We start from the raw sequence: 54854 nt of genomic DNA, 5'->3' as shown, positions 1-54854 counted from the left end.
CTAACTCTCCTTACTTTTAGCAATTTTGTTAATTACAATATATATCACTATTATATAATTATAAACATATTTTGCATAATGTAAAGAGTTTTTATTTAAAGTTGATGATTTTTTTTCAAATATGTTATATAATAGTGTATATAAAGCATAAAAAAGGAGTATTTATGAAAATTAAAAAGGTTATTTTTATATTTTTGCTTTTAGCGGGAGTTTTATTTAATTTAAATGCAGGCGAAAGAACAATGCCTGTTGACATGATTATTATGATTGACAAGTCATTATCCATGGAGGATCCGGGAAAATTTGAGAGCTTAAAACGATGGGTTCTTGATGAATTGATAGACCAAATTATCATCACCGGCGATTGGATAAGCATTTATCAGTTTTATGAAAGTCCCGAACATTTGATTTCAATTGAAATAAAAAGCAAAGAAGACACCAACAAGATAATCAAAACGGTAAATAAAATAAGCCCGAACGGAAGGTTTACCGATGTAGGAAGAGCTCTGGATAAAATACAGGAAGCCGTAAACCAAAGAGGCGAAAACGGAAGGTATAAGGTTCTTTTTATGTTGACGGATCTGGAACAAGATGCTCCTATAACCTCAAAATACAGCGGTAAACAAAAAAAGTTTTCAAGTCCTTATTTAGTTGAGTCAAGAATTATAAAACACGATAATTGGTATGAAATTACTGTTGATATGGGACTTGATGAGAGGGTTGTAAAAACAAGCAAGGCCCTTTTTTCAGATATAATAAAAAATAACGATAAAGAGAGGGTTCAATCCGACGAAAATACAGCCTTAATCAAAAAAGATAATCCGTAACCATACGTAACCATAATTGCAAATAAGGATTTAAACAAAGTATGTTCAAACAGATAATGTATGCTATCTCGGCTCTTATTATTTTGATTGTGTTAAGCTTTTTAATTTATTTAAAGTTTATACGGTCAAATACAAAAGGTGAAGAAAAAATTGTTACACAAACAATAATTCCCATAGTTTCTTCACAAATCGATAATGAAAATAAAAAAACCGAAAATTATTCCGCGAATACTGAAACAAGAATATTCTTGGAATTATCCAATGATGAAACCTTTGTTGATGCTATTTCGGATGATTTAAATGAAGACGGTGTAGAAGACCAAATTATTGCCGTAAAAAAACTATTGGATCCTTTTTTATACCTGATCATTTCAATTCAAAATCCGATAACTCAAAAATGGGAGAGGGTTGAAGAAATAAGAACAACGATCACACAACCTAAGTCTCTTACATTCTACATTATGAATTTGACGCAAGATCCCAAATCCCTTATTTATTCCGGAATGACATCGGATAACAGGCAGGCCTTATCCATACATACTATCAAAAAGGACAAAGGCGGAAATGTTGAGCTTGCCCAAATAGCCGACTTACATGCGGATATGCAGATTCAGATCAAAGAAATTGAAACTCAAGACGAAGTCCCTGTTAGCCTATCTTCATATCGTATATACACTTACGACTCCGACCCGGCGGCCCCCAACACTCTAAACCAAATTGAGACCGAATATACATGGAATGTGAAGACAAAAAAATATGAAGAAGGTTTAAAAAAGACAATTCCGGGTGAAAAAATAGAAATTCAGCTTTTAAGAAAACTTCAAAGCGGAAATATGGAATCCTTTATAGATTTTTTGTCCGGATTATGGTTTCAAGAAGAAGGGAATAAAGAAACAGGCAGAAGTGTTTATTTTGATAAAAACGACAGTCATATTATTTTTAATTTAGACAATGTTGAAGAAATCTATGAAATAAAAACAACCTTGCCTCGAAGGTACGGTTTATTTTTTACAACAAACAATAAGTCGATTCCGAATATAATAAGAAGAGTCGAAATTGAAATTAAGGGACTTGATGAAATACAGGTGCGTGTAATAGAAGACGTTTTAAGAATTAAATTCGGAACCGCATCTCTTTGGAACGGAAAGTATAAAAAAAATACAAATTTACTTTTAAATAACACAAACGAAAAAGAAAGCAATGCGGAAAAAGCAAAAAGAATTTTATCAAAATCTTCAAATCGGTGGAAATCGGCAAATAACGTTTTTTTAGACCTTTTAGGAAATTCTTATACACTTCAACAATCTGAAGATATTGAAAAAGGTTATTTTAACATATTGGAAATAAACGAAAAAATCATAATGCAAATGAAATCCGAAAAAAACACAACTAAATTTTATCTGCTTGAAATAAGTGAAAAGAAAAATATGCAGCGGATGGTTTTAACAAAAATTAAGTTGAGTATAAATGATGCAATACCTACAGGTGATGAACCCATTGTCTTTGAAAGAGAATGAGTATCGGCCCTTTTGACAATTAGAGTAAAAATCATTATAATAAATTCAGAGTATTTAAGTTTTTTGGAGATTAAATTATGAAAATAAGGTTTTTGCTTTTTATAGTTTTAATTGTGAATATATCGTTAATTTCGTGCGGTATAGAAGTAGAAGTTGAAGATGTTAAAGGCTCAAGACTTGAATATTTAAATTCCGATTCAAATAAAGATTCTATATTGGTAATTGATGTCAGGCCCTATGATAAATATAAACAAGGTCATCTTTCACACGCTATAAATATACCTTTAAACGAAATAAAAAACCGCCTAAGAGAAATAACCGATTGGAAAGACAAACCGGTATATGTATATTCCGAAACTAACGATGAAAGTTTTAAAGCAGCAGAGATATTGGTAGGAAACAGATTTTCTCAAATTTATAACGCAGAAGGAGTTAATCAATATAATTATAAAACCGTCACTTATAACTCTGTAAGGGGAATAGTTTTTGAAGAGATGCTAAAAGACCCCGATGCTTTAATCCTTGACTGCAGAACCAAATCGTTTTATGACATAGGACACATAGAAGGAGCCATATCGTTCCCCATATTTGAAATAGAAAATAATCTTGACAAAATACCGGACAAAAATAAAAAATTGCTTTTATATTGTAATGTAGGTACGGCATCTTCAAGAGCAGCCTATGAACTGTCAAATCTGGGCTACACGAAAATCTATAACTCTATTGACGGAGTTGCCGAATATCCTTTTAAGCTTGTAAGAGAAGAAGAAGAAGATAAAAATTAATTTTATATAAGGTGCAAAATGTATTGCCCTAAAATGATTTTATCCTCTTGAAAGTTTCATTACTTATGTATAAAATACAGGTATGGGTATAAAATCATTTAAAGGCGGAGTGCATCCGCCCGAGCGAAAGGCGGTCTCACCTAGCGACAGCGTCATTAGGGTATTACCGTCAAATAAATCAGTTTGGATTCCTATTACGCAGGGAGGCATGCCTAATACACCTCTTGTAAGCGTAGGGGATTTGGTTGCCAGAGGGCAAAAGATAGCCGAAACCGATAAATTTATGTCGGCTCCCGTCCATTCCTCCGTTTCAGGAAAGGTAAAAAAGATAGAACCTCATCTTGTAACCGGAAATACGGAAAATCTTTGTTTTTTAATCGAAATAGATGAAGAAAATAGGGAAGAATTTATGCCTCCCCTTGACCCTTTTACATGCACAAAGGAAGAAGCTCTTAAAAGAGTACGGGATGCAGGCATTACGGGCATGGGAGGAGCATCATTTCCTACTCATGTAAAATTAAGCCCTCCTCCCGATGCAAAAATCGAGTATGTAATAGCAAACGGAGCGGAATGTGAACCCTATCTTTGCACGGATGCCGCTACGATTTTTAGCGATTCGGATAGCATTGTAGACGGACTTGCAATAACTATGCGTATAGTAGGCGCAAAACAAGGAATTATAGCCCTTGAAGACAATAAAAAAGATTTGGTTCCGGTTTTGGAAAAGGCTATTTCAAAAATTAAAGCAAATCCGATTGCCGCAGGTGCTTACGATATAAGCGTTCAACTTTGTAAAACAAAATATCCGCAGGGCGGAGAAAAAACTCTTACGGATGCAGTCGTAAACAGGGAAATCCCTTCAGGAGGCCTTCCCTTCCAAATAGGCTGCGTTATCCAAAACGTAGGAACCTTAAAAGCGATATCCGAAGCCTTCCGTTTGGGTAAACCCCTTATCGACAGAGCCTTAACCATAGGCGGCGGGGCCTGCGAAAAGCCCTTAAACGTAATAGCCCCTATAGGAACCTGCGTCGGGGACCTTATTCCAAGCGTAGTTTCCCTTAAACCGGGAGTCGTAAAAATAATCTCAGGCGGCCCGATGATGGGCTTTGCCATGAAAAATGCAGACTTCCCTATTCAAAAAAATACCTCAGGTGTACTTTTTTTAACAAAGGAAGAAATTTCCTTAGAAGAAGAAAGCCCATGTATAGGTTGCGGTAAGTGTATTGACGTATGCAGCTGTCACCTTTCTCCCGTTTTAATCGTTAGAGCATTAAATGCCGGAAATACCGAAGAAGCTATCCGCTGCGGTCTTTTAGACTGTGTAGAATGCGGAACCTGCGCTTATACCTGCCCTGCCCGCATTAAACTCGTTCAAAGAGTTAAGATTGGTAAGCAGATAGCAAGGGAAGAAAAGCAAAAAAGAGATGCCAAAGCTGCAGCGAAGGCCGCAGCAGCAGAAAAAAAAGCAGCTGAAGCTCAAAAACAAGAGCCTGAGGCTAAAAAAACCGAAGAAGGAGGCAAATAATGGCAGAATCCGATAAAAACGAAATTTTTATGTCTCCGGCTCCCCATGTTGTAACACCGGTCAAGACTCAAACCTTAATGCTGGATGTAATTATAGCCCTGCTGCCTTTAACAGCCTATGGAATCTATCTTTTTTCGATACCTGCATTAGTTAGAATCATAGTTTCGGTTCTTTGCTGTGTAGGATTTGAAAGCTTATTTAGAAAAATATGCAGGCTGGATATAAGAGTAAAAGACCTTTCAGCCGTTATTACAGGCCTTCTGCTTGCCCTTGTAATTCCGCCGAATCTTCCGATATGGATGCTTATCCTAGGCTGTTTTTTTGCAATAGTTGTAGCCAAGGAATTTTTCGGGGGACTTGGTGCAAACGTATTTAACCCTGCCTTGGTAGGAAGAGCCTTTATGTTTGCAAGCTTTTCGGGAGCAATGACAAGCTGGATACAACCCGGGAACTCCATCTTTGATGCAGTGAGCACGGCAACACCTTTAAAGCTCATAAACGCAAAAGAAGGCATTGCACTGAGTGCATCCGAAATAGCCAAAACTTTAAATTTGAGTTCAAGCACTGACCTTTATACTCAGCTTATTTTGGGAAACCATGCGGGCTGTATAGGCGAAACAAGCATACTCCTAATTCTTTTAGGTTTTGCATATCTCCTCTTTAAAAAGGTCATCGACTGGAAAACGCCCGTTACTATGATGTTAACAGCAGTCGTAATTACCTCAATCGCAGGTATAAACCCTATTTTAACCCTGACTTCGGGAGGTTTAGCCTTCGGAGCCGTCTTTATGGCAACCGATTATGTAACAAGCCCCGTAACTCCAAAAGGTAAACTCCTTTTCGGTGCAGGCTGCGGCCTTATAACCGGCCTTATCCGCTTATTTTCAGGTATGCCCGAAGGTGTTATGTACAGTATTCTTATAATGAATGCCGTAGTTCCGTTTTTAAACAAAATTATACCCGTAAAATACGGCTATGTAAAACCGCCCAAAAAGAACAAGGAGGCTGCAAAATGAAACAGATGATAAAGTTAGCCCTTACCCTTTCAGCCTATGCGGTTATAGCATGTTTAGCCCTTGCGGCAGTTTACAACTTTACGGCTCCGCGAATTGCTGAAGTAAAGATAGAAAAGACAAACAGGGCATTAAAAGCCGTTTTTCCTGAAGCTGAAGACTTTAAAGAAATAAGCGCGGAAATCCCCGAAGGCTTAAATAAAACCACGTTTTTAAATGCTTATACGGCAATAAAAAACGGAAAAACCGTAGGCCTTACCATAACCGCTAAGGGGCCCACCTATGCAAGTGCAACCATATTGATAGCCATGGACCTAAACAAGACAATACGCAAGATAGAATTCTTAGAGCTTACCGATACACCCAGCTTAGGAAGCAAGGCTGCGGACGAGCCCTTTGCCGGACAGTTTAACGGAAAGGCTCTTGATTCGGCCTTTGAAGTAAATGCCGATATAAATGCAATCGGAGGAGCTACAATAACCTCGAGGGGTGTTGCAGCCATCGTGAAAGATGCTTCCGTTACGGCAATAGAATATATGGCCAAAAATAACTTGGAGGAGGGAAAATAAATGAAAAATTTAAGCATTTTCACAAACGGAATTATCCGAAACAATCCCCTTTTGGTTTTAATGATAGGCCTCTGTTCTTCTCTGGCTGTTACAACAAATATCCTAAACGGCCTTGGAATGGGACTTGCAATGACCTTTGTTATCGTTATGAGCGAGTTAATCATAAGTATTTTTAGAAAACTAATTCCTCAGGACATAAGAATTCCGGTTTTTATCATAGTAATAGCCTCTTTTACGACCATTGTAGACCTATTGATGCAGGCCTATACCCCTGCCCTAGCGGATGCAATGGGACTTTTTATTAAGCTGATCGTTGTAAACTGTATTATTATGGGAAGAGTCGAATCCTTTGCTTCAAAAGAAAGCCCCGGAAAATCCGTTTTAGACGCTCTGGGAATGGGAGTCGGCTATACGATAGTTCTTGTGCTTATTTCGGCTATAAGAGAAATCTTAGGCTCGGGATCCTTGGCTGGAAACGTCTTTATACCCGAAGCCTATCATATACGCTTTTTTGCAAATGCACCCGGCGGCTTTTTTGTATTCGGTATTATGATTTCGATAAACCTCTTTGCAAAAAAGCTTTTAGAAAGACCTAAGAAAAAAATTCAAAGTTCGCCTGCTCCGCAAACCGAGCCGGAAGCTAAAAAAGAGGAGGAGTAAAAAATGCCCGAAACACTTAGTATTTTTCTTTCTGCAATCCTTGTAAAAAACGTAGTTTTAATGCGCTTTTTAGCCCTTTGCCCCTTTATAGGAATGTCCTCCGACGTAAAAAAATCGGTAGGCATGGGCTGGGCCGTACTCTTCGTTACTCTTTTGGCCACAGCCGTAACCTATCCCATATACAATTACGTATTGATAGGAAACCTCGAATTCCTTCAGACCCTTATCTTTATCTTGGTAATTGCAAGCTTGGTTCAGCTGGTAGAATTCTATCTAAAAAAAGCGGCTCCTGCCCTTTACAGCTCGATGGGGGTTTATTTGGCCCTGATTACGACAAACTGTGCAATCCTTGCAGTTACAATCGATGCCATTGATGAAGGCTATACCTTTGTACAAGCCCTTGTTCATGCTGCAGGTTCAGCTTTCGGCTTTATGATTTCGCTCTTGCTTTTGGCAGGCTTAAGACAAAGAATAGATAATGCCCCTGTTCCGAAATTCTTAAAAGGAACGCCCATTCTCTTTATTGCTGCAGCCCTTCTATCCATGGCATTTGAAGGTTTCAAAGGACTGATTTAACCGCTGAAAAATGTACGTCCTTGTACATTTTTCAGCTTCGAGTATTTTTGCTTCGCAAAAAACTCGTAAGTTTAAACCACCGGCATCCGTGCCGGTTGTGAAATTTACGCCCTTGTACATTTTTCAGCTTCGAGTATTTTTGCTTCGCAAAAAACTCGTAAGTTTAAACCACCGGCATCCGTGCCGGTTGTGAAATTTACGCCCTTTTATATTTTTCAGAGCCTCACGGCCGGCAAGCCACACGGAAGCCGAGAGCGTCGCCCTTCCCATAAGGGGTGCTGTAGTTTCGAAGACCTACAGTGCAGAACTTCGCCTCACAGTTCCAACGGCCGCCGCGTACAACACGGCCGGGGCCCGACGTAGCACCTTGAGGATCAGAAACCTCTCCTGCTACTATGCTGGCATACCAATCAAAACACAATTCCAAGACATTTCCTGACATGTCATGTAAACCGAGAGCATTCTTCCGTTTTTTTCCTACAGGATTGGTTTTACTACCTGAATTACCAGAATACCATGCAACCTCTCCCGTTTCAGCCGTGTCCCACTTGTCTGTTGCTCCGCTTGCACTGTACAGTTTGGTCAGCCATACATCGCCGTATTGAACCGCATTTGTTTCTACACTTCCCTGCCAGCGGGCAGCATACTCCCATTCGGCTTCGGTTGGAAGGCGAAAGCCTCTTTTCTTCATATCGGCATAGGCAGCATCGCAAGCAGCCCCGGCTGAGTCCCTTGAGTCTTTTAATACGGTAGAATCGCTTTTGCGGTATACGCATTCATTTTCATCCATCTTCATTTCCGTATAAGCATTACACCACACAATGCAGTCCCGCCAGCTTACTTTAGTTACAGGTTGTTCTTTGTCATTTCCGGTTCCGGAACTGCCTTTTGTCCCCGGATGAGCAAACTGATACCCTTTTCCAGTAGCCCAATCATAGACTTCTTTCCAAAGTTTATAGGTTACCTCTGTCTTGCCCAGCTTGTAGGGGCTTAATTTTACTTTGCGGCCGGCAATAAATACGCCCTTCCACTTAGCTTCATTTCCGGGTAAGGTAGCGGGGTCAGGCTCAACGCCTGCGATGCCGTTTGCAGGCGGGATTATTTTTACAAAGTCGCCTGCATCTTCAAAAGAGCCTAGATCGGGCTTTACTGTATCATCCTCAACCAACATCTTTTTTAAAAAAGGGTTTGTACAAGATAAAACCGATACCAAAAGTACCGCTAAAAATATAACTAAAGTCTTTTTCATATTCTAAATCCTCCGCTTATTCCGGCGGCCCATATTACAGGATAACCGCCTCTTATGTAGGGCTCTATAAAAAAGTTTTTTACTGTAAAGCGGTAGCCGAACGCCGCTTCCCCCAAACCGAACACAAAGGGTTTTGAAGCCTTGCGGTTCCAGCCTAAGGAAAGGCCCCCTTCCGCTTGGAAAAAAAAGCCCGAATCTACTTTTTTTAATTTTTCAAAGTCATAAAAATTCCAACGGAACAAAAGCGCCGTATCAAGCAGACTATATCTTTTAAATCCAGTCGAATACAAAAGCTTTGCTCCGGCCGAAAACCTGCCGACCTTTACCCAATCAGGCAGAACAACCATTCCGTAAAGCCCCGTGCCCAAGGCACAGTCTTTCGGCACATTCATATTTCCTTCAAGCAAAAGCCCCAAAGACCAATGAAGCCGGTCTTTTTGCATCTTAGGCTCCTCATTCGTTTCTTGAGCAAAAAGAAATAAACCTCTTAAAAATACCATAACAAAGAGTGCTGCTTTTATGCAATTCTTTTTCATACTATAAATATATCAAACAAAAAAACTTAAAGTCAAGGGTCAAAATATCAATTTTGTTAAATTTGTAGAATAATTAGTTTAAGTATAAAAAACTATCAATCAAATTAGTCACATAAATTCGTCACAAATTTTTTATAATTTACTCTTTTTTCGATACAGCATAATATTAACACCTACGAACAGGCAAAATCCGTAAGGTTTGATGTTTTAGTGCAGACAGAAAAAGGTAAATTTTATGATGTTGAAATGCAGGTAAGCAATGAACGAAATATACCTAAAAGAATGAGGTTTTACCAAGCAGCCATTGATATTTCGTTCTTGGATAAAGGCAATTCCTATAATAACTTAAACGATAGCTTTATAATTTTTATTCGTGCGGAGGTTTTAATACCTCGACGCTCTGCGTCGTAACAAATGGTATTAAAACCGACTGCAACCACCTTATGAGAACAACAACCCCGATGCTCTGCGTCGGGGTTGTTGATTTGTACTTTTGATGCTATAGGCAAAAATAGATCTGTTTATACCTTTGAAAATACCTGTGTTGAAGATAAAAATATATCTTTACACGATGGAACAAAAAAGGTTATAATAAACGCAGAAGCCTTTAATGATACTAAAAATAAGGAATTAAAGGAATTTTTAGAATACCTTAAAACAGGTAAAGCAAAGAGTAAATTTACAAGGAGGATAGACGCTATGATACAAACAATAAAAAATAATGAACAAGCAAGACAGGAATACAGATTAATGTCTACTTTTGAAATGGATGCTATGGATAGAGGAGCTTATAAAACTAAGAGAGAAACAGCTATACTTATGAAACAGCGAGGCTATCCAACTTCTGAAATTTTGTTAATGACAGGCCTTCCCAAATCAGAAATAGAAAAACTGTAATTTTTTACTTTAACATAGTAGATGTTTATCGTAATTATACCGCACTTACAGCATTTTTGTAGGGGAACGCATTGCCTTGAATTCCATATTCTGATATAATCTTCAATACATCAGAATAAGGAGCTTAGAATATGAAAAAAGCGGAAGCATTGATGAAGTTCATCGACAAAAGCCCATCGGTTTACCATGCAATAAAAAATGCAGGCGAATTTTTAGAAGCAAAGGGCTTTGTTCATTTAAACAGAGAAGACACATTTGAGTTAAAGCCTCAAGGAAGATATTTTGTAACAAATAATGGAAGCGCTTTAATAGCATGGCAAATGCCTAAATCGGGCAATGCCGAAAACGGCTTTAGGATTGTAGGAAGCCACAGCGATTCTCCTACTTTCCGCATAAAACCCAATCCCGAAATTAAAGTAAACAATCACTATTTAAAACTAAACACCGAAGGTTACGGAGGGGTAATCCTTTCAACATGGTTTGACAGACCCCTTTCGGCTGCAGGAAGGGTTATCATAAAAACCGGCGATCTTTTAAAACCTGAAGTAAAACTTATCAACTTCGATAAAAACCTTTTAACAATTCCGAGCCTTGCCATTCACATGAATAGGGAGATAAACGACGGCTATAAATTCAACAAGCAAAAAGATACCCTCCCTCTAATCGCTTTAATAAACGAAAAACTTGAAGAAAAGGGCTTTTTGATGAACCTTATCGCCGAAGAAGCCGGAGTAACGGTTGATAAGATTTTGGACTTTGACCTCTACCTCTATGACAGACAGCCCGGCTGCTTTATCGGAGCAAACGATGAGTTCTTTTCTGTAGGAAGAATAGATAACCTTGGAATGGCCTGTGCATCCATCGATGCCCTAGGCGATGCCCTCCCTTCAAATTTTGTGCAGGTTGCCGCTATCTTTGACAACGAAGAAGTCGGCTCAAGGACAGCCCAAGGAGCGGGCAGCCCCTTCCTCCACGATACCTTGCAAAGAATAATCGTAAGCACCTCAAAGGGAAATGCTTTTGAAGAATTGCAAAAAGCCTTGGCTAAATCCTTTTTAATCTCTGCGGATCAGGCACATGCCCTTCATCCCAACTATACGGAAAAAAACGATATTACAAACTTCCCGCTTATGAACAAGGGACCCGCAATTAAGGTAGCCGCTTCTATGAGCTATACTACAGACGGTATATCGGCTGCAATCTTTAGGGATATCTGTGCAAGGGCGAAAGTTCCATGCCAAAACTTCGTAAACCGCTCCGATATGGCCGGCGGCTCGACGATAGGCCCGATTTCCGTTTCTAACCTTAACATAAAGAGTGTCGATATAGGAAACCCCATATTGGGTATGCATTCGGTGCGGGAATTGGGAGGCACCGAAGATCAGGAATATATTACAAAGGCCTTTGCAGAATTTTACAAATAAGAGTTTTACAAGAAAATGTATAGATTTTCCGATTATGATGTAATAGTCGTAGGAGCAGGACATGCAGGCATTGAAGCCGCCCTAGCTTCCGCCAGAATGGGGGAAGCTGTCCTCTTGATTACCCAGACTCTCGACAGCGCGGGCCGCCTTTCATGCAATCCTTCGATAGGCGGCATCTCCAAGGGAAACATAGTCCGCGAGATAGATGCCCTCGGCGGCGAAATGGGGAAGCTCGCAGATGCCTCGATGATTCAGTACAGGCTCTTAAACAAGAGCCGAGGGCCGGCAGTTCAGGCGCCAAGGGTTCAAGCCGACAAATTCCTTTATTCTCAACTGGCAAAGCACGCAATAGAGCTTGAAAAGAACCTCCATGTTTTTCAGGACACCGTTATCGATATAGTTTCTTCAAACACAAATGAGTCGGGCTATGTAGAAAAGGGAAGTGTTCAATATGTAAAAACGGAAAGAGGAAGAGAATTTTCGGCTAAGGCAGTAGTCCTTGCAACCGGTACCTTTATGGAAGGCAAGATTTACATAGGCGAATACGAATCTCCCGACGGAAGGCTTGGCGAAAGAGCTGCCATAGGTCTCGGCCCCGCCCTTGCAAAGAAAGGCTTTACCGTGGGCAGGCTTAAAACTGGAACGCCCATGCGTATCCTCCGCCGCTCCTTTGATTCTTCCCTTACCGAAGAGCAGGAAGCCGATGAGATTATGCGGCCATTTTCTTTTTCAAATGCGGAAATACACAGGCCTTATGCAAAATGCTATATAACTCATACCAATCAGGAAACCCACGATATAATAAGAGAGAACCTTCACAGGGCAGCCCTTTTTTCGGGCAAAATCACAGGGACGGGAGCCCGCTACTGTCCCTCCATCGAAGATAAGATTAAAAAATTCCCCGAAAGGGACCGCCACCATGTCTACATAGAACCGGAAGGCTTAAACACGGAAGAGCTTTATATAAACGGGCTTTCTTCCTCGCTTCCAGAAGACGTGCAGGACAGAATGATAAGAACCATCCCCTGCTTTAAGGATGTAATAATTACCCGTCCCGCCTATGCCGTAGACTATGCCTATGTTTCGCCGATCCAGCTTTCATCGGATCTGCAGACACGGCGGATTGAAGGCCTCTTTTTGGCAGGACAGATAAACGGAACTTCAGGCTATGAAGAAGCCGGAGGCCAAGGCATAATAGCCGGTATAAACGCAGCCCTTTTTTCGCGCTCTCTAAAATTTAAAGACGAAAAATATGTTCCATTTGTGCTAAAGAGGGATGAGGCCTACATAGGCGTTATGATAGACGACCTTGTAACTCAGGGAGTGGATGAGCCTTACCGAATGTTTACGGCCCGTGCAGAGTACAGACTGAACCTGAGGCATGACACGGCCGATGAAAGGCTTACGGAAAGGGCTTATCAGATAGGCCTTCAAACCAAGGAGGCTTCAAACCGCCTAAAGGAAAAACTTTTAACCAGAGAAAAAATAATATCGCTATGGAAGGATATAAAGATTACGAGGGACCTCATTGCAAAAAATCCCGAACTTAAAAACCATATCGGGAAGAGTCTTGCCGATGCCCTCCATGACCCTCAGGTTTCCCTTGAATGTATATGTGCAATAGATGAAAATTCTAAGGATTACAGTGCAGAACTTTTAGAATCGGCCGAGCTTGAAATAAGGTATGAACACTACATAGCCGTTCAAAACAGGAAGATAGCCAAGGTGAAACGTATGGAAAACACTAAAATCCCTGCTGACTTTGACTATGATGCCGTTTCGGGTCTCTCTACCGAATCGCGAACCCGCCTAAAAGAAGTACGCCCCGAAACCATAGGTCAAGCAAGCCGAATTAGGGGGATTAGGCCTTCGGATATTATGTTACTATCCATACTCTTATAAACAATTTAGGGGAGGAAGGACAACCCGACAGAACAGGTTTTCCTTCCTCCCCTAAAACCCCTACTTCCTTTTCCTCGCGCTGCTTAGGGCTCTGCCCTAAGAACCCGGACTATTGTGCAATGTTTAAATACGTTCTTTAGTTAAGTATTAAAAACAAATGATTTAAGCAAATTTAAAGGTTGGGATATGCAAAGTAACATAAAAAATATATTCTGCAAAAAGCACGCCTGTGGGTGTTTTTTATTCGTGCCTTGTATCTGCCTCGCCTATTTACAAGAGGCTGATTCAAAAACTGCCAAAGGGCTTGCCGCCCTTTGGAATCCGGCATTGTTACAAAGTTTTTGGTTTATTCTTTAGACAAGGTAAAAACAAAGTGGTTGGGATAAATTTAAAGGGGCTGCCGTAAATAGCCTAACTTTTAAGACAGCCCGTGGGATTAAAAATCAGTTGTTTTAAACTTCAACAACTGCAGCATCAGGTGCATTTTTGCGCACGGATTCTATGCCGCTTAAACAACCGGCTTTTGATTCATAAGCTTCACCTACAGCAATTACTTCACCGTTTCCTGCTTTTAATCTAAAGCGGAATTTGTTTGATTTGTCTTTGTAAATTTCAAATTTTCCTGCCATAATAGACTCCTTATAATTATGTTACTGTTATTGTATCCAATATTTACGGATTTGTACAGTCTGCGCCGATTAATAATTTTCTTGCCGTGGTTTCTTCATCGTAGGGCATGGTTCTATCTTTAAAGATGATGGAGTTTTCATGACCCTTTCCCAAAAGGAGGACTGCATCGTTTTTACCTGCAAGACTGAAGGCTTTTTTGATTGCAGAGGGGCGGTCGGGGATTATAAAGAGTTCTTCTCCGCGTTTTTTTTCGGGACAGCCTGCGGCTATCATTTCCAAAAGTTCAACGGAGTCCTCGCCGCGCGGATCTTCGTCTGCAAGAATTACAATATCGGAATATAGGGCTGCAATCCTTCCCTGCTCCGGCCTCTTTTTTACGTCTCTTTCTCCGCCTGAACCGAAAAGACTTATGACCTTTCCTCCCGATTTTTTTATGCGTTCTTTTATTGAAGGAAAAATTGTCATAAAGGAAGAAGGCGTGTGAGCATAATCGATAAGCACCTCAAAATCCTGCCCCTCATCTATCAGCATCATTCTTCCCTTTACGGGTTTTACAAGAGGAAGTTTTTCGATTATGCACGCGATATCAAGGCCCGTAATTCTTTGTACTGCCAAGACCGAGGCGAGAATATTTTTTACATTAAAGATTCCTGCAAGTTTTAATTCGCACCCGTATTCTTTTCTAGAAGAAAAATCGCAAAGCGTAAATTTAATTCCGCTTGAAGACTCTTCAATATCCTTTGCAAAAAGACCTTTATATTCTTCAATTTTTTTTAGGTCTTTAAGCTCGGTGCTAAAAGGGTAGACATTTTTTTGAGTTGCTTCCATAAAATAAGGGGCGGACGGATCTTCATAGTTTACTATTCCGAATATGGGAAATCCTTTTCCCGGATTTTTATCCAAAGCCCTAAAAAGATTGGCCTTATCATATCGGTACTGCTCGATGGTTCCGTGAAATTCCAAGTGTTCCTGAGTTACGTTCATAAAAACACCTGCATCAAAAATCACATCTTCAAGACGGGCAGTCTTCGGGGAAAGACCGTGCGACGAGGCTTCAACTACGGCATAGCTGCAGCCTGAATCCCTCATTTGAGCCAGACGCAGCTGAACGACATTAGATTCGGGAGTAGTCTGATGTTCCGGGTTCGGAATTACGTTCCCGTCTATGGAGTATTCTACGGTAGAAAAAAAGCCTGCCTTTTTTCCGCAAAGGTTTAAAAGCTGAAAGATAAAAGAAACAGTGCTGCTCTTCCCTTCGGTTCCGGTAACACCTATTACGCCTAGTGTCCTTGACGGTTCATCATAAAGAAGGGCAGAAACCTTGGACATGGTTTTGCGCACATCGTTCACCTGAACAAAACAAATTTCATCACAAGAATGATTATTTAAATCTCCCTCATAAAAAATACAGACGGCTCCGTTTTCGATTGCAGAATTTATAAATTTTTTTCCGTCGGTATGAATCCCGGGAAGAGCAAAAAAGGCGGCTCCTTTTTTTAAGCCCGTCTTATCGTCATAACTGTAAGCCCTAACCTTACGTGAATCATACTCTACAGAATTGATAAGAGATTTATCGTTTCCAAAACAATTTACAACTTCAATAGCTTTGATGCATTCCGCAATCGATTTTGTGTATTCCATATTAAAAAGTATAATTGATAAAATAAAAATTATCAAGTAATATTGATATAAGACATAATTCATGCTATAATTATTTGTTTAATTTGTTTTATTCAATTATGGTAATTATACATTTAATTTTGCGGAGGTAAGGATATGAAAAACAAGTTATTTGCACTTTGGCTCTTTGCAATCTTTATTTTGTTAAGTTCATGTGAAAATCTTTTTTTAGGTAAACCCAAAAATGTACATATTGTAAATGAAATTCTAACTGAACTTAACAGAGTGAGAAGTGACCCTAAAAAATATGCAGAAGAGGAGCTTAAGCCCCGACTGAAATATTTTGACGGAAAACTATATAAAGTTCCGGGACAAATTCCTTTACAAACAAATGAGGGGGCACCGGCAGTACAAGAATGTATTGATGTTTTGATAAATACAAACCCCATGGAAACTTTAGCGCTTGAAAACGGCCTGTGTCTTGCTGCCCAGTGGCTTGCCGATGACCAGGCTAATACGGGAAAAATAGGTCATAACGGCAGCGATGGGTCTTCTCCGTTTGACCGTATGAACCGTTATGGAAAGTGGCTTATAAAGGCAGGTAAAAACTGTGCATACGGCACTAAAACAGGGAAAGAAATTGTAGCACAGCTTTTAATCGACGATGGAGTTATGAACCGTGGACACCGCAAAAATATTCTCAACCCGATATTTAAGAAGGTAGGTATCGGTTATAACGATGAGGGTAAAGCCCCCTACGGTGCCGTAAGCGTTATGGACTTTGCAGGGGGCTATGTTTCAAAATAGGCTTTAAGCTTCTTTGCCGACGAGGCACATCCATTCGGCTTCGGCGGCAAGGGTGTCTCCTACATAGGCCTTTCCTGCCTGTTTAATCATTCGGGGAGATACACGTAAATTTGTAACCTCCATTCTAACCTTGTCGCCGGGCTTAACCTGAGATCGGAATTTAACCTTATCGACTGTAGCCAAAAAAAATAAAGAGCCTTCTTCAAAAATCTTTTGAAAACTCAAAGCAGCTCCTCCGGCCTGTGCCATTGTTTCTACAAGGATAACCCCCGGCACAACAGGGTATTCGGGGAAGTGACCCTTAAAAAAGAATTCGTCTTGGGTAAAGACGTGTTCGCTCACACTACCGTTTTCGTCAGCGCTGATAATCTCGTCTACAAACAAAAAAGGCTTTCTGTGGGGGATTAAGCTTTCAATATCTTTTGTAACACTCATATATTTCTCCTTATCTTCCATAAAAATAATATCTTAATATGGCAATCAATATTTGTACCCACATAATTTTACACAAAATACCAAGATTAAACAAGGACTACAAGAAAACGTATCGACTTTAAAGGATTTAATCAAGATTGGTATTTTTCCGTTATCTATTTTGTAGGATTTTTTGTATGTCAAATTCATGAACTGAAGAAAACTGATTGATGGTAAAAGTTTGGCCTGATATTACAGTAATTACGGCATCGAGTAAAACATATTTAGATTTCATTTTGGAACAGTTATCGGAATAATAACACTGCTCGATGTTTCCTTTTCATATCCGAATTTTGCATTATGATAATTACCCCTGCTTGACATTTTCAGCTCTTTTTAGTAACATTGTTATTGATTAGTAGAAGGGTTATGAAAAATATGGATAACAATACGGAAAAGATATTCGCCGATAAGGATGAGCTAAACACACGGACAAAAATTTTGCATGCGGCAAAGCAGGAATTTTTGAACAAGGAGTTTGCAGATACTAACGTGCGCGCCATCGCCGAAAAGGCAGGGGTTACGACAGGGGCGCTATATAACCTTTTTGATAACAAAGACGGCATATTCGAAGCTCTTGTGAGCGGCGTGTTCGACGAATTCTTAGACATAGTAGCGCATCGCGATGTATTCGACGCTGAAAATTTCGGTATGAAAACAAGCGATCTTTCAGCAATTATCGAACTATCGCAACGCCGGTTCTTAAAAATGGTGGATTTTTTTTACGATAATTGGGATGCGATGAAACTGATTGTCTGTTGTTCGAAGGGAAGCTCCTATGAGCACATTTTTGATAAAGCAATCGATTTAATCGACCGTAAAACACTTCAATGGCTGAAACAAGACGGCGTTAAACTGTCGCGTCGCATACGGTTTTTTATTCACGTCATGGTAACGATCAGCTTTGAAAATTTAAAAGAGATTTTTTATCATAACTTAAAAAAAACAGAAGCAGTGGATTATGTGCTCGATTTTAACGTATACCATTGCGCCGGCTGGAAACAATATTGGATGGAACAAGTAAAGGGTAATGGATAATTTGTAGTTGGTAATGAAACTATTATTCCGACGATTAATTCCGTGAATAAGCCTTTTGCAAATAGACGGTGCAGATACGATGCATGAGCAAAAATTACCCGCAGGTGTGTTGAAAAGCGTACCTCCGTGTACACTTTTCAACGACGAGTTTTTCTAACGAAAAACTTGCTACTGCTTGGCACTACCGCCATCCGTGGCGGTTCTGATACGGTGATTATGTATATTTTAGCAACGTCATAGAGGCTGCTTATGATAAATGGAATAAACATTTTTGAAAATAGGTGGAGCAGATGCCCGCATATTTTCAAAAAATAAAGGAGGTGTCACTGTGGACACATACAAAAGATTATTGAAATATACGCCGGAAAAAAAACACTGCGTGTATATTTCCATTATTTGCTCCGCTTTAGGCGTTGCTTGCCAAATGGGAGCATTTTGGTACTTATGGAAGTTTTTGTACGCCTTTTTGGTTACAAAAAGCGTTACGGACGGATCGTTTTATGCAACGGTGATTGTCGCTCTTATGCTCGGATACTCGGTTGTGTATTTCGCGTCCCTATGGGCATCGCATGTGCTGGGTTTCCGTCTTGAATCGAATTTACGAAAGGAGGCAATCAAACATTTGATGAATGCATCCTTTGCTTTTTTCGATGTAAACAATTCGGGAAAGATTCGCAAAATCATTGACGACAACGCGCAGGAAACGCACATGATTGTCGCTCACCTTATTCCCGACAATGTAGCCGCCCTTCTTACTCCGATTTTAATGTTCGTCATTGTTTTTATGGTAGACATAAAACTAGGTATCTTGCTTAGCATTATCGCGATAATCGGCGGTGTGCAGATGATGTTTATGATGGGCAATAAGAACTTTATGCAGAAATACATGGCAGCCTTGGAAAGGATGAACAGCGAAGCGGTGGAGTACGTACGCGGTATGCAGGTTGTAAAAATCTTTAATAGCACGGTAGAATCCTTCAAATCGTTTTACACGGCAATTATCGACTATTCCGATTTGGCATACAAGTACACGCTCAGCTGCCGAAGCCCTTATGTTATGTTTCAAGTGCTGTTCAATTTGTTTGCCGCCTTTACAATCCCTGCAGCAATTTATTATATGAATAAGGGTGCGGACGGAAATCTCATCATCGCAAAAATAGTATTTTATGTATGTTTTACAGGAATTCTCTTTGCTTCTTTTATGCGTGTTATGTATGTCGGCATGTACAACTTTCAGGCAAAGAGCGTTGTAGACAAACTGGAAAATCTTTTTACCGAAATGAGCAAGGATAACATAACCCACGGAACTGAAGAAAAATTCGACAACTTCGGTATTGAATTTAAAAATGTTTCGTTCGGTTACAATGAAGAAAAGATTTTGAAAAACGTGAGCTTTAAACTTGAACCGAATAAAACCTATGCACTCGTAGGATCATCGGGCGGAGGAAAGAGTACAATAGCAAAACTTATCTCAGGTTTTTATAGAATAAATGAAGGCGAAATTCTAATCGGCGGAAAAGATATTGCCTCGTACTCCAAAAACGCCTTAATGAAAAACATAGCTTTTGTTTTTCAAACATCTAAACTTTTTAAAACAAGTATTTTTGAAAACGTTAAAATGGGAAATAAAAACGCAAGCGACGAAGATGTCATGAACGCACTCCGCCTTGCCAGATGTGAAGACATCTTGGATAAGTTTAAAGATAGAGAACATACTTTAATCGGTTCTAAAGGCGTACACTTATCCGGCGGAGAAATTCAACGTGTTGCAATCGCCAGAGCCATTTTAAAAAATGCCGACATCATAATCTTGGACGAAGCTTCAGCCGCCGCCGACCCCGAAAACGAATACGAAATTCAGCAGGCCTTTTCCAATCTGATGAAAAACAAAACGGTAATCATGATTGCTCACCGCTTAAGCTCGATTAAAAATGTCGATGAAATTTTGGTTGTCGAAGACGGAAACATAATCGAACGCGGCAGCGACAAAGAGCTTATGGAAAAAGACGGAAAGTACAGCAAGCTGCAGAAACTGTATTCGCATGCGAACGAGTGGAGAGTGTAAAATGAAAAAGAAATTACAAAAATTATTTGCAGTTACCGAACATGGTGCTCGGGATTTGGTTACAGCATCGGTATGGTCGGTGTTTTCTAACATCGCCTATATCCTGCCGATGTTTTTGATTATGTTTTTTTTGCAGGGCTATTTTGAAGGCTCGCTTAAAACGGCTTACTTTTATACAGGCCTTATTGCGGCCATTGCGGTGGTAATGTACATTCTTTTACATGTAAATTACAACACACTGTACACGGTAACTTTTAAAGAATGTAAGGAGCTGCGAATCGAAATTGCAAACCGCTTAAAAGCATTGCCGCTTGCATATTTTTCCAAACACGATATTTCAGATTTGTCGCAAGCCGTTATGGCGGATGTCGCAACTCTTGAACACGCATTGAGCCACGCCATTCCGCAAACAATAGGACTGGTAATTTATCTTTTAATTATCGGCACAATGATGATTATAGCCCATCCGGCCTTGGGGCTTTGTGTCTTTGCACCGATAGTAGTGAGCTTTATCCTGCTTATTTTATCAAAGAAGATTCAAGTGCGGGAAACAACAAGAGACTTCCACAAACAAAGACAGCGTTCCGAATTTTTCCAAGAAGCGATTGAGCTTCAACAGGAAATTAAAAGCTACGGCCGCACGGATACGGTTGCAGAAAAATTAAACCGCAATGTCGATGAAGCTGAAAAACTTCATCTATCGGTTGAAGCCCATCAAGCGATTCCGCTCAATATCGCACTTGCAGCACTAAAGTTTTCTGTCGGGATAACGGTCTTTTTCGGTTTAAAAATGTACTTAGCCGGAACCGCCTCTCTTCTGTACTTTATCGGCTATGTCATTGCCGCCTCGCGCATTATCGATGCAGTTGCAGCTGTCGAAGCAAACCTTGCAGAGATTATGTACATTGATTCACGCGTTAAGCGTATCAATGAGCTGCGAGAAACCGAAGTACAGGAAGGCTCTCCCGCAAACTTACAAAAATACGGCATCGAATTTAAAGATGTTGAGTTTTCTTATAATGACGGGCAAAAAATTATCGACGGCATTTCTTTTACGGCCGAACAAAATCAGGTTACAGCCCTTGTCGGTCCTTCGGGCTGCGGAAAGACAACCGTACTCCGTTTGGCCTCTCGTCTCTATGATTACAACAAGGGGCAGATTCTTATCGACGGCAAGGACATTGCAAAAATCGACACGGACAGTCTTTTTGAAAAGATTTCGATTGTGTTCCAAGACGTAGGTTTATTCAACACATCGATTATGGAAAATATCCGCGTCGGAAATAAAAATGCTACTGATGAAGAAGTAAAGGAAGCCGCCCGTCTTGCAAACTGTACCGAGTTTATCGAAGCCCTGCCCGAAAGCTGGAATACCTTTGTCGGAGAAAACGGCAGCCGTCTTTCAGGCGGAGAACGCCAGCGTCTTTCGATTGCCCGCGCCTTCTTAAAAAACGCCCCCATCATTATCTTGGACGAAATCAGTGCGTCGCTTGATGTCGAAAACGAAATGAAAATTCAGGAAAGCTTAAATAAACTTATCAAGGATAAAACAGTTATCATCATTTCGCACAGATTAAAGTCCATCGAAAATGCAGATAAAATTATTGTCATGAACGAAGGCAAAATAGAAGCGGAAGGCAAACACGCGGATCTTTTGCAAAAATCCGAATTGTACAAAAACATGATTGATAAGTCTACAGCCACGGAAAAATGGGTGTATTAGTTTAATCGGTTAATATCCGCTGAATCCGAATTATATACATTTTGAAAATAATCGGCGGATATATATGCAATCATACGCTGTACTGCAGGAACACAATTTATCGGTTTTAAATGAACATCGGGGTGAGCATTTCTAAATACTCTAAATACTTCATCTGCAAATGCTTGCCCTATTTCGCTTACTCCTTGAAAATCTAAAATAACTTCCAAAAATTTATCAAAGCGTGTGATGAGTCTCTTTGCCTGTGAGCGGGAGAGAAGTAGAGCTCCTTCATATTGCATAAGTTTTACAGGTATACGGGTCTTATAAAAACCGGGCTGTTTATCCGGGTCTGCATACTCATTAAAAATATCTGAAATATTTAAATTAGATTTTTTTTCTATTAACATCGAAACCACAGTTCCCGAGACGGGTATGGAATCAGGATTTTCAAGCAGCCAGTCATTTTCATGATGACCACTAAAAAATAAGTTGTCAGACAAGATAGTGAATTCATCACACAAACGGGAAGTAAAAAAAATTCCTTCACCGCTGTGTCTTTCAGGATCCGATGTGAATTTCCCCTTTGCAAGTTCCAAAATCGAATGTTTCGGATCTTCAAGACCGAGGTCTTTTTGAATTTTATTAAATATACCGACTCCGTTATCTATAACAAATATTTCAATATTTAAAGCATTTAAGTCTACTTCAACATTCATTGTGTCTGCATTTGAGTGATCAATAACATTGTTCACCATTTCGGTAAAGCAGTATTGAACAATCCGTTGAACATTTTCTTGTAGGCCGGATAAAAGCGGCAAAATATCTTTTCGCAAAATTACATCTTCTTCAAGCTTATCTTTAAGTTTATATACAAAAAAATATTTTTTTGTAACCAATGAATAATCAGGATAACGGCCTTTTCTTTTCATTTCAATAATACCTTCTGAAACAAGCTGATTTAAAAATTTTGCTGTTGTCGGTTTTGATATACCGAAATGCTTCATTGTAAAAGTAACAATATCGTTTTTATGAGAAGACACTTGCTCTATTATAAAAGTTTTTATAGTTTTTTCTATCTCTTTAGTAAACTTCATACTCTATATCCCATCTTAATAGTAAATATAAACCATTTTCTAATAAATGTAAAGATAAAAGAGCGCTTTTATCAATATTTTTATAAAATAAAGTATTTTTTTTGGACTTTGATAATATCAATCATCTGAAAAATACCGGTAAAGCTCATCACAAATGAAAAGCGTATAAATTTATTACAAAAAGTTCTATTTTTTTTCTATTTTGGCCTTGACAACAGAGCATTATGATAGTAGCATATAGTTAAGACGTTTAATCATTAAGCGATTAAATAAAGGAGGTACAAAATGTCAAATGATTTTATTCTGAAAAATGTATCTAATCTTGAAGAATATCTAATCTCCACTCGAAGGTATCTTCACGAAAATCCGGAAGTCTCGCATAAGGAATATCAAACTTCAACTTTTTTAAAACAAGAAATTAAAAAACTTGAATTTGAGATTATAGAGACTCCTGGTACGGGATTTATCGCAATTTTAGATACGGGAAAAGAAGGCAAGACTGTTGCATTAAGAACAGATATTGACGCTCTACCAATTCAGGAAAATGTTATGAATTTAAGAAAGAAAAAAGTTAGTGTTTCAAAAAATGATGGGGCTATGCATGCGTGTGCTCATGATGGTCATATGGCTATAATATTAGCAGCCGCAAAAATTCTTAACGAAATGAAGGATTTACTAGCCGGAAAAATAATCTTTATGTTTGAAGAAAGTGAAGAAGCAGGAGGAGGAGCTGAACAACTCATTGAAATTTTAAAAAATTATAAAATTGATGCAATTTACGGAAATCATCTAGTTTCATTTATAGAAGCGGGGAAAATTTCTGTTGATGCAGGGCCGGTAATGGCAGGTGCAATATTGGTAGACTTTAAAGTTATAGGCAAAGGAGGACATGGATCAAGACCGGATTTGTCAATTAGTCCTATTTTCGGGTCTGCAAATGTTTTAACAGCGTTGGCATCCGCTTGGTCAAACCAAATTGATGTGACTAAAACAGTTACACTTGGATTGGGTTCGATAAATGGAGGAACAGTATTTAATGTGATTCCGGACGAAGTTAAAATTACAGGATCGTTAAGATTTTACGATTCTGAAGAAGGGGAAAAAGCGATTAACATTATGAAAACCACTTCAAAACATGCGGCAATGTCACAAAACTGTTCAGTAGAGTTTACAGAAGGAGCCAATCAAATAGCAGTCCATCCGGTGATTAATGATATTAAATTATCTAAAATCGCCAGAGACGGCATCAATGAAATTCTACCTGGCGTTTTAACACAGGGAGTGAAATGGTTTGCATCAGAGTCTTTTTCTAAATATAATTGTTTAGCTCCGATTGTCTTTGCCTTTGTCGGTATAAAAAATTTAGAAGAGGGGATGGGAGCAGAGCATCATAATGAATTTTTTGACATGGACGAAAAAGCGTTATATTATGGAACGGCTGCTCAAGTAAAATTTGTTTATGATTATTTAAGAGGGTAACTATTATGACTGAAAAAAATAAAAAAAAATTAAAACTACCGCATTTATTCTTTATCATGATCGGTTTGATTGTAATCATGTCTTGTTTGACATATATTATCCCTGCAGGAAAATTTTATAAAGATGCAGACGGTAATATAGATGCCAGTAATTTCCAATTTTTGGAAACACAACAACCTGTTAGTTTAATCAAATCTATGTTTATGTTTATGAAGGGATTGGTAAATTCAGGTTTAGTGGTTTGGGTTGTTATGATCAGCGGAGCAAATATGGCTGTAATTTTAGAAACAAAATCTATAGATAATTTTCTAAATTGGGCCACTTATAAACTGGAAAAACAAAGTATCAAGGTATTAATTCCCGTCTTGTATTTTTTAATATTATATATTGCCGGATTTGCCGGAACGGATGCCTTGATAGCAGTGGTCCCTATAGGTGTTATTTTTGCTAAAAAGCTAAAATTGGATCCCATCAGCGGATTAGCAGCCACTTTTTTCCCATCGATGATCGGGTTCGGTATGGGGCCGACTCTTAAAGTACTGATTCCCCAAACTATGTTAGGAGTGGAATCTTTTTCAGGTTTTGGGCTTCGATTTATTATGATGAATCTTTTCGGAATTATCGGTCTAATGTTTACAATGAGTTATGTTAGAAAAATAGAAAAAGATCCGAATAATTCTATATTAGGAACAGATTGGCTTCAAGAAATTAATAGTGACGAGCAGTTTGCAAAAATCGAACTTCCTGTTAGATCTGTAATAGTTTTGATTTTAACAATTCTACAGTATATTGCTTTGGTAGTATACTCTTTAACAGTTGGGACGAATATCTATGAATTTTTAATCGGTTTTTTTATAGTAACTTCCATAATAATCGGCTTCATAGGAGGTTTGTCGGCTGATCAATTAGGTAACTCTTTTGCTAAAGGTTTGGGAGCGATGGCATTTATTACATTTGTTATTGGGCTTGCTTCTACAATGCAAATGATTATGGTAGAAGGAAAAATATTGGACACAATTGTATATTTTATAACAAAACCACTGATGAACTTAAATAGAGGTATGTCAGTAATTGGAATTACATCAGTTATTACAATATTAAATCCGATAGTGCCTTCTGCTACAGCGAAAGCTGCTGTACTAATGCCGATTTTGGAACCAATTGCCAAAACTTTAGGAATAACATCACAAGTTGCAGTGCAAGCCTTCCTATTTGGTGATGCTTTTACAAATATGATTTCACCGGCTCTGGGTTGGACGATGGGAGCTTTGACAATAGCCAAAGTTTCTTATGATAAATGGTTTAAATGGGTAATTAAACCGGTAATAGCCTTAATTCTATTGTCTTTTGTATCTGTATTTTTACTGGACTTAATAAGCTGGACAGGAATGTAATTTCTAAATATTAGTTTTAGTATGCTATGATAAAACAAGTACTGTTATTTTTTAGCGTACTTGTTTTATATAACTTTTGTGATAAAATTATCATAATATGAAAACGGTAGAAGCTATAAAAAATTGTGAACCGGTTTCCGCAATTCAAAAAATACTGATGGAAAAAGAGATTCCACCTCGGGTAGAGTACTCTCTATCCGAGATGGGAAAAAGCTTTATGAAGGTTTTAAAAGTTATGCAAAAATGGGGAGAAGAAAACCTTCTATGATTGTCAGGTTTTTCTATATACCCAAAAACCATCAAGCTCCTATCTTCCAGAGGGAAGCGGCTTTTTCTTTGATCCTCTCGTTAAGCTGATGGGTTACGATAAAAACTTTTTTATCATCTAGACTTAAAATAAGGTCTTCGACTCTTTCTATATTTTGAGCATCTATATTTGCAAAGGGTTCGTCGAAAATTACTACAGGCGTATCCCTCAAGAGGGTTCGCACAAAGCTTAAACGCTTTAACTCACCGCCTGAAAATTTGTTTTCGATGTGGGTAAAGTCCATATTTAAGGCTTCTGTATTCGCGAATTTTTCCAAGCCTAATTTTTCCATTAAAGTGAATATTTTTTCTTCTTCAATATCTTCGCCTAATGTTAAATTGTTTTTTAAGGTATCATCAAAGAAAACGGCTTCTTGGGCTAAAAACGAAATGAGGTCTGACCTGTTTTTTATGGAATGAATATTTTTTCCATCCAATACTATGTTTCCACCTTTAGGTTTTAATAGACCTAAAAGAATTTTCATCGCCGTAGATTTTCCGCTTCCGCTTTCTCCGTAAATGATGTGTATACCCTTGTCGGTAAATTTTTTATTTACATTTTGAAGAACAGGCAGCTCACTGTAAGCATAACTTACATCATTAAACGATATATCGGCCGAAGAAATATCGGCTTCAATCTTTTTTTCTTCCGGTTCCTTAACTATCAAGGTCTTATAACCTTCAAAAATAACCTTACTCATAATAAAGCGGTTCACATACATAGAGATATAATAAACTTGAGACCTTAGCTGTACAACCAAGCCGTTAGCCATCATAAACTCCGCTATGCTTAATTCATTTTTATTAATCATATAAACGCCGTAAAAAGCAACTGCGATTATGCTTAATTGAGATGCAAAAAATGAAAGACTCTGTGATGCATCATTTGCTGCTGAAACCGAAAATTGTTTTTTTGCCAGCTTTTCTACCGATTTATTTAAGAGGTTTTGAAAACGGCCTTCGCTTCCGTAATTTTTTATTACCTCAAAGCCTTTTAACCAATCGGAAAATTCTCCCATGTGCTCATTTACACTTTTTATGGATTCGGATTGAGTTTTATCCAAGAGTTTTTTAAAAACTTGAGGAATAATCGAAGTAATAAAAATAAAAAAGAGCCCTGCAATAGCCAATTTTATATTAACATATAAAAATAAGGCAGAAGCAAAAACCGTTTCCATAAGAATCTGCCCCATTCCATAGAAGGATTGATAGTATATTCCGTCGAGAGAAGGAAGCTGTTGTTGATAATAAGAAATTTTCTTTCCTTCTTCAATATTATAGAATTCTTCATAGTCGGCTTTTACCCAAGAATGAAAAAGACCTTGCCGTAAAAGTTTCAAACGGTTTGTTTTAAACCTGCCGAAAAAATAAGAATAAAGCCCGTGCGCTCCTCCCCTCACCAGTATTGCAACAAAATATGCAGATACAAAGATAATTATTTTTTCAATATCCTTGCTTACGGCAGCATCGGCTATTTTTCCGCTTAGCCATGAAAAAGCCGTAACGGCGGTTGCCGAAAAAATTAAAAATAGAAGAGCAAAAAATATAAACGATTTTTCAAGATTAGACAACTTCTTCATATAATCTCCTTTCGCTTGTATCAAATTTATAAATTCGATCAAACATTTTTTTTGTTTCTGCATCTGCAATGTGCGAAATAATTATTACGGTAGAATCCTTTATACCGAAAATTATTTTTTTTACCCGTTCAATATTTTCATCATCTATATTGGCAAGAGGTTCATCGAATATCATTATCGGGCGTTTATGCAAAACAGCTCTTGCAATACTTATGCGCTTTTTTTCTCCGCCTGAAAAACCGTAAGTTTCCCCTATGACGGTTTCCTTTAAATATTTATCTTGCGTGTACTTATTTAAACCTAAGGAATCAAGAACATCTTTTACCCTTTCTTCGCTTATGTCTTTATCTAAAAACAAATTATCCACGAGATTCATTTTAAAGATATAGGCTTCTTGCTGCTGAATCGAAATTATATCGGCAATATTTTTTATTTTTTTCGGAGCAACTCCGCCTATTGTAAGCGAACCGGAATCCGGAGCATACATTCCCAAAAGGAGCCGCATTATCGTGGACTTTCCTGAACCCGATTCTCCTAGGATCAAAATTTTTTCGTTTTGCTTAAATGTAAAATCGGTATTGTTTAAAACCTTCTTTTCATTATATGAAAACGATAAGCCTACAGCATCAATGTTAAATCCGTTTAAGTTTCCTATTTCGCCTGTTTCCGTTTTAGCATCTATAAATTCAATCATTGCATCACGGACAGGACGGGAAGAAAAAAAAGTCTTTAATAAGTTCGCTGTCCAATACATTGGTCTGGACAGAATCCCGATTAGGCCCATTATGGTATAAAATTCTCCGATAGAAAAAACACCTTTATAAACATAATATGCACAATAAGCCGTCATAAGCAAATTAACGATAGCCGATACAAAAAAACTTACCCCTATTTCAAGACAACTTACATTTATGGCATCCATTTGTTTTTTTCTTAAAAATTCGTTTATCTTATCGTATCTGAAAATTATATATTGCTCACAAGAAAAAACTTTTATAATATCAATTCCTTTTAACCAAGTTCTCACGGCTGAAAAATGTTTTTCGACTGCTTCCATCTTTTCCTTTGAAACCTTAGCCAAAATCTTTTTTAAAACAGTCGGAACAATAAGAGGAATCATTAATAAGAGAACGGTAACAATAGCCGCCTGTATATTTATTGTCAAAAGGGTTATTACCGTTACCGAGAATATCAAGGCATTGTCGGTCAAAGCCGTCCAAACATAAAAATACTGACCGCTTATAACATCTATCTTATCCGTATAATCGGCACTTATTTTTCCTTCAGGGATGTTGATATATTCTCCCATCGTTTTTTTAAGAAGGGCATCAAAATAAGTTTTCCGTAAATCTGCCTCGGCAGTTACCACAAGTTTCGATTTTACAAGACTGTAAAGATAAGAAAATAAAGAAGCAAAGACCATCGCTCCTAAACACAAGAGCATTAAGGTATAAAGTGAATAAGCGGTTTTCCCTAAGGCCGTATCAAGAAGCTGCCCCTTCCATAGTTGAAGCTTCATCGTAAAAAACAAATCGATTCCGCTTAAAACAAAAAAAAGCACAAAATATACTTTTCGTTTTATGATAAACCTAAACAATTAAGGCCTCCTTTCGTAAGCATAAGCTAACATTTAGAATTATAACAGCTTACCTGACTATTGTCAAGAATTGATTTGAGAATAGAAAAAACTATTGACAAAGACAGCTAAATTCCGCATTATATGATTTAGGAATTTTTACAATATGGAAAATGAAAAGCAAAAAGAATTTATTTTAAACGGAAACTTGTGGAAGGTTATTTTTGATCTTTCATGGCCTGCGGTTATTGCAATGATTTTACTGGGAGCAAACAATGTACTGGACGGAATCTTTGTCGGACATTTTGCCGAAGAAGGAGCTTTTGCGGGTATCTCGGTAGCCCTGCCTCCAATCATAACGATAATAGGTTTAGGTATTCTCATAGGCTCGGGGGCCGGGACTTTGTTAAGTATTGCAATCGGTGCGGAAGATAAAAATATTCAAAAAAAGATTTTAGGCAATGTCAATTTTTTGACACTTATAATAAGTGTAATCGTAATGACTTTAGGATTTCTTTTTTCGGAGCAAACTCTTTTTTTAATGGGCGGAAGAGGCAATGCCCTAATACATGGAAGCAAATACTACCGCACCATTTTATGGGGCACTCCGATTTGGATATATGCCATAGCTCTTAATAACCTCATCCGTTCCGAAGGAAAAATGAAAACCGCAGCGGCAATTATGGGGATAAGCCTTATTGTAAATGGGTGCGCAAATTATACACTCATGGTGATTTTTAATTTCGGCATAAAAGGTGCCGCCATAGGAACAAATATCGGTATGGCGGTACAAGCTATCATCAGTACCCTTTATTTTGCAAAAAAGAATCCTGATTCTCCGGTTTCAGTATTTACAATCAGAATAGACGGGGAAATTATATCTAAGATTATTTCGATGGGGTTGGCGAGTTTTATAATGCAGTTTATGGGAACTATCCAAATGCTTTTAGTTTTAAATGTATTAAACCACTACGGCTCACAGGACGACATTGCTTTTTACGGAATCATTACCCGCATCTTTTCATTTATACTACAGACGATAGGAGGCTTCATGATTGCCCTCTCTCCCATAATAGGAATAAATTTCGGAGCAGATAAAACGGAACGTCTTATTTCAGCCTTTAAGAGATTTGTATTTGCAGCCCTTATTTTGATAGCTCCATTATGGATTTTAATACTTATCTTCCCTCAAACATCGGTTTCCTTGATGATGAAAAATCCGCACTTAAGCATTCACAATATTTCCTATTTTAGGATTTACATGGCTCTCCTTCCGGTTATGCCCCTAGTCTTCTTTGCTCTAGCTTTTTTTCCTGCCGTCAACAAAGGAAAAATCAGCTCAATATTGGGGATTTTACAGCAAATCGTGTTTTACATTCCGATAATGTTGATCCTTCCTATATTTATCGGTATCGCAGGGATCTATTATGGTACATTCCTCATTGAAATATTGAGTGCAATACCCATATCTATTTTGATAATACGGGAATTCAGACTTTTGAGATCGGGCATAACAAAATGGCAAAAAAATTGAAATGACTAGACTTGTAGATATTTCTAAGAGTATAAGCTGTAATATGAATGAGATCAATCAAAAATCGGAGCTTATTGCAGGCAAGATAGACAGAGCTATGAATATGACCGAAGAGAACAAGCAAGCCGTTTCTAAAATATTTTCATATTTGGAAAGACTGATTATATAAAGTTTTGCCGGCTGAGGAGGAAAAATATGAATAAACAATTTATTTTAACCAACGAGCAAAGAAAATATCTGGGTTTAAATCCGATTGAAGATCACTGGGAAGTAATGGATATAAAAGGAACCCTCTATTACTTTGACGGCGATGTCATCAAAAAAGAAATATCGGCATCGGATTCTGAAGGCGAGGCTTTTTACTATAGAGAAAGTGAACTTGATATTGAAACCGCCGAGAACAGAACCATTGTACTTCCTAAAACGGCAAAAGGAAAACCGAAAAAATTAAACTTTACGGCAACTCAATCATTTAGAGGAATAGGCTTATATTTTTCATTTGGAAGCAGACATGTTTGCATAGGAAACTACACCACACAAAAAACATATTATTCCGAAAGGTTGGAAGAAAGCAAGGCTTCCGCTCTCAATTCTTGGATTGAAAAATGGATAAAGGAAACATCGAAAGAAGATTTAGCCGATTTGGAAAATTTTAAAAATGAAAAAAGAGAGCATCAAAAATATAAGGAAGGGGATATCTTTGCTTTTAAAATAGGAAGACGGCAATACGGCTTCGGTAAAATTTTAATCGATATTGTTAAGTTAAGAAAAACACCCGAATTTAAAAAGAATAAAAACTACGGTCTTAACAATTTGATGGGAACGGCTTTAATTGTAAAGGTCTATCATAAAATAAGCGACAGCATCAACATTGATCTTGATGAATTGGAAAAAAACTTATCCCTCCCTGCACAGCCCCTTATGGATAACAATATCTATTACGGCGAATATAAAATTATCGGAAACAGAAAAGTTACATATCAAGACTTAAATGATGCTCCGATATCGACAAGCGAGAGTATAAATTATCAGGATAGAGATATTGCTTATCTTCAATACGGTTTGATATATAAAGAAATGTCTTTAAAAGAATATGCTCTATACGAGGATGAAGACTGGTATCATAAAAATTACAGAGCGGAATTAATAGGTTGTTTCTTGGAGATAGACAAATTGGAAGAATGTATAAAAGCAAAATCCAATGCTCCATTTTATCCCGCAGCCGGCGGCAGCTTAAATAATCCGGCAAACAAAAAAGATAAAAATGCAATTTTCAAGGCCTTCGGTTTGGACGGCGATCTTGATTATGAAGGAAACTTAAAGCTGTCACATGAAAACTAACCACCCTACTCCCGCTAATATTGAATTTAAAGAGATTACTCCCGATAATTGGAGAATAATCAATTCTCTTTCCGTAAAAAAAGAACAAAAAAATTTTGCAGCCTCAAATGTTACAATCCTTGCAAGAGCCTTTGTTTACAGAAAAGAAAATGCAAAAGTTTTTGCCGTATATCATTCGGATAAACCCATAGGTCTTATAATGCAGCGGGATTGGATTGACGGTGAAAAAATTGTCTGCATCATGGATCAATTTATGATAGATAAAAAAAGTCAAGGAAGAGGTTTAGGAAAAGCAGCTTTACAAAAATGGCTTTCAATGATAGAAGCCGAGAAAAAATATTCATGTGTTCAGCTTTGTTATGTTGAAGGAGATATAGCTGCAAAACGCCTCTATGAAAATTTCGGCTTTTATGAAATCGACAAAGACGAAGATGAGATTATAATGCAGAAGGATTTATAAATAAAAATTAGTTTATACAATACTTATTCACAGTGATTGACAGAATAGATATTTTATGCTAAGGTCAGCTTATGATAGATTTTTTAAATTTATATTTTTTAAAAAATTTCTCATCAAATGCTTTAGATAAAGAATTGATTATTCCTGACACACTACTTGAAATCGAGTTTTTCGGTAATAATATATTTTTAAGTACACAGCTTCCTCTATTAACACAAAAAAAATTAAAACAGATGGGGTATACCGGGAAATTTTAGCATATAAAAAATATAGATAAGATGGAGAGATAAAATGAAAACATTGGAAGCAATACAAGCAGAAATTAAAGCTCTAGGCGATGTTGATTTATTTGGAACAAAAAAAGAGGTAAACTGCTTACCGGAAATAATGAAGGATTCTGAACATATTCTTTATCTTACTTCCGGTTTGATGGATGGAACCACATGGCTGATTGTTTGCACAGAAGAAAGAATAATCCTTTTAGATAAAGGAATGTTCTTTGGTATGAAGCAAACTGAAATGTCTTTGGATAAAATCAATTCAATATCATATAATAAGGGTTTGTTGTTGGGTTCAATTGAAATTTGGCATGGTGGAGCAAGAATGATAATTGAAAACTGTACTAAAGAATCAGTAAAACCTTTTGTTGATGCTGTCAATAATGCAATAGAAAACAGAAAGACTAGATCATCGGAAGCGAATGTTCAAAAAGCTGTACAAAATGGATCATCAACTATTGATATTGCAGATCAGCTAGAACGGCTTATTAGTATGGTTGAAAAAGGATTTCTTTCACAAGAAGAATTTGAAACTCAAAAACAGAAATTGCTTAATAGTTAATATTCAAAAATATTTTTAATAATATGAACCGACCGGAGTTGATGAAATAGGAATGATGCCTTTTGTTTTATATGAAGCATACCGTAGTGTAAAAGGTAAGTAAAAATTAAAGCGAGCACATGAATTTCTGTGCCCGCTTTAATATGTAAATAAAACGAATCATTTCATAGGAAGCAGTCCCATAAAAATCCGGCTAATTCTTTTTACAGGATTAGCCGAAAAGTTTTAGCAGTTAAAAGATTAAGGCAAAACAGCAAACAGTTTTCCCTCACGCAATAGTCTTGTTGTTCTTCATAAAATCAAATTTGACTTTTTACCTCCCTTATGTTAAAATACACTTATGCAAGTAATTGAAGGAACATACAACAAAGCTAGTGTAATGATCGATTCAATCGATTCCGAAACCGAAAGACAAATTAAAACCTTTCTCAATCATAAGGCCTTTGAAGGCACAAATATAGCAATAATGCCGGACTGCCATGCAGGCAAAGGAGCCGTTATCGGTTTTACAATGAATATAGATAAATACATAATTCCAAACATTGTGGGAGTAGATATCGGCTGCGGGATTCTTTCGGCTCGGCTTAATATAAAAAATCCGGATCTTGCAGAACTGGACAACTTTATCAAAAAAAATATTCCTCATGGAAAAGCCGTTCATAGGAACATAAAAATAGACAATAAAGAATTTGAAGAAGAAATTATAGAAGAATCAAAAAAGGTTCATATGGATGAGGACAGAGCTTTAAAAAGTATAGGAACCTTAGGAGGCGGAAATCATTTTATAGAACTTGGAAAAGATTCTCAAGGAAGACTATGGCTCACGGTTCATTCGGGAAGCAGAAATCTAGGCCTTCAGATTGCCGTCTTTTATCAAAAAAAAGCACAGCAGCTTTTAGATGAACAAAAACTTCTCACACCTGAAGATAGAAATTTGGAATACTTATTTACAGAAAGTGATGAGGGAAAAGCTTACCTAAGAGCAACCTATTTTGCTCAAAAATATGCAAAAGAAAACCGAAAAAAAATGATAGAATTAATCTCGCAATTTTTACATGCAGAAATTGAAGAAACTGTAGAATCGGTTCACAACTTTATAGGAGAGGACGGCATCATCCGAAAAGGAGCAACTTCAGCCGGATTAAATGAAAGGCTTATTATTCCTTTTAACATGCGTGACGGATTTGCATTTTGTGTAGGAAAAGGGAATAATGACTACAACCAATCGGCACCTCATGGAGCGGGAAGAATTATGTCCCGCTCCAAAGCATTTAATGAACTTTCACTAAAAGACTTTCAGAGGGAAATGAAAAGTGCCGGAATATTTACAACAACTGCAACGAAAAACACCTTAGATGAAGCGCCCTCCGCCTATAAAAATAAAAATCTAATTCTAAAACACATTAAGCCGACTGCCGATGTAAAAGATTTTGTAAAACCTATATATAACTTCAAAGCACCTAATTAGAATAGACCTGCACTCCCTAATTTTAATTACCTTCGCTCTATGTATTGCAGGTTTCTAATTACATTACATAATTCTTTTCCATATGAACTGAGAGAGCCGTAGTTATTAATCAAATTCATAGAATTTTTTTCATTCATCAATTCAGGAAAAAATCTTTTATATTGCCCTGATTCATATAAAAATCCGGGATCAAAATCTGCAGGTTTTGCTTCAGGAGCACCGCTATAATATCTTGCCGTAAAATTTTTAGACAATTTATTTGTTTCAGTGCTAAAATAACGCAGCTCTGTTTTTCTCCACGTTCTAATATCGTATAGAACAAAATCATTTTGAGCATAAACGGTAACAAGCTGACTTTGTTCCATTATTATACCGTTATATACAACTCCGTTTATAGTCTTTGATACGTTTTTATTTACAGGATATACAGGTCCGTATATCTCTTTAACCTTTCCATAGTTATCGGAAGGAATCAGAGCTAAATCTGCATCTCGAATGTCAATAAGATTAAATATAGAATTAATACCGCCTCTGATAAAAGTTATTTCTATAATTTCTGGCCCTGAGTTTGCAGAAACAAGTTCGGAAGTTATTGCTCTCCGTATTCTATCCTCATCAGTATAATTATTATCCGGCTTCACAATAGCAAGTCTAACTGTAAGCTTACGGTTTACTTCTGCAATTTCTCTTGAAGCTATACCCGGAATTATTTTTTCCGCTTTTTTAAAAGAGGCTTTTGCATGGCGGAAAGCGGTATAATCTTTTAGCTTTAGGTTATAAGAACCTTCTTCAATATAAAAATAAGCAGCCTTTTCTTTTGCAAGCCGGCTTTTTTCCAAAGAGCCCCTATATCCCGAAATCCATGAATTTGCAAGCATATAATATTCGGAGGCTTGAAGAAGATTATCGGGTTTATTTGTATAAGCAAGAGCTTCGGCCGCATTATAAGCCGTCTCTGCCCCCAGCGAATCTATCTCATTATCCAGATGATGGGAATATTTTTTTGCACGTTTTAAATTAGCTAATGCCTTAGAAATATTTTTAGGATCGTTCCCCGATATCTGCACAATGCGTAAAGCCTCATTGTAAAGAGCTTCCGTTGCTCTAGTGTAAGCCGTGTCCTTCAGATTGCTGTAATCTCTAGTCTCAAAGACCGCAAATTCTCTCTTTCCCCTTAAGCCTTCGGGATACATTCTTTGAAGAGTAGAAATACGGCTATAAAGCAGCATCCAATCGGAAATATTATCTGCAATATCGGCATAGTATATATCGTTTCTTTCAGCCTTGCTAATCATATCCATAATCGATCGCTCAGCCTTAGAGACCTCGGTGTTATAAACCCGTATATAATCATCAGATACATTGCCGCCAATAAGGAGGTCGGCAGCAGATGCAGCCCTTTGAACGGGAGTAGAACCGTGAATATACATACTCGCACAGCCTGTCAACAAAGCAAACAGACTCACCAAAATTAAAAATAAAGAACATATTTTAGTAGTTTTCATATATACATTATATTAAAAAAAAGAGTATTAGTATACTACCGTTGAAAATCGGAGATCAGTGTCCAATGTTCAACTTCGACATACCCGTGTAATTCATAATTTGTAAATAAAAAAAGAACTATATATAAATCTCAAATAAAATCTATAAAAGAATTTAGAAAATTTTAGTTGTAACCATTGACATTACATCTAAAAAAGCTTATACTATAGATGTAACAATAATAGTTACAGCTATAGTATTAAAACATTGGAGGTTCTAATGAAAAAGATTGCAATTATTGGAGCAAATGGAAAACAAGGTCATTGTCTTACAAATGAAGCTGTAATGAGGGGCTTTGATGTAACTGCCATCATCCGACAGCCTTGTGCTAAAAACAAAAAGGCAAAGGTTCTACAAAAAGATTTATTTGATCTAAAACCTGAAGATTTGGCAGGTTTTGATGCGGTTATCGATGCCTTTGGAGCTTGGACACCTGAAACCTTTGACAGGCACATCACTTCGTTAAGGCATTTATGTGATTGCGTAAAAAATACCAAAATCCGGCTTTTAATAGTCGGAGGAGCGGGTTGCCTTTACACAGATAAGGAGCACAAAACAATCTTACTTAATGCGCCCAATTTCCCTGAAGAATTCCGTCCTCTAGCACAGGCAGAAACGAATGCATTTCTTGAACTAAAGGAAAGAAAAGATGTTTTGTGGACTTATTTATCACCGCCCTTAGATTTTAAAGCAGAAGGTAAACGTACCGGAAAATATAAACTTGCAGGTAAAGATCTTCCATTCAACTCGAATGGAGAGAGCACAATAAGCTATGCCGATTACGCCATCGCTATGATTGATGAAGTAGAAAATGGAAAATTCATTCAAGATAATTTTTCGGTTGTAAGTTTATAAAATAACGATTCAGTAGCCGTCCTATTCTGAGTATCTAAAAACATTAATTTGACCTATTGTATCTTATATAGTTTTAGTATAAGATGAAAAAGATATTCGGTTAGGACGGCTTATGCAAATAGGAACAAAATTCTCGGTTTCAATTCATATCCTACTCTGTGTTGAATTCTTTAAAGATAAGTGTAAGGTAACGAGCGATTTTCTTGCCGAAAGTGTAAAGACAAATCCCGTAGTTATACGTAAACTTATGAGTGCATTAAAAAATGCAGGCCTTATAGAAATTACTCAGGGAACAGGCGGTATTGCACTAAAAAAAAAGGCAGCTCAAATCAGCTTCCTCGATATCTTTAACGCAGTAGAATCAATAAAGGACGGAAAACTATTTAAAATACATGACACACCGCCGAATGAATGTCCTGTTGCACAAAAAATAAATTTCTTGCTTGACGGCTATTTTTTGGATGCTCAAACCACCCTCGAAAAAAAATTAAATTCATTTACATTGCAAAGTATTTTAAACAAGATTAAAGACATTCAAATATCTTAATTGGGCAAGTAACAGTTAATTTTAAGGAGCAACAAGATGCCGGACTGGATTAAATATCGAATACCTAAAAAACTTTTGGATAATAAAAATAAAAACATTAAAATCGAAGAATTTAGTGAGTCTGAACACAAAGATATTATTCCTCAAATATATGCCGATGCCTTTTGCGATAAGGCATGGGAAAGTGATTGGTATAAAATAGATCTTTTTAATCCCGCCTCTTGTTTTATTGCAAAATATAATGAAGAATATGCAGGTTTTATTATTTCTTTTATAAAAGAAAATTCGGCTTATATCAGTGTTATTGCGGTTCTAAAAAAATATCAAAAATGCGGAATCGGAATATCTCTTATAAATAGAGTTATAAACTATTTTAAAAATCAAGATTTGGAAATTTATCTTGATGTCGAATCAAAAAATAAAACGGCAATAAATTGGTACAACAAGCGCGGATTTATTCAAATTATTTAGGAAAAAATGAGAATCTTAATCTTGGTTTAAATCCTGAGGGCGATTGGATATAATCCCCGTTACTCCTTTTTTGATAAGGCCCTCGGCTTTTTCTTTATCGTCAACAGTCCAACACCAAGATTCTTTATCTTTCTTTTTCGTAAAGCATTTATAAGAAGGCTTTAAAATATCCGGCCTACAAAATAGAAGACCCCTGCCCTTTTTTAAAAAAAAGAGATTATCGGGATGATTATCATAGATTAAGGCCGTAGGAATATCCGAACATATCTTTGAAAAATATCTTATAGCAAAGGGATTAAAAGAAGAAACCAAAAACCTGTGAGGATTTCCCGGCAGAACTTTTAAAATATCCTTTAAAACCTGATAAGTTTTTTCTACAACTCCCTTATATTTTAAGTTATCTATTTTTATTTCTATATCGACATAGATATCGGAGCCTAGAAGTTTTAGGACATCATAAAGTAAAGGAAGTTTTTCGCCTTCATATTCTTTTGAAAACCAAATACCGAAGTCATATTTTTGTAATTCTTCCCAAGATAAATCTTCAACCTTTAGATCAGGAGCCTCGATAATTTTTCCGTTTTCATAAATTCTTCCTGTGCGCTTAATTGAGGAATCATGAATAACCGCAAGTTCTCCGGTTTTGGTTAAATGTACATCCAGCTCCACGCCTGGAATCCCCAGCTCTACAGCCTTTTTAAATGACGCAATCGTATTTTCAGGAGCTAAACTTGAAACTCCTCGATGACCAAAAAGAAGAGGTCTTTTTGCATTAGGTAAAATTTCTTTATGCATATTCCTTTTCCTCATAAATTAAATAATCTTTATTTTTACTATAGCTATTATAGCAAATATAGTTTATACTGTTAAGGTATTAAATAAATATTGGAGAAGCTATGAAACAAAAAGAAGGATTTAGAAAATACCTTCCGATAACTTTTTTAATCGGAGCAGGTTTTTTTACAATGGGGCTCATGGATCCATTGTATGACAGTTATGTAACGATTTTTTTAAGCCGTTATATTCCTTTTAAATGGCTTGTCGGAATATTGATGTCTATCGATAATGTTCTGGCAATATTATTAATCCCCATAGTTTCGGCATGGTCGGATAGAACCCGTACGAAAATAGGAAGACGAATGCCGTGGATTATAACTCTGCTTCCATTGTCGGCAATTACTTTTAGCTTTATTCCATATGCAGCAAAAAATTCTTTGGCGGCATTGATAATTATTCTTGCCCTGCTGAATTTATTTAAGCAATCGGTGCGAGGCCCCGTCATAGCTTTAATGCCGGACATTGTTCCTGCCGAGTTCCGCTCTCAAGGGAACGGAGTTATCAACACTATGGGAAACATTGCAGCAATAGTGGGAACCTTATTTTTAGCCCGTCTAATGGATGTGGATACTGTCCTTCCCATTATAGGGCATACAAAGGATGTTCTTTCATTTCCGGCAGCGGGTCTTTTGGTTATCCTTGCAACCCTAATGCTATTTTTCTTTGTAAAAGAAAAAAATGCGCCCCTACACGATTCTTCTGAAAATGAAGAAGAAAAAAAAGTGCCGTTTATACAGGCAATGAAAACCGTATTGGCAGGCAGAAAAATCGAAGACGAGGAAAAACCCGATAAGAGTGCTCTATTTGTTCTTGTTTCGCTTTTCTTATGGTTCCTAGGCTATCAGGGAATGCTGCCATACATCGCCGAGTACAGTATAAAACATTTCGGTGTATCGACAGGACAGGGAGCCTTTGCCGCAGGAATGGTAGGAATAGCCTCAGCCCTATCAGCCATTCCAATGGGTTATGCTGCAAGCAAGTGGGGACGAAAAAGAATGATAAGAATCGCATTGGTAGTTGTTGCGAGTTTGTGTTTGGCCCAATTTTTCTTAATCGAAATTGCAGGTATCTTAGGCCTTGCAGAAGGACAAATAAAATACCTGTTTTGGGGCTTAATGTTTGTATTCGGTATTTTTTGGATCTGTATAATAGCCAACTCCTTCCCCATGCTTTGGCAGATGGCAGGCTTCTCGCACATAGGACTTTACACAGGCTTATACTATACATTTTCTCAAGGAGCTGCAATACTGGCCCCCTTCCTTGCAGGTCTTATAATCGACTTTGCAGGGCACAGAGCAGTCTTTGTATACTGTGCATGTTTTTTCCTCCTCGCATGGCTTATGATGGGAAAGGTTACCCGCGGAGAAAAGTACGATAAGGTAGAATAATTTTTTTTAAACTTTATAGGGCAGGTTTAGTTTTGTTATACTTCAATCCGAAAGTCTGTATAACCTCGAGCCCTTACCTCTTCTGAATTTAGGCTTTCAACACGGGCATAAGGATGCTCGTGCTTGAGAGCATAAACGAATTCTCCCAAAGTATCGGTATCGGCTTCGGCAATAATTTCAACAGAGTAATCGGCAAGGTTTCGAACCCGTCCCTTTACATTGAGGCTCTTTGCAAGAGAACGGGTCCAATACCTGAAGCCCACACCTTGAACCCTTCCTTTGACTATAACATGAAGAGCTCTCAAAGTTTCCTTATCCATTGATACTCCGGAAACCTAGGGCTTCGGCAGTATCTTGAACCTTAATCCCCAGACTCGCCGCAAAAGCCATTGCATTCCTGCAGCCCAAAATAGTATGCTTGGGGAAATGAGCATCAGAATTACATATAATCCTTGCCCCCATATCTGAAGCAAGTTCCCAAAATTGCCTAACCGGATAAATAAACTCATCGCGTCCGGCACGTACAATTTTTCTTTTAAAAGTACCGTAGCCGTTTATTTCTATAGGCACATCAAGATCAATTGCCGCCTGAATTAAGGCCCTTGAACAGGCCAGATGGTCTGAATCTATATTTGAAACATCAGCTAAAAAAAGATCGGGATGGGCTAAAAAATTATAAAGACCTGATGACATTCCTTCAATCGTAAAATCAATGTAACCGAAAAGCTCCTTTTTTGTAAGGGTCGGCGCATATTCCAAGCGGCCGTCTACATCATACCAGTGAGAACCTAAAACCAAAAAATCGGACTTCAGTTCCTCCCTCAAAAAATCCTTGTACCAGCTCTTATAGCGGGGATGCCATTCGCACTCAAAACCGAAATATACGGGAAAAGGCGCATCAATGGCAGCTTCTTCTACCATGCTCTTATAGAGATTTACCTCATATTCCCCCATACGGCAATAATCCCACGAAGAATCGGGATAGGGACAATGGTCTGAAAAACCTAAGGCTGAACAGCCGGCCTTAATCGCTTCTTTTACATAATCGATCGGCTTCCCTTCAGCATGTTTACACAAATAAGTATGGGTGTGAAAATTGCTTATCAAATTATTCGTTTTCATCGGCCTTAATTTTATTTATTATGGAAGCCTTTGTCAATCGGCGAAACTATATACAAAAATATGGAATTTTGTGAAAAAATGCTTGAAAAAAAATGAATCCCATGCTACAGTTAAGCTTTAAAGATAAGATTAATGAATGATAATAAAAAAATCAGCCAAAAGCTCTGGGCGCAAAACAAGTATTTGGTTTTAAGCAAGTCTCAAAAAATTTATAAGGATATAAGAGCTCTTTTAAAAAAAGAAGACATAGCCCCTGATGAAGTGCAGCTCCTAATTGATCAAGCCATTAAACTTGAAGAAAACCCAAAAGAAGTAATCAATTCCCTTCAGCACATATGGGGCTATTTTAAAAATTGCGCAGAAAAAAACGCAAAAGAAAAATTTTTAAATATGATTGAACTATATAAATACGGAAAAATAAATAAAAAAGAAATTTTAATCTATCTTTTAACCTTGCTAAAAAAATATCCTAATAAATATTTAGAAGATTCAAATATTTTTAAGGAAGAGGAAAATTAACATGAGACTATGGCATCAAAACCTGATAAACAGATTACCCGCACAACAGCTATTGGGGCAGCACAGAGAATGCTGTGCATTGCGAGGAAACGGCTGGGGCAAAAAGCATTCTGTTGTGGACTATGTATTTTTATACTCACCCTACAAACTTTTTCAATATCACGAACTGGTAATGGAAGAGATGAACAAAAGAGGGTATAAGGTTTCGGAAGAATGGTTAGATAAAAACTATCGAGGCAAAAAATGTCCTCCATACGCCGACCTAAAGAAAATCAAAAAGACAAGTCCTATTTACAAGGAGCATGATGAAAAATATATGCAGGAATGTATTACTAATCTCCGTGAAAAAAATATAGAGATATAAAAAACGCCCGCATCCAAGGCGGGCGTTGTGCAAAAAAGGCTTAAAAATTTATTCGGCTGATGCTTCAGCGGGTTTTTCTGCAGGGGCTTCTGCAGCCTTTTTATTCTTAATGTTTGCTCTGCATATTTTGCAGATCTTTGTTTTTGCACCGTTAATCTCTTGTTCGTACAAAACTTTGATTCCGGTTTTGTTACATACGGGGCATACCCCACGTCCGCGGTTTTGCTCTGCGCGGATTCCCTTACCTCTATGAGCCTTTGACACGGTTGTACCTCCGATTTGATGAACTATCTACTACCTGATCGGTATTTTTTTTGTGTTCTGATTCACCCTTTGACGATTTAAAACCTGCTTCTTTCTTGGAAGTCTTTTTGTCATCGGATTTTTTTGAATCATCTTTTTTCTTTGTATCCTTTTCCTTTTTTTCAAAGTCATAGTCTACAAGTTCCAAGATAGCAACATCAGCTGCATCGCCTTCACGGAAGCCGATTTTTAAGATACGGGTGTAACCGCCGTTTCTGTCTTTCATTCTAGGACCGATATCGCTGAATAGTTTTTTTACAATATCATCATCCCAGATATACTTTGCAGCATGACGCCTGTTGTTGAATGTATCAACCTTTGAGCGTGTAATCAATTTTTCCGCAGTTCGGCGTACTTCCATCGCTTTTTGTTTTGTTGTCGTAATCCGCTCGTACTTAAATAGCGATGTAACCATATTTCGGTGCAAAGCACGGCGATGTGCAGTTGTACGCGAAAGCGGATTAAAGCCGTTCTTATGCTTCATCTGTTTCTTCCTTCTGTCTTGATACTTTTATCGTATTTTTTAGATGACTGTAATCAGTCATACCCAAGCGCAAATTGTATTCCGCCAATTTAGCATGAATTTCATTTAAAGTCATTCTGCCGACATTGCGCATACTTTCGATCTCATCTTCCGACTTCTGAGCCAGTTCGCCGAGAGTTTTAATACCGGCCGAGTCCAAGCAATTTTTAGCCCGAACGGAAAAATCTAGAGTATTAATCGAAGTTGCTAAAAGCTGTTTAATTACCGCTTCTTCATTATCATCTTCATCTTCACCGAGATAATCATTTTCGTTAAAATTAATAAAGATGGAAAAATGATCTTTTGCAATTTTTGCAGCTTCGCCCAAAACATCTTCAGGTCTGACCGTACTGTCAGTCCAAATTTCAAGAATGAGCTTATCGTAATCGTTTCTTTGTCCTACTCTGCAAGGTTCAATAGCATAGCTTACCTTTAAAACAGGACCGTAGATTGCGTCCATCGGAATAGTTCCGACAATTTCAATGTATTTTTCATTAACTTCTGCCGGTACATAACCTCGGCCGAAATCTACTTGAACATCAAACGAAACATTAGCACCCTTCATAAGTTCCATAACATAAAAAGGTTCGCCTAAAATTTCAAGCTGTCCTTCAACGGCAAAATCTTTGCTGGTTATCGACGCAGGCCCCTTAAATTCAAAATGAAAGTCACCTTGTTCCGACTCATCCGATAAACGGAGGCGGATCTGCTTTAGTTTATTTAAAATTTCCAGCGTATCTTCGGAGACGTTCGGAATATTTTCAAACTCACTTGAAATTGTGTGGGGTACGCCATCGGCATCATGCGAGGTTATAAGCACTGCCGATATGGCATAACCTTGAATTGAGGACAATAAAATTCTCCTCAAACAATTTCCGATTGTTGTTCCAAAACCGGTCTCAAAAGGGGATGCCGTAAACTTACCATAGCTTTCGGTTGATTCTTGCTGAGCAAATTCCAAGCCTTTCGGCTTCTTAAATCCTTTTAAAAGATTTTTACGGGCCATTCACGTCTCCTTATATTCGGCGCGTCTTCTTGGGACGGCAGCCGTTGTGCGGAATGGGAGTTACATCGCTGATTGAGCGAACCTTTAATCCCATTGTTCCAAGCGTTCTGATAGCCGATTCACGGCCGACTCCGGGACCTTTTACAAAAACATGAACCTCATGCAAGCCGTAGGGCTGGCACTTTTGTACAGCTGTTTCTGCAACGGTCTGAGCCGCAAAGGGTGTCGATTTTTTGGCACCGGCAAAGCCTAAGCCGCCTGAAGATGCCCATGAAAGAACATTTCCCTTTAAGTCGGTTATCGTAATAATTGTGTTATTAAAGGTTGCTTGAATATAAACATTGCCTTCATATATGCTTTTCTTTTCTTTTCTTTTCTTTACAGTAGCCATGTTTTAATTACCTCCAACCACGATTATTTCTTCTTACCGGCAACGGTCTTCTTCTTACCCTTGCGTGTTCTGGCATTTGTCCTAGTTCTCTGTCCGCGTACCGGGAGACCCTTTCTGTGTCTTTGACCGCGGTAGCATCCGATATCCTGAAGACGTTTGATATTTAAAGCCACTTCGGTTCGAAGGCGGCCTTCTACCTTGTACTCTCTGTCAATCACTTCACGGATTGCAGCTAACTCGGCTTCATCCAAATCATTCATTTTTTTCATCGGATCAACCTTTGTAGCTTCACAAATTTTGTTTGCCGATGAAGTCGAAATTCCATAAATGTATGTTAATGAAACATTAACATGTTTGTTAGGGAGGTCAACTCCCGCAATACGAGCCATTATCCAGTGTCCTCCGTTAACCTTGTCTCTGTTTATGCTTAGGATTTGTACAGATTATCCGTACTATTCCGTTGCGCTTAATAACCTTACATTTATCACAAATAGGTTTTACACTTGTTCTAACCTTCATATTCACTCCTTCAAAGAATGTATTCTATATCATTCTTAAAAAAAATTCTATAGGTTCCTTGATCTAATCTTGCCTTTTTTAAGCAAGCCGTCATGATGGTGCATTTTAAGCAAAGCTTCAACTTGGCTCATTGTATCCAAGTCAACACCAACCAAAATAAGCAATGAAGTTCCTCCCATCAACATAGAAATATTTCTGGGGAAACTAAATGCCCATTGAATTACAGTAGGAAGTACTGCAATCGCAGCCAAATAAAGCGAACCGGGCAATATCAATCTGTTTAAAATCTTCTGCAAATATTCTTCGGTTTTGTCGGTTCTAATTCCCGGAATCGAGCCGCCGTTTTCCCTTATTTGTTTTGCTATTTCCGTGGGATTAAGTGCAACCTGTGTGTAAAAGTAAGCAAAGAAAATAATCAAAACAACATACAGAACGTTATACCCCCAGCCGTCCGAGCGCAAAAATCTTGCAACTGAAGCCAACCAAGAAACATTCGAGCCCCACATCTGCGAAAGCATGAGGGGAAAGGTTAAAAACGATGAAGCAAAAATGATGGGAATAACACCCGAGGGGTTAATCTTAAACGGAATATAGGTATTCTGTCCGCCATACATTTTTCGGCCGATAACGCGCTTTGCATAATGAACCGGTATTTTGCGCTGGCCCTGCTGTTCGTAAACAACCAAGGCTATAATTCCTACAAACATCGCAAAAGCAATAATTACAAAAACAAGGTTTAATTCGTTATTGCTTACAAGCTTGATCAATTCCCAAACGGCCTGAGGAAGACGGGCAACGATACCTGCAAAAATCAACATTGAAATACCGTTTCCGATACCTCTTGCAGTTATCTGTTCACCCATCCAAACGGTAATCATAGTACCTGTCGTTACCGTAACCATCGTAATAAACAAGTGCAAAACAGGACTTGAAATTACAACAGCACCGGGTATTGCTCTGGCCCATGTACCTACAGCGGAAGATTGAAGAAGGGCAACAAAGACGGTAACTATTCTTGTCCAAACCTGAATCTTTTTGCGTCCTCCGTCTTCTTCCGCTATTTTCTTAAGGCGCGGGAAAATAATCATGGCAAGCTGCATCAATATCTGAGTCGAAATATAGGGCATTACACCGAGCATAAATACCGAAAAGTTCGAAAACGCTCCTCCGACAAAGAAGTCCATATGATCTGCAAAAGCATTTCCCTGGCCTTGTCGGAAATATATTGTAAGAGCCCCAGGATCGATACCGGGGATGGTGAGTACCGAACCTAAGCGGAAAACTGCTAAAACTATGATCGTAAAGAAAATACGGCTTCGTAAATCCTTTATTTTGAACATATTTGCAAATACATTATTAGCCATTTTTTACCGCCTTTTATGCTTCAGACTGAACTATTGTTCCGCCTGCCTTTTCTATTTTTTCCTTAGCCGATGCCGAAATTCTATCGACATCAACCGTCAATTTTTTTGTTATATCTCCCGTTCCCAAAACTTTAACATAAAGAGAACCTTTTCGGAGAAGACCTTTTTGCATTAAGGACTCTTTGTTTACGGTTTCACCATCGCTGTACTTTGTTTCGAGCATGGCAAGGTTTACAACATAGAATTCCTTTTTAAAAGGATAGTTTGAAAATCCTTTTTTTGCAACACGACGGTACAAGGGCATCTGACCGCCTTCAAAGCCGGCATAAACCTTGCCGCCTGAACGGGCTTGCTGACCCTTATGTCCCTTTCCGGAAGTTTTTCCCCAACCGGAAGAAGAACCGCGTCCTACAATCTTCTTTTTATGAGTTGCTCCTGCAGGAACAGTTAAATTAAATTCGAACATTAGTTTAACTCCTTAACTTCAACCAAGTGAGCAACGCGTTTTACCATACCTAATACGGCAGGATTTGCATCATGCTCAACTGTGGAATTAAGCTTTTTTAATCCCAAAGAGCGGATAGTCGAACAAACCGGCTGCTTTTGACCGATTGTACTTTTTACTAATTTTACACTAATTCTCTTTGCCATTTACTTACCCCCATACATCCAAAAGGGTTTTTCCGCGGCTTTTAGCAATTTTTTTGCCGTCCATCAAAAGACTTGCGGCATCAAAGGTCGCCTTAACTACGTTTACTGCGGAGCTTGATCCCAATGATTTTGAAAGCAAGTCGGTTGCACCGGCAGCTTCCATAATAGCACGGATTGTACCGCCTGCGATAATTCCGGTACCGGAACAAGCAGGGCGCAAAAGAACTGACGAACCCTTAAACTTGCCTTGAACCTCATGAGGAATTGTACCGTTTTTAAGCGGAAAGGTTACCATGTTGGCTTTTGCCTTTTCGATACTCTTTCGAATAGCATCGCTTACGTCATTTGCCTTACCGAAACCGTATCCTACTCGTCCTTTTTGATCGCCGACAACAGTTAGAGCAGAAAAGGAGAACCTGCGTCCGCCCTTTACAACCTTAGCTGTTCGGTTCAATTTAACAAGCTTTTCAACATATTCTTTATCGGTATGCTGGTTATCCCGTTTTGATTCTTTTTGATGACTCATAACCTCTCCTAAAACTTAATTCCTGTTTTTCTTGCACCGTCGGCAACGGCCTTTACAACACCGTGGTAAAGATATCCGTTCCTGTCAAAAACAACAGTGTCAATATTTTTTTCCTTGAGGCGCTTGCCGATTTCTTCACCGACCTTTGCCCCAGATTCAACATTAACCTTAAGCGATCGAAGAGCTTCTTCCATTGTAGAAACGGCAGCCAATGTCTTGCCCTCTACATCGTCAATAACCTGAACCGAAATGCGCTTATTGCTTCGGAACACGGTCATGCGCGGACGTTCTGCAGTACCGAAAATAGACTTTCGAATGTGCATCTTTCGCTTAAATCTTTTTCTATCTTTATCATTACGTTTTTTGTCCATAATACTACCCTTACTTTACACCGGACTTACCGACTTTTCGTTTGATGATTTCGTCTTCGTAACGAATTCCCTTGCCCTTATAGGGTTCAGGGCCTCTCAACTTTCGTACCTGTGAAGCAAACTGTCCGACCGCTTCTTTTGAAGCTCCCGAAATAATAACTTTCAGCTGGTCAACCTTTACTTCGATTCCTTCGGGAATAATAACGGAAAAGTCGTTTGAATAACCCAAAGCCATTACAAGGAGTTTGCCTTGAACTTCAGCTCTGTAACCTACACCATTGATTACCAAGGTCTTTGTAAAGCCTGTGCTTACGCCGGTTACCATGTTGTTAAGAAGACTTCGGTATAAACCGTGATAAGCCCTTGTCTGAAGTTCATCATCTTTTCTTGTTACAAGAACATGATCGCCTTCAATCTTAAAATCAACAGCTTCAGTGTGATAATCTTGTGAAAGTTTTCCCTTGGGGCCTTCAACGGTAAAGATACCGTTTGCAACGTTCACTTTTACACCTGCAGGAATAGCAACAGGCATTTTTCCAACTCTTGACATATTGCTCCTCCTACCAAACCTTGCAAATAAGCTCGCCGCCTACTTGGCTTTCGCCGGCTGCTTTTCCGGTAATGATACCCTTTGAAGTCGATACAATAAGAGTACCGTAGCCGTTAAAAACTCTCGGTAAGCTCTTATAACCTAAATATACTCGGCGGCCGGGTGTGGAAACTCTTTCGATTCCGTGAATAACCGAAGATTCTTTATCATCGTATTTTAAGAATACGCGGATATTGCCGGCACCTTCCTGGGTCATTTTTTTAAAGTTTTTAATATACCCTTCCGATTTAAGAATACTGATAATTTCCCACTTCATTTTTGAAGAAGGAACATCAACCGATTCGTGACCGGCTGAAGCAGCATTTCTAATTTTAGTAAGCATATCTGCTATTGGATCTGAAACACTCATTATCGTTCCTCCTACCAACTTGACTTTGTAACGCCGGGGATTTGCCCTTCGCTTGCCAATTTTCTAAAACAAACACGGCACATTTTGAACTTTCGCAGATAACCTCTGGGGCGTCCGCAAACCTTGCATCTGTTATACTGCCGTGTCGGATACTTCGCTTTTCTGTTAGCTTGATTAATTTTTGCAACTGTAGCCATGAAATCCTCTCTTACTTCCTAAAGGGCATACCAAACTTTGCAAGAAGCGATCTTGCCTCTTGATCAGTCTCGGCAGAAGTTACTACGTTCACATTCAATCCTGAAATTCGTTCGATTTTATCGAAGTCGATTTCGGGGAAGATGATCTGCTCGGTAATACCCACTGAATAGTTTCCGCGACCGTCAAAACCGTTCGGGTTAACTCCGCGGAAATCCTTAACACGCGGCAAAGCAACATTGATAAAGCGGTCTAAGAATTCATACATTCTAGCACCGCGCAAAGTTACCATTGCCCCAATCTCATTTCCCTCACGAAGTTTAAAGTTTGCTATACTCTTTCTTGCCTTTGTTTTCACAGCTTTTTGACCGGTGATTGTTTCAAGGTCAGTTACTGCAGCATCAAGTAGTTTCCTATTCGTGAGAGCTACACCAACGCCCATGCTTACTACGACTTTTTTAAGCCGAGGAATTTGCATAACGGAACTGTAGTTAAATTCCTTTTTAAGCTCGGGCATGATTTGTTCTGTATAGACTTTCTTAAGCCGAGGTACGTAATTACTCATTATAACGCTTCTCCACACTTACGGCAAATTCTTGTTTTTTTGCCGTCCTTTATTTCGTATGCAATACGGGTTTTTCCGCATTTTTTGCATATAACCATAACATTGGATGCAGATATCGGAGCTTCAATTTCTACAATTCCGCCCTGATCCTGCTGGCTTCTTTTGCGCATGGCTTTCTTTATCATATTAAGTCCGCCGACGATAACCTTGTTATCTTCCTGCAAGACCTTTACGACTTCGCCCCGCTTGCCCCTTTCCTTGCCTGCAATAATTTCAACACTATCATTGCGGCGAATCTTCATCTTTCCTGCCATAAACTCTCCTTAAAGAACTTCCGGAGCAAGAGAAACTATCTTCATGAAATCATGATCACGAAGCTCTCTGGCTACAGGGCCGAAAATACGTTTTCCCTTAGGGTTTTTATTATCGTCAACAATTACGCAAGCGTTATCGTCAAAGCGAATATAAGTTCCGTCGGGACGGCGGTATTCTTTTGAAACACGCACAATAACGGCTTTTTCTACCGTACCCTTTTTAATAACCGATGTGGGCAAGGCTTCTTTTACTGCCACAACGATTATATCCCCAATACCTGCGTATCTACGTTTTGATCCGCCGATAACCTTAATACATTCGACGAGTTTAGCGCCTGAGTTATCGGCAACGTTTAATCTTGTTTCAACCTGTATCATTTACCTTAACTCCTTGCCTTACTTAGCCCGCTCAATAACTTCAGTAAGCATCCAAGCCTTATCCTTACTGATGGGCTTATGCTCTACAATTCTTACGGTATCGCCGATGTGAGCCGTATTCTCTTCATCGTGAGCCTTGTATTTTTTACTGCTCGATACGTATTTTTTGTAAAGCTTATGAAGCTTTTTGGTTCGGACTTCAACGACGATGGTTTTATTCATCTTGTCGCTTGTTACGATTCCGACAAACTCGCGCTTCCCGATTTTTTTTGTATTTTCTGTTGTTTCCACGGGTTAAGCTCCTAATTTGCACCTTCTCCGGCCAATTCTTTTTGGCGGATAAAGGTATTTAACATCGCTATTTCACGACGCATACTTCTCTTTTCAAGAGGGTTGTCCAAATGGCCTACCACAGCTTGAAATCTCAAATCCATGTATTTTTGCTTTAGATCATTGCGTTTTGAAACAAGTTCCTTATATGACATTTCTCTGTACTTTGACTTATTTTTCATTTTAAACGCTCCTTAGTCGGCCTGAATCTGCTCGGCAAACCTTGTCTTAAAGGGAAGTTTACTTCCTGCCAAGGTCATAGCTTGTTCGGCCAAATTCTTATCAACACCGGCTAATTCAAAAATAATAGTTCCGGGTTTTACAACCGCTACCCAGTATTCGGGGGCGCCTTTTCCGCCGCCCATTCGAACTTCAGCGGGTTTTTTTGAATAGGGTTTATCCGGAAAAACTCGAATCCACAATTTTCCGCCTCGCTTAATCTTACGATTTAAAGCAACACGGGCAGCTTCAATTTGTCTGTTTGTAAGCAAAAAAGGCTCAAGAGAAACTAAGGCGTAATCGCCGAAATCGATGTTGTTGCATCGTGTAGCTTCGCCCTTGATTCTACCGCGCTGAACCTTTCTATGTTTTACACGTTTGGGACTGAATGCCATAATTATTGCCTCCCTGCTTGAGCGGGCTTTTCAGTGCGGGGTCTTCTTTGCTTTTTGAGCAAGGCACCTGCATCTTCTTTTTGTTCTCCGCCAAACATCATTCCGCTGTAAAGCCATACCTTAACACCTATCTTTCCATAGGTTGTATCCGCTTCAGCAAAACCGTAGTCTATATCTGCCCGAAGTGTGTGAAGAGGAACGCGTCCTTCCTTCATTTCTTCGGTTCGCGACATTTCAGCACCGCCTAAGCGTCCTGAAATTCTAATCTTTATACCTTGAGCACCGGACCTCATCGTATTAAAACAAGCCTGTTTTAATACCTTTCGGAAAGAAGCTCTTCCGGCAAGCTGGCGTGCAACGTTTTGAGCAACTAAAGCAGCCCTCAATTCGGCTCTCTTTACTTCCTTAATCTTGATTTGCACTTTTTTGCCAAGCTTTTTCTGTATAATGGCTCCGATATTTTCGATATTGGCACCTTTTACACCGATTATAACGCCGGGACGAGCCGTGTGAATCATAATCGTAATCCTCTGGGGATGACGGATGATTTCAACTTCTGCAATGTCGGCATTTTTACATTCAGGAATTTCCTGAATCATAGCTCGAATCTTTAAATCCTCAAGCAACAAGTCGGCATAATTTCGGGGGCCTGCATACCAGCGAGACGACCAAGTTTTGTTTATACCAAGTCTTAATCCTGTAGGGTTTACTTTCTGTCCCATATCTACTCTCCTGCTCTCTCGTCAACGACAACTGTGATATGACACATTCGCTTTAAGAGAATGTCCGCACGGCCCTTGCCGCGACACCAAATTCTTTTTAGCCTGGGCCCTTCGTCAATCATAATTTCCTTAACAAAGAGCATATCTTCATCAAGCTGCTTATTTTTGTAAAGAGCATTTGAGGCAGCCGATTTCATGGTCTGAGAAATTAAGACGGCTCCCTTTTGAGGCATATTTTCCAAAATAGCCATTGCTTCCGGATAAGGCTTGTTCTTTACGACGTTTGCCACCGGTCTTACCTTGGTAGGTGATGCAATAAGAAATTTCGTTGTTGCTCGATATCCTGTTCTTTCAGTCATCTTCATTCACCTATTTTCCAACCTTCTTGTCAGAGTTTGCATGTTTGCGGAATGTGCGCGTAGGAGCAAACTCTCCAAGCTTATGTCCAACAAGATTCTCGGTTATATAAACCGGAATCCACGTCTTGCCGTTATGTACCGAAATAGTGTTACCGACCATTTCAGGTATAATTGTAGAACAGCGGGAATAAGTCTTAATCGGTTTCTTCTTACCCGATCTGTTCATCTCGTTTACATTCTTAAAAAGACTCTTTGCAATAAAAGGTCCTTTTTTAACTGATCTTGACACTTGTGCAGCCCCCTAATTCTTCTTCTTTCGTCTTGAGACAATGAAGCTATCCGAAGGATTGCGCTTCTTGCGGGTCTTATAACCCTTACAAGGCTGACCCCAAGGAGTAACGGGATGTCTTCCCTTTCCTCGTCCTTCACCACCGCCGAGGGGGTGATCAATCGGGTTCATAGCCATACCGCGAACGGTGGGTCTGATTCCAAGCCATCTTGATCGACCGGCTTTGCCAAGACTTGTATTCATGTGATCTTCATTGCCGACTTCGCCTATTGTTGCATAACATTTTTTGTTTACCAAGCGAGTTTCTCCGGAAGGCAATCTTATGGTAACATATTCGCCTTCTTTTGCAGCAACCAATGCGCCGGCACCTGCCGAACGCGCCATTTGTCCGCCTCTTCCGATCGTAAGCTCAATATTATGCACGGTAAAGCCGACGGGAATTGCTTCCAAAGGAAGAGCATTTGCAACATCCAATGTAGCCATTTCGCCGCTCATAATCTTTTGACCGATTTTTAAGCCCTTGGGAGCGATAATGTATCGTTTTTCTCCGTCAGCGTAAAAAATCAATGCAATATTTGCACTGCGGTTAGGATCATACTCGATTGTCCTTACAGTGCCCGGAATACCATATTTGTTTCGCTTAAAATCGATTTGTCGGTATTTCTGTTTATGTCCGCCGCCTTGGCCTCGAACTGAAATGCGTCCTCTTGAATCGCGTCCTGCTCTGTTCTTTTTGCCTGTAGTCAAAGACTTTTCAGGCTTTTGAGCTGTAATTTCATCTTTTCGCAAATCAATTCGTCCGCGCAATCCGGGCGTCATCGGCTTATATTCTTTTAGAGCCATTTTGCTATCCCCTTAGCATAAGCACATTAAGGCTTACGCACCTTCAAAAATCTTAATTGTCTCGCCCTTAGCAAGCTTTACGGTTGCCTTTTTCCAAGATGAAGTTTTACCTTCCTTGTAGCGGAGACGCTTAGTCTTTCCTCGAACATTAACAACAGTACAATCGGTAACTTTTACATTGAACAATCTTCGTACTGCTTCCTTTATCTGAATCTTGGTAGCCTTAGGCGCTACTTTGAAAACATATTTGCCCTGCTCGCGAAGTTCTGTGCTTTTTTCCGTAAGAACAGGCGCGATAAGTATATCATTGTATTCCATTATTATTCGGCCTCCTTACATCCGTAAAATTCAGAAAGATTTTTTGCGGCAGATTCAAGCATGATAACTTTTCGGCCGTAGAATAAATCGTGAGCTCGAAGGCGGTTATATGCCAAGAATGAAAGATGCGGAATATTGCGTCCTGCTCTTTTTACCAAAGAATCATCGTCCTTTAGGATAATAACAGCACGCTCTCCCTTTGCAAAGTTATCTAAAATCTTTACAAGGTCGCGGGTTTTTCCGCTTTCTACCGTAAAATCTTCTACAACCACTAACCTGTCGTTTTGAGCTTTAAGACTCAAAATTGACTTCATTGCCAATCTTTTTGCTTTTTTAGGCATAGAATAGCTGAAATCTCTCGGTTTAGGTCCGAAAATAGTTCCTCCTCCGACTAAAAGAGGAGATTTTTTATCACCGCGTCGTGCACGTCCTGTACCTTTTTGGCTGTAAGGCTTGGAATTTGAACCGTGAACCTCAGCTCTGCCCTTTGTACAAGCCGTTCCGACTCGTTTATTGGCTAGTTCATTATTGATGGCGTAGTAAATAACATCATCATTTACGGGAAGACCGAACACCTTGTCATCAAGATTAATTGTCCTCAATTCTTTACCATCGACTGAATAGACTTTCTTTTCCATGTCTTCTACCGTCCTTATTTAGCCCGCTTTACTGCGGATTTTAAGAATACAGTTGCATCCTTTTTACCCGGAACAGAACCGCGAACCATTATAACACCCAATTCAGGATCAATCTTTACGATTTGCAAATTTTGAAC

At 38.6% G+C, this 54854-nt stretch carries 69 protein-coding genes and 2 pseudogenes (1 of these 71 cut by a window edge); 32 read left to right on the top strand and 39 right to left on the bottom strand.

Annotated features, from left to right (window positions below; genetic code table 11):
• Nucleotides 1-164: 164 nt before the first annotated feature.
• From TDE_RS04055 to TDE_RS04020, 8 genes are all read left to right on the top strand, one after another.
• The gene (locus TDE_RS04055) at nucleotides 165-827 is read left to right on the top strand and encodes a vWA domain-containing protein (RefSeq protein ID WP_002670133.1); all 663 of its coding nucleotides are present in this window, start codon (nucleotides 165-167) and stop codon (nucleotides 825-827) included.
• 41 nt (nucleotides 828-868) lie between these two features.
• On the top strand, nucleotides 869-2344 hold the full coding sequence (locus tag TDE_RS04050; RefSeq protein WP_002682100.1) for a pallilysin-related adhesin: 1476 nt from the start codon (nucleotides 869-871) through the stop codon (nucleotides 2342-2344).
• Nucleotides 2345-2421: 77 nt separating this feature from the next.
• Complete coding sequence (locus TDE_RS04045; protein WP_002682098.1) at nucleotides 2422-3129, top strand: rhodanese-like domain-containing protein; 708 nt, start codon at nucleotides 2422-2424, stop codon at nucleotides 3127-3129.
• 82 nt (nucleotides 3130-3211) lie between these two features.
• Nucleotides 3212-4654, top strand: coding sequence for an electron transport complex subunit RsxC (rsxC, locus tag TDE_RS04040; protein ID WP_002682097.1), 1443 nt, complete (start codon nucleotides 3212-3214; stop codon nucleotides 4652-4654).
• Nucleotides 4654-5670 (top strand): RnfABCDGE type electron transport complex subunit D, encoded by a 1017-nt coding sequence (locus tag TDE_RS04035; protein WP_002685644.1) that lies wholly within the window; start codon nucleotides 4654-4656, stop codon nucleotides 5668-5670. The genes rsxC and TDE_RS04035 overlap by 1 nt, the downstream gene beginning before the upstream one ends.
• Nucleotides 5667-6236, top strand: coding sequence for an FMN-binding protein (locus TDE_RS04030; protein WP_002670122.1), 570 nt, complete (start codon nucleotides 5667-5669; stop codon nucleotides 6234-6236). Before TDE_RS04035 ends, TDE_RS04030 begins: the two co-directional genes overlap by 4 nt.
• Nucleotides 6237-6896, top strand: coding sequence for an electron transport complex subunit RsxE (rsxE, locus tag TDE_RS04025; RefSeq protein ID WP_002670120.1), 660 nt, complete (start codon nucleotides 6237-6239; stop codon nucleotides 6894-6896). It begins immediately after the preceding gene.
• Between the two features lie 3 nt (nucleotides 6897-6899).
• The gene (locus TDE_RS04020; RefSeq protein WP_002670118.1) at nucleotides 6900-7472 is read left to right on the top strand and encodes an electron transport complex protein RnfA; all 573 of its coding nucleotides are present in this window, start codon (nucleotides 6900-6902) and stop codon (nucleotides 7470-7472) included.
• 223 nt (nucleotides 7473-7695) lie between these two features.
• Here the strand turns inward: TDE_RS04020 and TDE_RS04015 are convergent, their stop codons facing one another.
• Entirely contained in the window at nucleotides 7696-8721 is a 1026-nt protein-coding gene (locus tag TDE_RS04015) for a formylglycine-generating enzyme family protein (protein ID WP_002682092.1), read from the bottom strand.
• On the bottom strand, nucleotides 8718-9257 hold the full coding sequence (locus TDE_RS04010; protein WP_193328954.1) for a hypothetical protein: 540 nt from the start codon (nucleotides 9255-9257) through the stop codon (nucleotides 8718-8720). Before TDE_RS04010 ends, TDE_RS04015 begins: the two co-directional genes overlap by 4 nt.
• Before the next feature lie 141 nt (nucleotides 9258-9398).
• Here TDE_RS04010 and TDE_RS04005 point away from each other — a divergent pair.
• The 4 genes and pseudogenes from TDE_RS04005 to mnmG form a co-directional block, all read left to right on the top strand.
• A pseudogene (locus TDE_RS04005) lies at nucleotides 9399-9626 on the top strand (Rpn family recombination-promoting nuclease/putative transposase); the annotation flags it as partial.
• Between the two features lie 114 nt (nucleotides 9627-9740).
• Nucleotides 9741-10154, top strand: a pseudogene (locus TDE_RS04000) (hypothetical protein); the annotation flags it as partial.
• Between the two features lie 131 nt (nucleotides 10155-10285).
• Entirely contained in the window at nucleotides 10286-11578 is a 1293-nt protein-coding gene (locus TDE_RS03995) for a M18 family aminopeptidase (protein ID WP_002682090.1), read from the top strand.
• A gap of 15 nt (nucleotides 11579-11593) precedes the next feature.
• Complete coding sequence (gene mnmG, locus TDE_RS03990) at nucleotides 11594-13480, top strand: tRNA uridine-5-carboxymethylaminomethyl(34) synthesis enzyme MnmG (protein ID WP_002682089.1); 1887 nt, start codon at nucleotides 11594-11596, stop codon at nucleotides 13478-13480.
• Between the two features lie 452 nt (nucleotides 13481-13932).
• On the opposite strand, the gene TDE_RS03985 is transcribed toward mnmG, so the two are convergent.
• Entirely contained in the window at nucleotides 13933-14109 is a 177-nt protein-coding gene (locus TDE_RS03985; RefSeq protein WP_002672132.1) for a YegP family protein, read from the bottom strand.
• 43 nt (nucleotides 14110-14152) lie between these two features.
• Nucleotides 14153-15814, bottom strand: a complete 1662-nt coding sequence (locus TDE_RS03980; protein ID WP_002682087.1) for a UDP-N-acetylmuramoyl-L-alanyl-D-glutamate--2,6-diaminopimelate ligase — start codon at nucleotides 15812-15814, stop codon at nucleotides 14153-14155.
• A 72-nt stretch (nucleotides 15815-15886) separates the two neighbouring features.
• Between TDE_RS03980 and TDE_RS03975 the strand changes: the two genes are divergently transcribed.
• On the top strand, nucleotides 15887-16537 hold the full coding sequence (locus tag TDE_RS03975; RefSeq protein WP_002682086.1) for a CAP domain-containing protein: 651 nt from the start codon (nucleotides 15887-15889) through the stop codon (nucleotides 16535-16537).
• Nucleotides 16538-16540: 3 nt separating this feature from the next.
• On the opposite strand, the gene fabZ is transcribed toward TDE_RS03975, so the two are convergent.
• The gene (gene fabZ / locus TDE_RS03970; RefSeq protein WP_002670104.1) at nucleotides 16541-16972 is read right to left on the bottom strand and encodes a 3-hydroxyacyl-ACP dehydratase FabZ; all 432 of its coding nucleotides are present in this window, start codon (nucleotides 16970-16972) and stop codon (nucleotides 16541-16543) included.
• A 408-nt stretch (nucleotides 16973-17380) separates the two neighbouring features.
• Between fabZ and TDE_RS03965 the strand changes: the two genes are divergently transcribed.
• The 3 genes from TDE_RS03965 (at nucleotide 17381) to TDE_RS03955 (ending at nucleotide 21837) form a co-directional block, all read left to right on the top strand.
• Complete coding sequence (locus TDE_RS03965) at nucleotides 17381-18049, top strand: TetR/AcrR family transcriptional regulator (protein ID WP_002689825.1); 669 nt, start codon at nucleotides 17381-17383, stop codon at nucleotides 18047-18049.
• Nucleotides 18050-18377: 328 nt separating this feature from the next.
• Entirely contained in the window at nucleotides 18378-20114 is a 1737-nt protein-coding gene (locus TDE_RS03960; RefSeq protein ID WP_002682081.1) for an ABC transporter ATP-binding protein, read from the top strand.
• Between the two features lies 1 nt (nucleotide 20115).
• Nucleotides 20116-21837, top strand: a complete 1722-nt coding sequence (locus TDE_RS03955) for an ABC transporter ATP-binding protein (protein ID WP_002682080.1) — start codon at nucleotides 20116-20118, stop codon at nucleotides 21835-21837.
• On the opposite strand, the gene TDE_RS03950 is transcribed toward TDE_RS03955, so the two are convergent.
• A complete protein-coding gene (locus tag TDE_RS03950) occupies nucleotides 21834-22913 on the bottom strand; it encodes an STAS-like domain-containing protein (RefSeq protein ID WP_002682079.1) in 1080 nt (359 codons plus the stop codon). The genes TDE_RS03955 and TDE_RS03950 overlap by 4 nt on opposite strands.
• Nucleotides 22914-23198: 285 nt before the next feature.
• On the opposite strand from TDE_RS03950, the gene TDE_RS03945 reads away from it, so the two are divergent.
• From TDE_RS03945 to TDE_RS03935, 3 genes are all read left to right on the top strand, one after another.
• Complete coding sequence (locus TDE_RS03945) at nucleotides 23199-24392, top strand: M20 family metallopeptidase (RefSeq protein ID WP_002682078.1); 1194 nt, start codon at nucleotides 23199-23201, stop codon at nucleotides 24390-24392.
• Nucleotides 24393-24397: 5 nt separating this feature from the next.
• A complete protein-coding gene (locus TDE_RS03940) occupies nucleotides 24398-25786 on the top strand; it encodes a YfcC family protein (protein WP_002682077.1) in 1389 nt (462 codons plus the stop codon).
• Nucleotides 25787-25883: 97 nt separating this feature from the next.
• Entirely contained in the window at nucleotides 25884-26054 is a 171-nt protein-coding gene (locus tag TDE_RS03935) for a winged helix-turn-helix transcriptional regulator (protein ID WP_002682075.1), read from the top strand.
• A gap of 31 nt (nucleotides 26055-26085) precedes the next feature.
• Here TDE_RS03935 and TDE_RS03930 read toward each other — a convergent pair whose 3' ends face one another.
• Both TDE_RS03930 and TDE_RS03925 read right to left on the bottom strand, forming a co-directional pair.
• Nucleotides 26086-27672, bottom strand: coding sequence for an ABC transporter transmembrane domain-containing protein (locus TDE_RS03930; protein ID WP_002682073.1), 1587 nt, complete (start codon nucleotides 27670-27672; stop codon nucleotides 26086-26088).
• On the bottom strand, nucleotides 27656-29269 hold the full coding sequence (locus tag TDE_RS03925; protein WP_002682071.1) for an ABC transporter transmembrane domain-containing protein: 1614 nt from the start codon (nucleotides 29267-29269) through the stop codon (nucleotides 27656-27658). Before TDE_RS03925 ends, TDE_RS03930 begins: the two co-directional genes overlap by 17 nt.
• A 145-nt stretch (nucleotides 29270-29414) precedes the next feature.
• Here TDE_RS03925 and TDE_RS03920 point away from each other — a divergent pair, with 145 nt between their 5' ends.
• The 7 genes from TDE_RS03920 to TDE_RS03895 all read left to right on the top strand — a co-directional run bounded on the left by TDE_RS03920 (nucleotide 29415) and on the right by TDE_RS03895 (nucleotide 34891).
• On the top strand, nucleotides 29415-30782 hold the full coding sequence (locus TDE_RS03920) for an MATE family efflux transporter (RefSeq protein ID WP_002682069.1): 1368 nt from the start codon (nucleotides 29415-29417) through the stop codon (nucleotides 30780-30782).
• A gap of 1 nt (nucleotide 30783) precedes the next feature.
• Nucleotides 30784-30951: a hypothetical protein gene (locus TDE_RS13145; RefSeq protein WP_002672148.1), complete on the top strand. Its 168-nt coding sequence runs from the start codon at nucleotides 30784-30786 to the stop codon at nucleotides 30949-30951.
• Nucleotides 30952-30977: 26 nt separating this feature from the next.
• A complete protein-coding gene (locus TDE_RS03915; RefSeq protein WP_002672157.1) occupies nucleotides 30978-32123 on the top strand; it encodes an immunity 26/phosphotriesterase HocA family protein in 1146 nt (381 codons plus the stop codon).
• Nucleotides 32113-32583, top strand: a complete 471-nt coding sequence (locus tag TDE_RS03910; RefSeq protein ID WP_002682066.1) for a GNAT family N-acetyltransferase — start codon at nucleotides 32113-32115, stop codon at nucleotides 32581-32583. The genes TDE_RS03915 and TDE_RS03910 overlap by 11 nt, the downstream gene beginning before the upstream one ends.
• Before the next feature lie 71 nt (nucleotides 32584-32654).
• Nucleotides 32655-32840: a hypothetical protein gene (locus tag TDE_RS03905; RefSeq protein ID WP_002682065.1), complete on the top strand. Its 186-nt coding sequence runs from the start codon at nucleotides 32655-32657 to the stop codon at nucleotides 32838-32840.
• Nucleotides 32841-32874: 34 nt separating this feature from the next.
• Nucleotides 32875-33423 carry a PH domain-containing protein gene (locus tag TDE_RS03900; protein WP_002682064.1) on the top strand — a complete coding sequence of 183 codons (549 nt, stop codon included), beginning with the start codon at nucleotides 32875-32877 and terminating at the stop codon, nucleotides 33421-33423.
• 340 nt (nucleotides 33424-33763) lie between these two features.
• A complete protein-coding gene (locus TDE_RS03895) occupies nucleotides 33764-34891 on the top strand; it encodes an RtcB family protein (protein WP_002682062.1) in 1128 nt (375 codons plus the stop codon).
• A 26-nt stretch (nucleotides 34892-34917) separates the two neighbouring features.
• Here the strand turns inward: TDE_RS03895 and TDE_RS03890 are convergent, their stop codons facing one another.
• Entirely contained in the window at nucleotides 34918-36396 is a 1479-nt protein-coding gene (locus TDE_RS03890; protein ID WP_002682060.1) for a hypothetical protein, read from the bottom strand.
• 259 nt (nucleotides 36397-36655) lie between these two features.
• Here TDE_RS03890 and TDE_RS03885 point away from each other — a divergent pair, with 259 nt between their 5' ends.
• From TDE_RS03885 to TDE_RS03875, 3 genes are all read left to right on the top strand, one after another.
• The gene (locus TDE_RS03885; RefSeq protein ID WP_002682058.1) at nucleotides 36656-37291 is read left to right on the top strand and encodes an SDR family oxidoreductase; all 636 of its coding nucleotides are present in this window, start codon (nucleotides 36656-36658) and stop codon (nucleotides 37289-37291) included.
• A gap of 112 nt (nucleotides 37292-37403) precedes the next feature.
• On the top strand, nucleotides 37404-37838 hold the full coding sequence (locus TDE_RS03880; protein ID WP_002670063.1) for an Rrf2 family transcriptional regulator: 435 nt from the start codon (nucleotides 37404-37406) through the stop codon (nucleotides 37836-37838).
• Between the two features lie 36 nt (nucleotides 37839-37874).
• Entirely contained in the window at nucleotides 37875-38309 is a 435-nt protein-coding gene (locus tag TDE_RS03875; RefSeq protein WP_002682055.1) for a GNAT family N-acetyltransferase, read from the top strand.
• A 15-nt stretch (nucleotides 38310-38324) separates the two neighbouring features.
• On the opposite strand, the gene TDE_RS03870 is transcribed toward TDE_RS03875, so the two are convergent.
• Nucleotides 38325-39104 carry a glycerophosphodiester phosphodiesterase gene (locus tag TDE_RS03870; protein WP_002682054.1) on the bottom strand — a complete coding sequence of 260 codons (780 nt, stop codon included), beginning with the start codon at nucleotides 39102-39104 and terminating at the stop codon, nucleotides 38325-38327.
• A 101-nt stretch (nucleotides 39105-39205) separates the two neighbouring features.
• On the opposite strand from TDE_RS03870, the gene TDE_RS03865 reads away from it, so the two are divergent.
• Complete coding sequence (locus TDE_RS03865; protein ID WP_002682053.1) at nucleotides 39206-40534, top strand: MFS transporter; 1329 nt, start codon at nucleotides 39206-39208, stop codon at nucleotides 40532-40534.
• A 35-nt stretch (nucleotides 40535-40569) separates the two neighbouring features.
• Here TDE_RS03865 and TDE_RS03860 read toward each other — a convergent pair whose 3' ends face one another.
• On the bottom strand, nucleotides 40570-40854 hold the full coding sequence (locus tag TDE_RS03860; protein ID WP_002672192.1) for an acylphosphatase: 285 nt from the start codon (nucleotides 40852-40854) through the stop codon (nucleotides 40570-40572).
• Nucleotides 40847-41656, bottom strand: a complete 810-nt coding sequence (locus TDE_RS03855) for a PHP domain-containing protein (protein WP_002682046.1) — start codon at nucleotides 41654-41656, stop codon at nucleotides 40847-40849. Before TDE_RS03855 ends, TDE_RS03860 begins: the two co-directional genes overlap by 8 nt.
• Before the next feature lie 132 nt (nucleotides 41657-41788).
• Between TDE_RS03855 and TDE_RS03850 the strand changes: the two genes are divergently transcribed.
• Both TDE_RS03850 and TDE_RS03845 read left to right on the top strand, forming a co-directional pair.
• Complete coding sequence (locus tag TDE_RS03850; protein ID WP_002682044.1) at nucleotides 41789-42175, top strand: YbgA family protein; 387 nt, start codon at nucleotides 41789-41791, stop codon at nucleotides 42173-42175.
• A gap of 1 nt (nucleotide 42176) precedes the next feature.
• Complete coding sequence (locus tag TDE_RS03845) at nucleotides 42177-42539, top strand: TIGR02328 family protein (protein ID WP_002672197.1); 363 nt, start codon at nucleotides 42177-42179, stop codon at nucleotides 42537-42539.
• A 48-nt stretch (nucleotides 42540-42587) separates the two neighbouring features.
• Here the strand turns inward: TDE_RS03845 and TDE_RS03840 are convergent, their stop codons facing one another.
• The 27 genes in view from TDE_RS03840 to rplC are tightly spaced (at most 47 nt apart) and all read right to left on the bottom strand, a layout consistent with a single transcriptional unit that may run on beyond the window.
• Nucleotides 42588-42803: a hypothetical protein gene (locus TDE_RS03840; RefSeq protein WP_002672198.1), complete on the bottom strand. Its 216-nt coding sequence runs from the start codon at nucleotides 42801-42803 to the stop codon at nucleotides 42588-42590.
• Nucleotides 42787-43326, bottom strand: a complete 540-nt coding sequence (gene rplQ, locus TDE_RS03835; protein ID WP_002682042.1) for a 50S ribosomal protein L17 — start codon at nucleotides 43324-43326, stop codon at nucleotides 42787-42789. Before rplQ ends, TDE_RS03840 begins: the two co-directional genes overlap by 17 nt.
• On the bottom strand, nucleotides 43316-44371 hold the full coding sequence (locus tag TDE_RS03830; protein WP_002682041.1) for a DNA-directed RNA polymerase subunit alpha: 1056 nt from the start codon (nucleotides 44369-44371) through the stop codon (nucleotides 43316-43318). The genes rplQ and TDE_RS03830 overlap by 11 nt, the downstream gene beginning before the upstream one ends.
• 10 nt (nucleotides 44372-44381) lie before the next feature.
• Complete coding sequence (rpsK, locus tag TDE_RS03825; protein WP_002670039.1) at nucleotides 44382-44762, bottom strand: 30S ribosomal protein S11; 381 nt, start codon at nucleotides 44760-44762, stop codon at nucleotides 44382-44384.
• Between the two features lie 23 nt (nucleotides 44763-44785).
• Entirely contained in the window at nucleotides 44786-45151 is a 366-nt protein-coding gene (rpsM, locus tag TDE_RS03820; protein ID WP_002670034.1) for a 30S ribosomal protein S13, read from the bottom strand.
• 16 nt (nucleotides 45152-45167) lie between these two features.
• A complete protein-coding gene (gene rpmJ, locus TDE_RS03815) occupies nucleotides 45168-45281 on the bottom strand; it encodes a 50S ribosomal protein L36 (RefSeq protein ID WP_002672206.1) in 114 nt (37 codons plus the stop codon).
• Between the two features lie 47 nt (nucleotides 45282-45328).
• The gene (gene secY / locus TDE_RS03810) at nucleotides 45329-46645 is read right to left on the bottom strand and encodes a preprotein translocase subunit SecY (RefSeq protein ID WP_002670031.1); all 1317 of its coding nucleotides are present in this window, start codon (nucleotides 46643-46645) and stop codon (nucleotides 45329-45331) included.
• A 13-nt stretch (nucleotides 46646-46658) separates the two neighbouring features.
• The gene (rplO, locus tag TDE_RS03805) at nucleotides 46659-47111 is read right to left on the bottom strand and encodes a 50S ribosomal protein L15 (RefSeq protein WP_002682039.1); all 453 of its coding nucleotides are present in this window, start codon (nucleotides 47109-47111) and stop codon (nucleotides 46659-46661) included.
• Nucleotides 47111-47296, bottom strand: a complete 186-nt coding sequence (rpmD, locus tag TDE_RS03800) for a 50S ribosomal protein L30 (RefSeq protein WP_002670028.1) — start codon at nucleotides 47294-47296, stop codon at nucleotides 47111-47113. The genes rplO and rpmD overlap by 1 nt, the downstream gene beginning before the upstream one ends.
• A gap of 4 nt (nucleotides 47297-47300) precedes the next feature.
• Complete coding sequence (gene rpsE / locus TDE_RS03795) at nucleotides 47301-47822, bottom strand: 30S ribosomal protein S5 (RefSeq protein WP_002670027.1); 522 nt, start codon at nucleotides 47820-47822, stop codon at nucleotides 47301-47303.
• Nucleotides 47823-47830: 8 nt separating this feature from the next.
• Complete coding sequence (gene rplR, locus TDE_RS03790) at nucleotides 47831-48193, bottom strand: 50S ribosomal protein L18 (protein WP_002670026.1); 363 nt, start codon at nucleotides 48191-48193, stop codon at nucleotides 47831-47833.
• A 10-nt stretch (nucleotides 48194-48203) separates the two neighbouring features.
• On the bottom strand, nucleotides 48204-48743 hold the full coding sequence (gene rplF, locus TDE_RS03785; protein WP_002670023.1) for a 50S ribosomal protein L6: 540 nt from the start codon (nucleotides 48741-48743) through the stop codon (nucleotides 48204-48206).
• A 10-nt stretch (nucleotides 48744-48753) separates the two neighbouring features.
• Complete coding sequence (gene rpsH / locus TDE_RS03780; RefSeq protein ID WP_002670022.1) at nucleotides 48754-49152, bottom strand: 30S ribosomal protein S8; 399 nt, start codon at nucleotides 49150-49152, stop codon at nucleotides 48754-48756.
• An 11-nt stretch (nucleotides 49153-49163) separates the two neighbouring features.
• A complete protein-coding gene (locus tag TDE_RS03775; protein WP_002670020.1) occupies nucleotides 49164-49349 on the bottom strand; it encodes a type Z 30S ribosomal protein S14 in 186 nt (61 codons plus the stop codon).
• Between the two features lie 11 nt (nucleotides 49350-49360).
• Complete coding sequence (gene rplE, locus TDE_RS03770; protein ID WP_002670018.1) at nucleotides 49361-49912, bottom strand: 50S ribosomal protein L5; 552 nt, start codon at nucleotides 49910-49912, stop codon at nucleotides 49361-49363.
• Nucleotides 49912-50226, bottom strand: coding sequence for a 50S ribosomal protein L24 (gene rplX / locus TDE_RS03765; protein WP_002670017.1), 315 nt, complete (start codon nucleotides 50224-50226; stop codon nucleotides 49912-49914). The genes rplE and rplX overlap by 1 nt, the downstream gene beginning before the upstream one ends.
• 9 nt (nucleotides 50227-50235) lie before the next feature.
• Nucleotides 50236-50604: a 50S ribosomal protein L14 gene (gene rplN / locus TDE_RS03760; RefSeq protein ID WP_002670011.1), complete on the bottom strand. Its 369-nt coding sequence runs from the start codon at nucleotides 50602-50604 to the stop codon at nucleotides 50236-50238.
• A gap of 18 nt (nucleotides 50605-50622) precedes the next feature.
• A complete protein-coding gene (gene rpsQ, locus TDE_RS03755; RefSeq protein ID WP_002670009.1) occupies nucleotides 50623-50895 on the bottom strand; it encodes a 30S ribosomal protein S17 in 273 nt (90 codons plus the stop codon).
• A gap of 11 nt (nucleotides 50896-50906) precedes the next feature.
• Nucleotides 50907-51116: a 50S ribosomal protein L29 gene (gene rpmC / locus TDE_RS03750; protein ID WP_002670007.1), complete on the bottom strand. Its 210-nt coding sequence runs from the start codon at nucleotides 51114-51116 to the stop codon at nucleotides 50907-50909.
• A gap of 12 nt (nucleotides 51117-51128) precedes the next feature.
• Nucleotides 51129-51548 carry a 50S ribosomal protein L16 gene (rplP, locus tag TDE_RS03745; protein ID WP_002670003.1) on the bottom strand — a complete coding sequence of 140 codons (420 nt, stop codon included), beginning with the start codon at nucleotides 51546-51548 and terminating at the stop codon, nucleotides 51129-51131.
• Between the two features lie 2 nt (nucleotides 51549-51550).
• A complete protein-coding gene (gene rpsC, locus TDE_RS03740) occupies nucleotides 51551-52270 on the bottom strand; it encodes a 30S ribosomal protein S3 (protein ID WP_002670002.1) in 720 nt (239 codons plus the stop codon).
• A 2-nt stretch (nucleotides 52271-52272) separates the two neighbouring features.
• Complete coding sequence (gene rplV, locus TDE_RS03735; RefSeq protein WP_002670000.1) at nucleotides 52273-52635, bottom strand: 50S ribosomal protein L22; 363 nt, start codon at nucleotides 52633-52635, stop codon at nucleotides 52273-52275.
• 4 nt (nucleotides 52636-52639) lie between these two features.
• Nucleotides 52640-52918, bottom strand: a complete 279-nt coding sequence (gene rpsS, locus TDE_RS03730; protein ID WP_002669999.1) for a 30S ribosomal protein S19 — start codon at nucleotides 52916-52918, stop codon at nucleotides 52640-52642.
• 12 nt (nucleotides 52919-52930) lie between these two features.
• Entirely contained in the window at nucleotides 52931-53761 is an 831-nt protein-coding gene (gene rplB, locus TDE_RS03725) for a 50S ribosomal protein L2 (RefSeq protein ID WP_002669998.1), read from the bottom strand.
• Between the two features lie 33 nt (nucleotides 53762-53794).
• Nucleotides 53795-54079 (bottom strand): 50S ribosomal protein L23, encoded by a 285-nt coding sequence (locus tag TDE_RS03720; RefSeq protein WP_002672216.1) that lies wholly within the window; start codon nucleotides 54077-54079, stop codon nucleotides 53795-53797.
• 2 nt (nucleotides 54080-54081) lie between these two features.
• The gene (rplD, locus tag TDE_RS03715) at nucleotides 54082-54717 is read right to left on the bottom strand and encodes a 50S ribosomal protein L4 (RefSeq protein WP_002669996.1); all 636 of its coding nucleotides are present in this window, start codon (nucleotides 54715-54717) and stop codon (nucleotides 54082-54084) included.
• A 14-nt stretch (nucleotides 54718-54731) separates the two neighbouring features.
• Nucleotides 54732-54854: the end of a 50S ribosomal protein L3 gene (gene rplC / locus TDE_RS03710; RefSeq protein WP_002669995.1), read on the bottom strand. Its footprint extends 504 nt past the window's final position; 123 of the gene's 627 nt are visible here — the last part of the coding sequence; the start codon falls outside the window, past its right edge; it ends in the stop codon at nucleotides 54732-54734.

The organism is Treponema denticola ATCC 35405 (assembly GCF_000008185.1).
GTDB classification, from domain to species: domain Bacteria; phylum Spirochaetota; class Spirochaetia; order Treponematales; family Treponemataceae; genus Treponema_B; species Treponema_B denticola.
Note: the sequence above shows the minus strand (reverse complement) of the source record. Positions and strands in the feature narration are given on the sequence as shown.

Excerpts from the sequence above, each read along its gene's own strand:
- TDE_RS04055 (WP_002670133.1), top strand. The coding sequence starts at position 165 with ATGAAAATTAAAAAGGTTATTTTTATATTTTTGCTTTTAGCGGGAGTT.
- TDE_RS04050 (WP_002682100.1), top strand. The coding sequence starts at position 869 with ATGTTCAAACAGATAATGTATGCTATCTCGGCTCTTATTATTTTGATT.
- TDE_RS04045 (WP_002682098.1), top strand. The coding sequence starts at position 2,422 with ATGAAAATAAGGTTTTTGCTTTTTATAGTTTTAATTGTGAATATATCG.
- rsxC (WP_002682097.1), top strand. The coding sequence starts at position 3,212 with ATGGGTATAAAATCATTTAAAGGCGGAGTGCATCCGCCCGAGCGAAAG.
- TDE_RS04035 (WP_002685644.1), top strand. The coding sequence starts at position 4,654 with ATGGCAGAATCCGATAAAAACGAAATTTTTATGTCTCCGGCTCCCCAT.
- TDE_RS04030 (WP_002670122.1), top strand. The coding sequence starts at position 5,667 with ATGAAACAGATGATAAAGTTAGCCCTTACCCTTTCAGCCTATGCGGTT.
- rsxE (WP_002670120.1), top strand. The coding sequence starts at position 6,237 with ATGAAAAATTTAAGCATTTTCACAAACGGAATTATCCGAAACAATCCC.
- TDE_RS04020 (WP_002670118.1), top strand. The coding sequence starts at position 6,900 with ATGCCCGAAACACTTAGTATTTTTCTTTCTGCAATCCTTGTAAAAAAC.
- TDE_RS04015 (WP_002682092.1), bottom strand. The coding sequence starts at position 8,721 with ATGAAAAAGACTTTAGTTATATTTTTAGCGGTACTTTTGGTATCGGTT.
- TDE_RS04010 (WP_193328954.1), bottom strand. The coding sequence starts at position 9,257 with ATGAAAAAGAATTGCATAAAAGCAGCACTCTTTGTTATGGTATTTTTA.
- TDE_RS03995 (WP_002682090.1), top strand. The coding sequence starts at position 10,286 with ATGAAAAAAGCGGAAGCATTGATGAAGTTCATCGACAAAAGCCCATCG.
- mnmG (WP_002682089.1), top strand. The coding sequence starts at position 11,594 with ATGTATAGATTTTCCGATTATGATGTAATAGTCGTAGGAGCAGGACAT.
- TDE_RS03985 (WP_002672132.1), bottom strand. The coding sequence starts at position 14,109 with ATGGCAGGAAAATTTGAAATTTACAAAGACAAATCAAACAAATTCCGC.
- TDE_RS03980 (WP_002682087.1), bottom strand. The coding sequence starts at position 15,814 with ATGAATTATGTCTTATATCAATATTACTTGATAATTTTTATTTTATCA.
- TDE_RS03975 (WP_002682086.1), top strand. The coding sequence starts at position 15,887 with ATGAAAAACAAGTTATTTGCACTTTGGCTCTTTGCAATCTTTATTTTG.
- fabZ (WP_002670104.1), bottom strand. The coding sequence starts at position 16,972 with ATGAGTGTTACAAAAGATATTGAAAGCTTAATCCCCCACAGAAAGCCT.
- TDE_RS03965 (WP_002689825.1), top strand. The coding sequence starts at position 17,381 with ATGAAAAATATGGATAACAATACGGAAAAGATATTCGCCGATAAGGAT.
- TDE_RS03955 (WP_002682080.1), top strand. The coding sequence starts at position 20,116 with ATGAAAAAGAAATTACAAAAATTATTTGCAGTTACCGAACATGGTGCT.
- TDE_RS03950 (WP_002682079.1), bottom strand. The coding sequence starts at position 22,913 with ATGAAGTTTACTAAAGAGATAGAAAAAACTATAAAAACTTTTATAATA.
- TDE_RS03945 (WP_002682078.1), top strand. The coding sequence starts at position 23,199 with ATGTCAAATGATTTTATTCTGAAAAATGTATCTAATCTTGAAGAATAT.
- TDE_RS03940 (WP_002682077.1), top strand. The coding sequence starts at position 24,398 with ATGACTGAAAAAAATAAAAAAAAATTAAAACTACCGCATTTATTCTTT.
- TDE_RS03935 (WP_002682075.1), top strand. The coding sequence starts at position 25,884 with ATGAAAACGGTAGAAGCTATAAAAAATTGTGAACCGGTTTCCGCAATT.
- TDE_RS03930 (WP_002682073.1), bottom strand. The coding sequence starts at position 27,672 with ATGAAGAAGTTGTCTAATCTTGAAAAATCGTTTATATTTTTTGCTCTT.
- TDE_RS03920 (WP_002682069.1), top strand. The coding sequence starts at position 29,415 with ATGGAAAATGAAAAGCAAAAAGAATTTATTTTAAACGGAAACTTGTGG.
- TDE_RS13145 (WP_002672148.1), top strand. The coding sequence starts at position 30,784 with ATGACTAGACTTGTAGATATTTCTAAGAGTATAAGCTGTAATATGAAT.
- TDE_RS03915 (WP_002672157.1), top strand. The coding sequence starts at position 30,978 with ATGAATAAACAATTTATTTTAACCAACGAGCAAAGAAAATATCTGGGT.
- TDE_RS03910 (WP_002682066.1), top strand. The coding sequence starts at position 32,113 with ATGAAAACTAACCACCCTACTCCCGCTAATATTGAATTTAAAGAGATT.
- TDE_RS03905 (WP_002682065.1), top strand. The coding sequence starts at position 32,655 with ATGATAGATTTTTTAAATTTATATTTTTTAAAAAATTTCTCATCAAAT.
- TDE_RS03900 (WP_002682064.1), top strand. The coding sequence starts at position 32,875 with ATGAAAACATTGGAAGCAATACAAGCAGAAATTAAAGCTCTAGGCGAT.
- TDE_RS03895 (WP_002682062.1), top strand. The coding sequence starts at position 33,764 with ATGCAAGTAATTGAAGGAACATACAACAAAGCTAGTGTAATGATCGAT.
- TDE_RS03890 (WP_002682060.1), bottom strand. The coding sequence starts at position 36,396 with ATGAAAACTACTAAAATATGTTCTTTATTTTTAATTTTGGTGAGTCTG.
- TDE_RS03885 (WP_002682058.1), top strand. The coding sequence starts at position 36,656 with ATGAAAAAGATTGCAATTATTGGAGCAAATGGAAAACAAGGTCATTGT.
- TDE_RS03880 (WP_002670063.1), top strand. The coding sequence starts at position 37,404 with ATGCAAATAGGAACAAAATTCTCGGTTTCAATTCATATCCTACTCTGT.
- TDE_RS03875 (WP_002682055.1), top strand. The coding sequence starts at position 37,875 with ATGCCGGACTGGATTAAATATCGAATACCTAAAAAACTTTTGGATAAT.
- TDE_RS03870 (WP_002682054.1), bottom strand. The coding sequence starts at position 39,104 with ATGCATAAAGAAATTTTACCTAATGCAAAAAGACCTCTTCTTTTTGGT.
- TDE_RS03865 (WP_002682053.1), top strand. The coding sequence starts at position 39,206 with ATGAAACAAAAAGAAGGATTTAGAAAATACCTTCCGATAACTTTTTTA.
- TDE_RS03860 (WP_002672192.1), bottom strand. The coding sequence starts at position 40,854 with ATGGATAAGGAAACTTTGAGAGCTCTTCATGTTATAGTCAAAGGAAGG.
- TDE_RS03855 (WP_002682046.1), bottom strand. The coding sequence starts at position 41,656 with ATGAAAACGAATAATTTGATAAGCAATTTTCACACCCATACTTATTTG.
- TDE_RS03850 (WP_002682044.1), top strand. The coding sequence starts at position 41,789 with ATGAATGATAATAAAAAAATCAGCCAAAAGCTCTGGGCGCAAAACAAG.
- TDE_RS03845 (WP_002672197.1), top strand. The coding sequence starts at position 42,177 with ATGAGACTATGGCATCAAAACCTGATAAACAGATTACCCGCACAACAG.
- rplQ (WP_002682042.1), bottom strand. The coding sequence starts at position 43,326 with ATGAAGCATAAGAACGGCTTTAATCCGCTTTCGCGTACAACTGCACAT.
- TDE_RS03830 (WP_002682041.1), bottom strand. The coding sequence starts at position 44,371 with ATGGCCCGTAAAAATCTTTTAAAAGGATTTAAGAAGCCGAAAGGCTTG.
- rpsK (WP_002670039.1), bottom strand. The coding sequence starts at position 44,762 with ATGGCTACTGTAAAGAAAAGAAAAGAAAAGAAAAGCATATATGAAGGC.
- rpsM (WP_002670034.1), bottom strand. The coding sequence starts at position 45,151 with ATGGCTCGTATTGCGGGAGTTGACCTCCCTAACAAACATGTTAATGTT.
- rpmJ (WP_002672206.1), bottom strand. The coding sequence starts at position 45,281 with ATGAAGGTTAGAACAAGTGTAAAACCTATTTGTGATAAATGTAAGGTT.
- secY (WP_002670031.1), bottom strand. The coding sequence starts at position 46,645 with ATGGCTAATAATGTATTTGCAAATATGTTCAAAATAAAGGATTTACGA.
- rplO (WP_002682039.1), bottom strand. The coding sequence starts at position 47,111 with ATGTTCGAATTTAATTTAACTGTTCCTGCAGGAGCAACTCATAAAAAG.
- rpmD (WP_002670028.1), bottom strand. The coding sequence starts at position 47,296 with ATGGCAAAGAGAATTAGTGTAAAATTAGTAAAAAGTACAATCGGTCAA.
- rpsE (WP_002670027.1), bottom strand. The coding sequence starts at position 47,822 with ATGAGTCATCAAAAAGAATCAAAACGGGATAACCAGCATACCGATAAA.
- rplR (WP_002670026.1), bottom strand. The coding sequence starts at position 48,193 with ATGGACAAAAAACGTAATGATAAAGATAGAAAAAGATTTAAGCGAAAG.
- rplF (WP_002670023.1), bottom strand. The coding sequence starts at position 48,743 with ATGTCAAGAGTTGGAAAAATGCCTGTTGCTATTCCTGCAGGTGTAAAA.
- rpsH (WP_002670022.1), bottom strand. The coding sequence starts at position 49,152 with ATGAGTGTTTCAGATCCAATAGCAGATATGCTTACTAAAATTAGAAAT.
- TDE_RS03775 (WP_002670020.1), bottom strand. The coding sequence starts at position 49,349 with ATGGCTACAGTTGCAAAAATTAATCAAGCTAACAGAAAAGCGAAGTAT.
- rplE (WP_002670018.1), bottom strand. The coding sequence starts at position 49,912 with ATGAGTAATTACGTACCTCGGCTTAAGAAAGTCTATACAGAACAAATC.
- rplX (WP_002670017.1), bottom strand. The coding sequence starts at position 50,226 with ATGGCAGGAAAGATGAAGATTCGCCGCAATGATAGTGTTGAAATTATT.
- rplN (WP_002670011.1), bottom strand. The coding sequence starts at position 50,604 with ATGATACAGGTTGAAACAAGATTAAACGTTGCCGATAACTCAGGCGCT.
- rpmC (WP_002670007.1), bottom strand. The coding sequence starts at position 51,116 with ATGAAAAATAAGTCAAAGTACAGAGAAATGTCATATAAGGAACTTGTT.
- rplP (WP_002670003.1), bottom strand. The coding sequence starts at position 51,548 with ATGGCATTCAGTCCCAAACGTGTAAAACATAGAAAGGTTCAGCGCGGT.
- rpsC (WP_002670002.1), bottom strand. The coding sequence starts at position 52,270 with ATGGGACAGAAAGTAAACCCTACAGGATTAAGACTTGGTATAAACAAA.
- rplV (WP_002670000.1), bottom strand. The coding sequence starts at position 52,635 with ATGAAGATGACTGAAAGAACAGGATATCGAGCAACAACGAAATTTCTT.
- rplB (WP_002669998.1), bottom strand. The coding sequence starts at position 53,761 with ATGGCTCTAAAAGAATATAAGCCGATGACGCCCGGATTGCGCGGACGA.
- TDE_RS03720 (WP_002672216.1), bottom strand. The coding sequence starts at position 54,079 with ATGGAATACAATGATATACTTATCGCGCCTGTTCTTACGGAAAAAAGC.
- rplD (WP_002669996.1), bottom strand. The coding sequence starts at position 54,717 with ATGGAAAAGAAAGTCTATTCAGTCGATGGTAAAGAATTGAGGACAATT.